General features: G+C 71.9%; 45 protein-coding genes, 1 pseudogene and 1 riboswitch. Of the genes and pseudogenes, 15 read left to right on the top strand and 31 right to left on the bottom strand.

Annotated elements, in window-relative coordinates; translation table 11 throughout:
• Positions 1 to 39 precede the first annotated feature (39 nt).
• From L3K22_RS12250 to L3K22_RS12230, 5 genes are all read right to left on the bottom strand, one after another.
• Positions 40 to 2,097, bottom strand: coding sequence for an ATP-binding cassette domain-containing protein (locus L3K22_RS12250; RefSeq protein ID WP_263311617.1), 2,058 nt, complete (start codon positions 2,095 to 2,097; stop codon positions 40 to 42).
• 26 nt (positions 2,098 to 2,123) lie between these two features.
• Positions 2,124 to 2,705: an ECF transporter S component gene (locus L3K22_RS12245; protein ID WP_263311616.1), complete on the bottom strand. Its 582-nt coding sequence runs from the start codon at positions 2,703 to 2,705 to the stop codon at positions 2,124 to 2,126.
• Between the two features lie 47 nt (positions 2,706 to 2,752).
• A riboswitch (TPP riboswitch) is annotated at positions 2,753 to 2,858 on the bottom strand.
• Between the two features lie 31 nt (positions 2,859 to 2,889).
• Positions 2,890 to 3,456: a hypothetical protein gene (locus L3K22_RS12240; RefSeq protein WP_263311615.1), complete on the bottom strand. Its 567-nt coding sequence runs from the start codon at positions 3,454 to 3,456 to the stop codon at positions 2,890 to 2,892.
• Positions 3,453 to 5,477 (bottom strand): M13 family metallopeptidase, encoded by a 2,025-nt coding sequence (locus tag L3K22_RS12235; protein WP_308445934.1) that lies wholly within the window; start codon positions 5,475 to 5,477, stop codon positions 3,453 to 3,455. Before L3K22_RS12235 ends, L3K22_RS12240 begins: the two co-directional genes overlap by 4 nt.
• Positions 5,478 to 5,508: 31 nt before the next feature.
• Positions 5,509 to 6,312, bottom strand: coding sequence for a hypothetical protein (locus tag L3K22_RS12230; RefSeq protein WP_070500822.1), 804 nt, complete (start codon positions 6,310 to 6,312; stop codon positions 5,509 to 5,511).
• A 70-nt stretch (positions 6,313 to 6,382) separates the two neighbouring features.
• Between L3K22_RS12230 and L3K22_RS12225 the strand changes: the two genes are divergently transcribed.
• Together L3K22_RS12225 and L3K22_RS12220 are read left to right on the top strand one after the other, a co-directional pair.
• Positions 6,383 to 7,438: an ADP-ribosylglycohydrolase family protein gene (locus L3K22_RS12225; protein WP_263311613.1), complete on the top strand. Its 1,056-nt coding sequence runs from the start codon at positions 6,383 to 6,385 to the stop codon at positions 7,436 to 7,438.
• Complete coding sequence (locus L3K22_RS12220; RefSeq protein ID WP_263311612.1) at positions 7,435 to 8,172, top strand: endonuclease/exonuclease/phosphatase family protein; 738 nt, start codon at positions 7,435 to 7,437, stop codon at positions 8,170 to 8,172. Before L3K22_RS12225 ends, L3K22_RS12220 begins: the two co-directional genes overlap by 4 nt.
• Before the next feature lie 18 nt (positions 8,173 to 8,190).
• On the opposite strand, the gene L3K22_RS12215 is transcribed toward L3K22_RS12220, so the two are convergent.
• Positions 8,191 to 8,949, bottom strand: a complete 759-nt coding sequence (locus tag L3K22_RS12215; protein ID WP_263311611.1) for a PIG-L family deacetylase — start codon at positions 8,947 to 8,949, stop codon at positions 8,191 to 8,193.
• Positions 8,946 to 10,154, bottom strand: coding sequence for a glycosyltransferase (locus L3K22_RS12210; protein ID WP_263311610.1), 1,209 nt, complete (start codon positions 10,152 to 10,154; stop codon positions 8,946 to 8,948). Before L3K22_RS12210 ends, L3K22_RS12215 begins: the two co-directional genes overlap by 4 nt.
• Before the next feature lie 125 nt (positions 10,155 to 10,279).
• Between L3K22_RS12210 and L3K22_RS12205 the strand changes: the two genes are divergently transcribed.
• Positions 10,280 to 10,879 (top strand): class I SAM-dependent methyltransferase, encoded by a 600-nt coding sequence (locus tag L3K22_RS12205; RefSeq protein ID WP_263311609.1) that lies wholly within the window; start codon positions 10,280 to 10,282, stop codon positions 10,877 to 10,879.
• A 61-nt stretch (positions 10,880 to 10,940) separates the two neighbouring features.
• On the opposite strand, the gene L3K22_RS12200 is transcribed toward L3K22_RS12205, so the two are convergent.
• The 5 genes from L3K22_RS12200 to L3K22_RS12180 form a co-directional block, all read right to left on the bottom strand.
• On the bottom strand, positions 10,941 to 12,740 hold the full coding sequence (locus L3K22_RS12200; RefSeq protein WP_263311608.1) for an HNH endonuclease: 1,800 nt from the start codon (positions 12,738 to 12,740) through the stop codon (positions 10,941 to 10,943).
• Between the two features lie 353 nt (positions 12,741 to 13,093).
• Positions 13,094 to 13,735: a response regulator transcription factor gene (locus tag L3K22_RS12195; protein ID WP_263311607.1), complete on the bottom strand. Its 642-nt coding sequence runs from the start codon at positions 13,733 to 13,735 to the stop codon at positions 13,094 to 13,096.
• Positions 13,723 to 15,042 carry a sensor histidine kinase gene (locus L3K22_RS12190; RefSeq protein WP_263311606.1) on the bottom strand — a complete coding sequence of 440 codons (1,320 nt, stop codon included), beginning with the start codon at positions 15,040 to 15,042 and terminating at the stop codon, positions 13,723 to 13,725. Before L3K22_RS12190 ends, L3K22_RS12195 begins: the two co-directional genes overlap by 13 nt.
• Positions 15,043 to 15,141: 99 nt before the next feature.
• Positions 15,142 to 15,561: an SRPBCC family protein gene (locus L3K22_RS12185; RefSeq protein WP_263311605.1), complete on the bottom strand. Its 420-nt coding sequence runs from the start codon at positions 15,559 to 15,561 to the stop codon at positions 15,142 to 15,144.
• Positions 15,558 to 16,526, bottom strand: a complete 969-nt coding sequence (locus tag L3K22_RS12180; RefSeq protein ID WP_263311604.1) for an NAD(P)H-binding protein — start codon at positions 16,524 to 16,526, stop codon at positions 15,558 to 15,560. Before L3K22_RS12180 ends, L3K22_RS12185 begins: the two co-directional genes overlap by 4 nt.
• Before the next feature lie 109 nt (positions 16,527 to 16,635).
• On the opposite strand from L3K22_RS12180, the gene L3K22_RS12175 reads away from it, so the two are divergent.
• Positions 16,636 to 17,331 carry a TetR/AcrR family transcriptional regulator gene (locus L3K22_RS12175; RefSeq protein WP_263311603.1) on the top strand — a complete coding sequence of 232 codons (696 nt, stop codon included), beginning with the start codon at positions 16,636 to 16,638 and terminating at the stop codon, positions 17,329 to 17,331.
• Here the strand turns inward: L3K22_RS12175 and L3K22_RS12170 are convergent.
• A complete protein-coding gene (locus L3K22_RS12170) occupies positions 17,315 to 17,653 on the bottom strand; it encodes a hypothetical protein (protein ID WP_263311602.1) in 339 nt (112 codons plus the stop codon). The two genes, L3K22_RS12175 and L3K22_RS12170, sit on opposite strands and share 17 nt — an antisense overlap.
• 100 nt (positions 17,654 to 17,753) lie before the next feature.
• Here L3K22_RS12170 and L3K22_RS12165 point away from each other — a divergent pair, with 100 nt between their 5' ends.
• Positions 17,754 to 18,530, top strand: coding sequence for a class I SAM-dependent methyltransferase (locus L3K22_RS12165; protein WP_263311601.1), 777 nt, complete (start codon positions 17,754 to 17,756; stop codon positions 18,528 to 18,530).
• A gap of 16 nt (positions 18,531 to 18,546) precedes the next feature.
• Here the strand turns inward: L3K22_RS12165 and ilvD are convergent, their stop codons facing one another.
• The 3 genes from ilvD to L3K22_RS12150 form a co-directional block, all read right to left on the bottom strand.
• Entirely contained in the window at positions 18,547 to 20,289 is a 1,743-nt protein-coding gene (gene ilvD, locus L3K22_RS12160; RefSeq protein ID WP_263311600.1) for a dihydroxy-acid dehydratase, read from the bottom strand.
• 84 nt (positions 20,290 to 20,373) lie between these two features.
• Positions 20,374 to 21,633 (bottom strand): alpha-hydroxy acid oxidase, encoded by a 1,260-nt coding sequence (locus L3K22_RS12155; RefSeq protein ID WP_263311599.1) that lies wholly within the window; start codon positions 21,631 to 21,633, stop codon positions 20,374 to 20,376.
• A 48-nt stretch (positions 21,634 to 21,681) separates the two neighbouring features.
• On the bottom strand, positions 21,682 to 23,367 hold the full coding sequence (locus L3K22_RS12150) for an L-lactate permease (RefSeq protein ID WP_263311598.1): 1,686 nt from the start codon (positions 23,365 to 23,367) through the stop codon (positions 21,682 to 21,684).
• 260 nt (positions 23,368 to 23,627) lie between these two features.
• Between L3K22_RS12150 and L3K22_RS12145 the strand changes: the two genes are divergently transcribed.
• Positions 23,628 to 24,413 (top strand): FadR/GntR family transcriptional regulator, encoded by a 786-nt coding sequence (locus L3K22_RS12145; protein WP_263311597.1) that lies wholly within the window; start codon positions 23,628 to 23,630, stop codon positions 24,411 to 24,413.
• 27 nt (positions 24,414 to 24,440) lie between these two features.
• Here the strand turns inward: L3K22_RS12145 and L3K22_RS12140 are convergent, their stop codons facing one another.
• Genes L3K22_RS12140 through L3K22_RS12125 form a run of 4 tightly spaced genes read right to left on the bottom strand, consistent with a single transcriptional unit; the run spans position 24,441 to position 28,784 of the window.
• Entirely contained in the window at positions 24,441 to 25,607 is a 1,167-nt protein-coding gene (locus L3K22_RS12140; RefSeq protein WP_263311596.1) for a bifunctional 2-methylcitrate synthase/citrate synthase, read from the bottom strand.
• Positions 25,608 to 25,612: 5 nt separating this feature from the next.
• Positions 25,613 to 26,566 carry a methylisocitrate lyase gene (gene prpB, locus L3K22_RS12135; RefSeq protein WP_263311595.1) on the bottom strand — a complete coding sequence of 318 codons (954 nt, stop codon included), beginning with the start codon at positions 26,564 to 26,566 and terminating at the stop codon, positions 25,613 to 25,615.
• Entirely contained in the window at positions 26,566 to 28,083 is a 1,518-nt protein-coding gene (locus L3K22_RS12130; protein ID WP_263311594.1) for an MmgE/PrpD family protein, read from the bottom strand. Before L3K22_RS12130 ends, prpB begins: the two co-directional genes overlap by 1 nt.
• Positions 28,080 to 28,784, bottom strand: a complete 705-nt coding sequence (locus tag L3K22_RS12125; protein ID WP_263311593.1) for a GntR family transcriptional regulator — start codon at positions 28,782 to 28,784, stop codon at positions 28,080 to 28,082. The genes L3K22_RS12130 and L3K22_RS12125 overlap by 4 nt, the downstream gene beginning before the upstream one ends.
• A 389-nt stretch (positions 28,785 to 29,173) precedes the next feature.
• On the opposite strand from L3K22_RS12125, the gene nagE reads away from it, so the two are divergent.
• Positions 29,174 to 31,114, top strand: a complete 1,941-nt coding sequence (gene nagE / locus L3K22_RS12120) for an N-acetylglucosamine-specific PTS transporter subunit IIBC (protein WP_263311592.1) — start codon at positions 29,174 to 29,176, stop codon at positions 31,112 to 31,114.
• A gap of 116 nt (positions 31,115 to 31,230) precedes the next feature.
• Here nagE and L3K22_RS12115 read toward each other — a convergent pair whose 3' ends face one another.
• The gene (locus L3K22_RS12115; protein WP_263311591.1) at positions 31,231 to 32,076 is read right to left on the bottom strand and encodes a spermidine synthase; all 846 of its coding nucleotides are present in this window, start codon (positions 32,074 to 32,076) and stop codon (positions 31,231 to 31,233) included.
• 73 nt (positions 32,077 to 32,149) lie between these two features.
• Between L3K22_RS12115 and L3K22_RS12110 the strand changes: the two genes are divergently transcribed.
• From L3K22_RS12110 to L3K22_RS12095, 4 genes and pseudogenes are all read left to right on the top strand, one after another.
• A complete protein-coding gene (locus tag L3K22_RS12110; protein ID WP_263311590.1) occupies positions 32,150 to 32,632 on the top strand; it encodes a GNAT family N-acetyltransferase in 483 nt (160 codons plus the stop codon).
• 115 nt (positions 32,633 to 32,747) lie between these two features.
• Positions 32,748 to 33,074 carry an FmdB family zinc ribbon protein gene (locus tag L3K22_RS12105; RefSeq protein WP_308445932.1) on the top strand — a complete coding sequence of 109 codons (327 nt, stop codon included), beginning with the start codon at positions 32,748 to 32,750 and terminating at the stop codon, positions 33,072 to 33,074.
• 57 nt (positions 33,075 to 33,131) lie between these two features.
• Positions 33,132 to 34,387: pseudogene (gene fmdA, locus L3K22_RS12100) on the top strand (formamidase).
• A 213-nt stretch (positions 34,388 to 34,600) separates the two neighbouring features.
• On the top strand, positions 34,601 to 35,173 hold the full coding sequence (locus L3K22_RS12095; protein WP_263311589.1) for a YetF domain-containing protein: 573 nt from the start codon (positions 34,601 to 34,603) through the stop codon (positions 35,171 to 35,173).
• Between the two features lie 87 nt (positions 35,174 to 35,260).
• On the opposite strand, the gene L3K22_RS12090 is transcribed toward L3K22_RS12095, so the two are convergent.
• From L3K22_RS12090 to L3K22_RS12065, 7 genes are all read right to left on the bottom strand, one after another.
• Complete coding sequence (locus L3K22_RS12090) at positions 35,261 to 36,193, bottom strand: endonuclease/exonuclease/phosphatase family protein (RefSeq protein ID WP_263311588.1); 933 nt, start codon at positions 36,191 to 36,193, stop codon at positions 35,261 to 35,263.
• On the bottom strand, positions 36,190 to 36,609 hold the full coding sequence (locus L3K22_RS12085) for an MmcQ/YjbR family DNA-binding protein (RefSeq protein WP_263311587.1): 420 nt from the start codon (positions 36,607 to 36,609) through the stop codon (positions 36,190 to 36,192). The genes L3K22_RS12090 and L3K22_RS12085 overlap by 4 nt, the downstream gene beginning before the upstream one ends.
• An 11-nt stretch (positions 36,610 to 36,620) precedes the next feature.
• Positions 36,621 to 36,893 carry a hypothetical protein gene (locus tag L3K22_RS16755; protein ID WP_373318051.1) on the bottom strand — a complete coding sequence of 91 codons (273 nt, stop codon included), beginning with the start codon at positions 36,891 to 36,893 and terminating at the stop codon, positions 36,621 to 36,623.
• Positions 36,890 to 37,387: a hypothetical protein gene (locus tag L3K22_RS16750; protein WP_373318050.1), complete on the bottom strand. Its 498-nt coding sequence runs from the start codon at positions 37,385 to 37,387 to the stop codon at positions 36,890 to 36,892. The genes L3K22_RS16755 and L3K22_RS16750 overlap by 4 nt, the downstream gene beginning before the upstream one ends.
• Before the next feature lie 353 nt (positions 37,388 to 37,740).
• The gene (locus tag L3K22_RS12075; RefSeq protein WP_263311586.1) at positions 37,741 to 38,742 is read right to left on the bottom strand and encodes an IS481 family transposase; all 1,002 of its coding nucleotides are present in this window, start codon (positions 38,740 to 38,742) and stop codon (positions 37,741 to 37,743) included.
• A 95-nt stretch (positions 38,743 to 38,837) separates the two neighbouring features.
• Positions 38,838 to 39,173 (bottom strand): DJ-1/PfpI family protein, encoded by a 336-nt coding sequence (locus tag L3K22_RS12070; protein ID WP_308445931.1) that lies wholly within the window; start codon positions 39,171 to 39,173, stop codon positions 38,838 to 38,840.
• A gap of 789 nt (positions 39,174 to 39,962) precedes the next feature.
• On the bottom strand, positions 39,963 to 42,641 hold the full coding sequence (locus L3K22_RS12065; RefSeq protein WP_263311585.1) for an excinuclease ABC subunit UvrA: 2,679 nt from the start codon (positions 42,639 to 42,641) through the stop codon (positions 39,963 to 39,965).
• A gap of 225 nt (positions 42,642 to 42,866) precedes the next feature.
• On the opposite strand from L3K22_RS12065, the gene L3K22_RS12060 reads away from it, so the two are divergent.
• Positions 42,867 to 44,060, top strand: a complete 1,194-nt coding sequence (locus tag L3K22_RS12060; RefSeq protein ID WP_263311584.1) for an alcohol dehydrogenase catalytic domain-containing protein — start codon at positions 42,867 to 42,869, stop codon at positions 44,058 to 44,060.
• 265 nt (positions 44,061 to 44,325) lie between these two features.
• On the opposite strand, the gene hxlA is transcribed toward L3K22_RS12060, so the two are convergent.
• Both hxlA and hxlB read right to left on the bottom strand, forming a co-directional pair.
• A complete protein-coding gene (gene hxlA, locus L3K22_RS12055; protein ID WP_263311583.1) occupies positions 44,326 to 44,949 on the bottom strand; it encodes a 3-hexulose-6-phosphate synthase in 624 nt (207 codons plus the stop codon).
• A gap of 53 nt (positions 44,950 to 45,002) precedes the next feature.
• Complete coding sequence (gene hxlB, locus L3K22_RS12050) at positions 45,003 to 45,575, bottom strand: 6-phospho-3-hexuloisomerase (RefSeq protein WP_263311582.1); 573 nt, start codon at positions 45,573 to 45,575, stop codon at positions 45,003 to 45,005.
• Positions 45,576 to 45,667: 92 nt separating this feature from the next.
• Here hxlB and L3K22_RS12045 point away from each other — a divergent pair, with 92 nt between their 5' ends.
• Entirely contained in the window at positions 45,668 to 46,519 is an 852-nt protein-coding gene (locus L3K22_RS12045; RefSeq protein ID WP_263311581.1) for a helix-turn-helix transcriptional regulator, read from the top strand.
• Between the two features lie 210 nt (positions 46,520 to 46,729).
• On the opposite strand, the gene nhaA is transcribed toward L3K22_RS12045, so the two are convergent.
• The gene (gene nhaA, locus L3K22_RS12040; RefSeq protein WP_263311580.1) at positions 46,730 to 48,574 is read right to left on the bottom strand and encodes a Na+/H+ antiporter NhaA; all 1,845 of its coding nucleotides are present in this window, start codon (positions 48,572 to 48,574) and stop codon (positions 46,730 to 46,732) included.
• 788 nt (positions 48,575 to 49,362) lie between these two features.
• Here nhaA and dnaK point away from each other — a divergent pair.
• Together dnaK and L3K22_RS12030 are read left to right on the top strand one after the other, a co-directional pair.
• Positions 49,363 to 51,222, top strand: a complete 1,860-nt coding sequence (gene dnaK, locus L3K22_RS12035) for a molecular chaperone DnaK (protein WP_263311579.1) — start codon at positions 49,363 to 49,365, stop codon at positions 51,220 to 51,222.
• Positions 51,222 to 51,873: nucleotide exchange factor GrpE (locus L3K22_RS12030; RefSeq protein WP_263311578.1), on the top strand; the 652-nt coding region annotated here is incomplete at its 3' end. The genes dnaK and L3K22_RS12030, both read left to right, overlap by 1 nt.

Below are 51,873 nucleotides of genomic sequence, written 5' to 3'. Positions count from 1 at the left end.
CTCGGGATCCAGGGAGTCGTCGGTCATCGCCCCAGCGTATTACGCAGCACCGACGAGCAGCTCTGCCAGCAGCGGCCACACCAGCAGCCCCGCCGCGATCACGACCCCCAGCAGGTCCGCGGGGCCGACGGGGCTCGGCGCCGCCCAGGTGCGGTGCGTCGCGGTCGCGAAGCCGCGGGAGTCCATCGCCAGGGCCTGCTGCTCGGCGCCGCGCAGCGTGTCCACGAGCAGGGCGAGGGTGGCGCCCGCGAGCACCCGGGGGGAGCGGGGACCGCCGAGGCCGCGGCGGGTGCGGGCCTCGAGGATCGCAGCCCACTGCCGGCCCAGATGCCCCACCCGCACCAGCGCGATCACGGAGGCGGTGACAGGCCGTCCGGGCAGGTGCAGGCGCTGGCCGAGCGCGTCCCCGAGCGGGGTGGGGCGCACGGAGGCGAGAGCCAGCACCCCGGGGGCGACGAAGGCGGTGATCCGCGCGGCCTCCTTCAGGCCGATGAGCCATGCCTCCCCGGACAGCGCCGGCGCCTCGCCCAGCAGCGCCGTGGTCCAGGCGAGCCCCGCCGCGGAGAGCAGGATCGGGAGCAGGCGCAGGGCCGCGCCGCGCAGGCTCCGCACCGCCAGCGGGGCGAGCAGCACGGTCGGGGCGAGGGCGAGCAGCCCGCCCTGCCAGCTCTGCACGGCGAAGGAGCCGATCGCGGCGAGGATCCCGATCAGGCTCAGCGTCAGCGGGTTCAGCGCGTCGGCCGGGACCCGGCGGGGCGAGGGCGTGGGGACCGCGCCCGGCGCCGGGGCGGGCAGGTCGTGGTGCGCGTCGGCCGCGGCGACGAGGAGCTCGTCGTGGCTCGCGGCGAGCACCGCCGTGCCGCGGGCCCTCGCCTCGAGCAGCAGCTCCAGCACCTCGCGGCGCCGCCGGGCGTCCAGGCCCACGGTCGGCTCGTCGAGCACGAGCAGGTCGGGGCGCTGGGCGAGGGCCGCGACGATCGCGAGACGGCGCTGTTCGCCGCCGGAGAGGCGGTGGGGGTGGGCGCCGGCGAGCGGGGCGAGGCCCGCCCGCTGAAGGAACTCGTCCGCGAGGTCCTCGTCCGTGGCCCAGGGAGAGGCGAGGACCTCCTCCCGCACGGTCGTCGCGACGAAGGAGTGCTCGGGGTCCTGGGGGACGAGGGCGATCCGGGAGGGCTCGGGGCGGGACACGGCGCCCGCGCCCGGCTCCGTCGCGCCGACGAGGACGCGCAGGAGGGAGGTCTTGCCCGCACCGGACGGGCCGGTCAGCGCGGTCAGCCGCCCAGCGCGCAGCTCGAGCTCCTGCGGCACGGTGAGCCCCCGGGCGGGCACGGTGACGCCGCGCAGCGCGGCGACGGCCTCGCCGGGTTCGGCCGGGCCCGGTGCCTCCTCGGCGGCGGCCTCGTCCTCGAGCACTCCCGCCTCGATCAGCACCTCGCGACGGTGGGAGAGGAGCTGGTCCGGATGCCCGTCGGCGAGCACCCGGGCGCGAGGGCCGAGCACGATCAGCCGGTCCACGTGCGGCAGCCAGGGCCCGATCCGGTGCTCGGCGACGACGAGGGTGCGGCGGCCCGTGACCGCGAGGATCGCCCGGCGCACCTCCTCGGCTGTCGGGGCATCGAGCATGGAGGTCGGCTCGTCCAGGAGCAGCAGGTCGGGGCGCAGGGCCAGTGCGCCGGCCAGCGCGATCCGCTGCTGCTGGCCGCCCGAGGCGTCCAGCGGCGCCCGTTCGGGGTCGAGGTCGACTCGCGCTGCCTCGAGCGCCCGGGTCGCGCGCTCGGTGAGCTCCGGCCGGGGCAGGCCCGCGTTCTCCGGTCCGAAGGCGGCGTCGCGGGCGACGGTCGCGCCGACGAGGGCGTGCACCGGGTTCTGCAGCAGCAGGCCCCGCTCCCCGGGCCGGCTGGGCGCGGGGACGAGCCCCTCGCCGTCCCCGTCCTCGGGGTCCAGCAGCCCGGCCAGCGCCCGCAGCACGGTCGACTTCCCGCTGCCGCTCGCCCCGGCCAGCAGCACTCGCTGCCCGGGCGGGATCGCGAGGTCGAGCCCCTCGATGGTCGGCTCGCGCCGGCTGAGCGGCCGCCAGCGCAGCCCGTCGACGTGCACGGACGCGGCCGGGACGGTCCCGGTGCTCAGGCCTCCACCGCGCGGGCCGCCTCCCGGCCCGAGGCCAGGGAGTCCACTGCGCCGGTCGCGACCAGCGCCCGGCTCGCCGCCCAGCCGAGACCGCCGGCCAGCACCGCGCCGGAGAGCAGGAAGAAGGCGAGCATCGTGCCGGAGAACAGCCAGCTCATCTCCTGGTAGTAGACGATCTTCTCCCAGCCCCATTCGAGCAGCCCGGCGAGCACTCCGCCGAGCACGGCGAGGGGCAGCGTGAAGCGGCGGTAGCGGGTGAGCAGGAAGGCGAGCTCGACCCCGCCGCCCTGCATGAGGCCAGAGACCGCAGTGCTCCAGCCCCACGGGCTGCCCAGCAGCATCGACATGACGGCCGCGAGCAGTCCGGCCAGCAGCGCCGCCCCGGGCCGGCGCACGAGCAGGATGGCGAGCACGGCGGGCAGGAACCAGATCCCCGCCAGCAGCCCCTCGGCAGGCTTGAACGCCGCGGTCAGCGGGCCGATCAGGGTGTAGAGCTGGCCGTAGCCGAGGAAGGCGACCCCGAAGGCCGCCCCGATCAGCACGGTCACCAGCAGATCGACGGTGCGATAACGAGTCATCACGTCTCCTCCCAGGTCCTGGAAGGGGCGCGGAGCACCGGCGGTGCTCCACGGAAATCCCGACTCCCTACGCCGGTGCGAGCCGGATCAGGTTCGAGGGTCTGCGCCGTCGGCGCACTCTCAGCACCGGACGGTGCTCCCCTGTCAGTGGATGACGAGCAGACAGTCTAGCCCAGGACCACGCTCAGCGGCGGGCACGGATGGCCTGGTCGATCGCATCGGCGGCCGCCTGGGGGTCGACGGGGGAGAGGATGTAGCAGGTGTCCTTCGTCCCGATGATCTCCACGCTCGTCCCCGGCCGGGTGACCAGCATCCGGTAGGGCCGCTGCTGCTCGGCGAGGGTGAAGATCTTCCGCCGGCCGACGGGGGTGAGCTCCTCGGGCTTCGGGGTCATCGCCCTCCCGCGCCGCCAGCCGTAGCCGCCGAGGGCGACGCCCACGGTGCCGGTGGGGATCTCGCGCAGCTGCACGGTGCGGAAGTCCTCGATCGGCCAGACCCGGCGGGGCAGGAAGCCGCCGAGGCTGACGGTGACCCCGTTCCCGTCGACCACGAAGCGGGTGGCCTGGCCCATCCACGTCCACAGCGCCAGCAGCGCGAAGGCGGCGAGCACCGCGATCGCGCCCGGCGCCGAGCCGCGCTGCAGCAGCAGGCCCGACACGATCAGGCCCGCCACCACGGTGACGACGACGCGGGTCCAGCCCACGGAGGAGGGCACCGTCCGCCCGACGTGGAAGGGCGGATCGGGCCTCACCAGATGCTCACCCGCTCCTCGGGGGCGCGGTACATGCCGTCGCCCTCGCGCACGTCGAAGGCCTCGTGGAACTCGTCGAGGTGCCCGGCGACCGTGTTGCAGCGGAACTCCATCGGCGCATGCGGGTCCACGGCCAGGCGGCGGATCGCCTCCTGCGGCCGGTTCCGGCCCCGCCACACGGTCGCCCAGGACCAGAACACGCGCTGCAGGCCGGTGAGCCCGTCGAGCTCGGCCGCGGCCTCCTCCTCGGAGCGGCTGGCGAGATAGGCCTTGACCGCGATGGAGAGCCCGCCGAGGTCGCCGATGTTCTCGCCGATGGTGAGGGCGCCGTTGACGCGGTGGGAGTCGTCGAGCTCGCGCGGGGAGAGCTCCGAGTACTGCGCGATGAGACGGGCGGCGCGGGCGTCGAAGGCCTCGCGGTCCTCCGCCGTCCACCAGGAGACGAGGTTGCCGTCCCCGTCGTACTTCGAGCCCTGGTCGTCGAAGCCGTGGCCGACCTCGTGGCCGATCACCGCGCCGATCCCGCCGAAGTTCACGGCGTCGTCGGCCTCCGCGTCGAAGAACGGGGGCTCGAGGATCGCGGCGGGGAAGACGATCTCGTTCCGGCCGGGGTTGTAGTAGGCGTTGACCGTCTGCGGGGTCATGTGCCACTCGGTCTCGTCCATCGGCCCGCCGACCTTCGAGAACTCGAAGTCCGCCTCGAAGCGGCGGGAGGCGCGGACGGACGCGACGAGGTCGCCGGGGACGAGCTCGAGGCCGTCGTAGTCGCGCCACTTCTCCGGGTACCCGATCTTCGGGGTGAACCTCTCGAGCTTCGCGAGCGCCTTCTCGCGGGTGGCCGGGGTCATCCAGTCCAACGAGCTGATCGAGTCGCGGTAGGCGTCCATCAGGGCGTCGACCAGCGCGGTCATCCGCTCCTTGTGGGCGACGGGGAAGTGCCGGGCGACGTACTCGCGGCCGACGGCGAAGCCGACCGCGCCCTCGACCAGGGCCACGCCCCGCTTCCACCGCTCCTTCAGCTCCTCCGCACCGGAGAGGACGCGACCGGAGAAGTCGAAGTCCTCCTCGACCAGCGCGGCGGGGAGATAGGGGGCGTAGGAGGAGACGGTGTGCAGGGCGAGCCAGGTGCGGAGCACGGCGAGGTCCTCCCCGGCCAGCAGCTCCGCGGCGGCGGAGACGAACTCGGGCTGGCCGACGGAGACCACGTCGAAGGCCGCGGCCGGCGCGCCGGTGCCCTCGATGTACGCGTCCCAGGGGAAGGCGGGGGCGAGCTCGCGGCGCTGCGCGGCGTCCATGGGGTTGTCGGACTTCTCCCGGTCGCGCAGGCGGACCACGTCGACGTGGCAGGCGGCGAGGCGGGTCTCGAAGTCGAGCACGGCGCGGGCGAGCTCCTCGGGGCCGCCGGCGGCGAGCCCGGCACGGCCGGGCAGCTCGGCGAGGCGGGCGAGGTTCGCCAGGTGCGCGGCATAGGCCTCGCGGGTCTCGGCGTGGTGCTCCTCGCGGTAGTAGGACTCGTCGGGCAGGCCGAGGCCCCCCTGATGGATCTTGACCTGGTACTGGGAGGAGTCGTGGTCGTCGGTCCACACGTAGGCGAGCACCGCCGAGGCCCCCGAGTCGGGCGCCGCCATCCGGCGCACGAGGCCCTCGAGGTCCCCGGTCGCCCCGATCTCGTCGAGCAGGTCGGCGAGGCCGGACAGGCCCGCGGCCTCGATCGCCTCGGTGTCCATGAACATGCGGTACAGCGTGCCGATCCGGGCATGGTCGGTGGTCGGGACCGGCAGGCTCCCCGTCTCGTCCGCGCTGCGCGCGACGTCGTCGGCCGCCTCCTCGACGATCTCCCGCACCCGCTCCTCGGACAGGTCGCGCAGCGCGTGGAAGGCGCCGTCGCTGGACCGGTCGGCGGGCATCACGTGCTCGGCGAGCCAGCGGCCGTTGACGTGGCCGAAGAGGTCGTCCTGGGGGCGGGCGGCGGCGTCGACCTGCTCGAGGTCGAGTCCGGAGGGGAGGGCTGCGGTCATCATCGGCTCCTGCAGGGGTGGTGGGGTCGGTCGGTCAGAGGCTCAGCAGTCCGAGCACGGCCAGGGCGAGGGTCAGCGCACCGAGGGCGACGGGCATGTACGCCCAGGGGGTGCGGGAGCGCTCCGCCGGAGGCCTGCGCTGGAGGACGAGGGTCGACAACCCGGTGCCGATCGAGAGCACGGCGGTGCCGACGGCGAGCACGGGCGAGAGGATCACGAGCACGGTCGCGCCGAGCTGGAACATCACGGTGCCGAGCACGTCCAGCAGGCGCATCACGACGGTCTCGCGGGCGCCGACGCGCTGGGAGAGCAGGGTCGAGATCGCCTCCTCGGACCAGTCGCCGGGCGTGGCGATGCGGCGCCGGGTCGCGACGGTCTGCGCGGTCGCCAGCACGATCCACACGAGCGCGCAGCCGGCGCCCACCCACACCCCGAGCTCGGAGCGGATGTCGGCCGGCCACAGCACGAGAGCGAGCAGCACCGCGGCGATGCGCAGCACCTCCTCGAGCACGCTGCGCACCGCGACCAGCCCCGGGTTCACGGCGAGCTGGCGGCGGGTGCGGGCGACGAAGAGGCTCGTCGCGACGAGGGAGACGAGCTGCAGGGCGCCCAGCCCGATGCCCAGCAGCAGCGGCACAGGCGTGGTGGGGGCGAAGGGCAGGATCGCCACCAGCATCACGATCGCGAGGGCGGGGATCAGCAGGGCCTGGATCGACAGGCCCTTGACGAGGTCCCGGACGAGATCCGCCCCGGTGGGGGGATGGTCATGACCGGTGTGGTCATGGGGATCGTGGGGGTCGTCGCAGTGCGGGCGGGGCTCCGCGGGGGTGTCGGTCATGGGGCTCCTTCTCGGTCCCCACCAGGGTAACGGGGCTCGGCCCGGGCCTGACCTGTGGAACCATGGGCTCGTGAGGACCGACGAGAAGCATTCCCAGCCCCCCGGGCTGACCGCGGCGCAGCGGCAGCGGGCGGTCGGCGCCGTCGTGGCCGCGGCGACCGGGGACGCGCTCGGAGCGCCCTACGAGTTCCAGGCCCCCGTCGTCGACTCCGAGGAGATCGCCATGATCGGCGGCGGCGTGCTCGGCTGGCAGCCGGGGGAGTGGACCGACGACACCTCGATGGCGATCGTCGTGCTCGAAGCCGCTCTAGCCGCCTCCGACCACCATGACCTGCGGCTCGAGTCCGCGCAGGACCACATCGCGCGCGAGTGGTACTCGTGGTCGCTGGGCACCCCGGACATCGGGAACCTCACCTCCCACGTGCTGCGCTCCGCGGCGGACATCGGCCGCGAGGCGGGCCACTACGCGCCCCGCGCGGTCGACTTCCGGGCCGCGGCCGCGAAGGCGCACGAGGACCACCCGACCTCCGCGGGCAACGGCTCGCTGATGCGCGCCCACGCCTCGGTGCTGCCCTATCTGCTCTCCCCGGACGCGGACGCGGCCGAGGCGATCGCCTCGGTGTGCCGCTTGACACACGTGCATCCGGACACGATCGAGGCCTGCATCCTGTGGGGCTTCGCCGTGCGCCACGCGATCCTCACCGGCGAGCTCGACGTGCGCGTCGGCCTCGACCAGCTCGAGCCCGAGCGCCGCACGGTCTGGCTCGATCGGATCGAGGAGGCGGAGGAGTCGACCCCGGTCATGTTCCGCCGCAACGGCTGGGTCGTCGGCGCCTTCCAGGCGGCGTGGGCGGCGATCGCCGGCGTCGGCCCGATCCCCGAGGGGAAGTTCGCCCAGCGCGACGCACTGGTCGCCGCGCTCGAGGCCGCGGCCCGGGCCGGCTACGACACCGACACCGTCGCCTGCATCACCGGCTCCCTGATGGGGGCGGCGCTCGGCCACAAGGCCGTCCCGCCCGAATGGAGGCGAGTCCTGTTCGGCTGGCCCGGCTACGAGGTCGAGGAGCTCGCGAACCTCGTCGAGCGGGTGATCGCCCCGCAGGTGGCCGAGGAGCCGATCCCGTGAGCGCCGCCCGAGGCAGTTCGGGTCGCGGGGGCTGGGACCTGCGGATCCTGTCCTGGAACCTGTGGGAGCTGCGCGGCGACCTGCATGCGCTGATCGAGGCGGTCGAGGATCTCGACCCCGACGTGCTCCTGGTCCAGGAGGCGCCCCGCTTCGTGCTGCCCACGACGCGGCTGGCCTGGTTCGCCCGGCGCATCGGCCGACGGGTCCTGGTCGGCGGGCTCGGCGGGCGGGGCCTCGCGATCCTCGCGACCGAGGACGTCGCCGCGCAGGTGATCCGCCGCGGCATGCACCCGGTCGCGCAGAGCGTCACGGACCTGAACTCGACCTACCCGCGCGGGGTCGCCGCGGTACGGCTGTCGGTCCCCGGCGGCGGCGAGGTCGTCGTCTCCTCGCTCCACTTCGCGCTGCAGGAGGACAACCGTCTGCGCCATGCCGAGCACGTCGCGGCGCTGGTGCGCGGGGCGGGGGCGCCGGTGATCGGCGGCGGCGACCTGAACGAGACCGCCGACGGCGCGGCGCGCGGTCTGCTCGACCCGCTGCTGCGGGACCCGGCCGGGCAGACCGAGCACACGTTCCCGGCCGCCGGTCCGGTGCGCCGGATCGACGCGATCCTCGTCGGCGAGGGCGTGCGGGTGCGCGACGCGCGGGCCGTCCGCTCCACCGCGCGGGTCGGCGAGGAGCGGCTCTCGGGCGCCAGCGATCACCTGCCGACGCTGCTGGACGTCAGCCTCTGAGACCCCGGAGCGAGGTGCTCAGCCCCGGAGCCCGGTGCGCAGGGCGACCGTGTCGTCCTGCCCGCCGACGTGCCGGATCGCGAACCCGCCCTCGACCGGTCCGCGCAGCGTGAGCTGGGTCCGGTAGGAGCCCACCGCCCGCTTCACCGCGTCCGCGGTCTGCGGGAGCTCGCGCACCACGGTGCCGGGTGCCGCGGCGTCGCTCGCGATCTGCACCAGCGGCACGCCGGTCCGCTCGGCCGCGGCGACGGCGACGTGATGGGCGCGCACATGGTCGGGATGCCCGTAGGTGCCCTCGTCGTCATAGCCGATCAGCACGTCCGGACGGGACTGCTCGACGAGGGCGACGAGGTCGTCCGCGGCCTGCTCGAGCGGCGCGAGGGAGAAGCTGTCGGGGCCGGCGTCGGGGGAGGGGCCGGCGAGCCCCTCGCGCACCCAGGCCATGCCCGAGTCGCGGTAGCGGCGCGGGGCCGCGCCGGGCGCGAGCGCGGGAGCGGTGCCCAGCCAGTGCCGCTCGGCGATCCCGAGCGCGGCGGTCGCGGCATCGATCTCCTGCTCCCGGATCTCCTCGAGGGGGCGCTCGTCCCCGTCGGCGACCGCGCCGGGGACGATCTCGCCCTCCTCGCCGCGGGTCGCGGTGACGAGCACGACGCGGGTGCCGTCGGCGGCGAGCGCGGCGAGCAGCGCGCCGGTGGAGAGCGACTCGTCGTCGGGATGGGCGTGGACGGCGAGCACGGTGCGTGCGGTCCCGAGCAGCTGCCAGGGGTCGGTGCTCATGCGCGCTCCTCCACGAGACGGGTGTACTGGGAGGCGAGCGCCTCGGCGGTCGCCTCCCAGGTGCGGGAGGCGGCGAACTCGCGGGCGGCGCGGACCGCCGCCGCGTAGCGGTCCTCGTCGTCGAGGAGCGCTTCGAGGGCCTCGGCCCAGACGTCGGGGTCGCGGCTGCCCTGCACCGGGCCGTCGGGCGCGACGGCCTCCCGCACGCCGCCGGCCGCGCGCCAGGCGAGGACGGGAGTGCCGCTGGCCTGCGCCTCGAGGGCGACGAGGCCGAAGGTCTCCGACCAGCTGGTCAGCAGCAGCGCGCCGGCGCAGCGCATCGCCTCGGCGAGCTGATCGCGGTCCAGGGTGCCGACCATCTCGACCCGGTCCTCGACGCCGAGGTCCTTCGCGAGGGCCCGCAGCGACTCGAGGTACTCGGCGAAGGCGGGGGCGGCGGAGCCGGCCAGCACGAGCCGCGCGCCCCGTGCGGGGTCGATCCGAGCGAGGACCTCGAGCGCCAGGTCGGGGCCCTTCAGCGGCTCGATCCGCGCGGTGAACAGGAGGGTGGGGCGGTGGCGCCGGGCCTGCACGTCCTCGCAGGGGTGGAAGCGGTCCACGTCCACGCCGGGGCGGACCACGGCGAGGCGCTCTCCGGGAACGCCGTAGCGCTCCACGACGGTGCGCGCCTCCGCGTCGGAGACGGCGATGACCAGGTCGGAGCCGGTCGCGGCGAACTGCTCGCCGGGGATGCGGCCCTCGGACTCGGCCGGCTCCCCGGCCTCGAGCGTCGAGGAGCCCTCGGGCGCCGCGACCGAGTGGAAGGACTGCAGGTGGGGGAGGTCCAGTTCCCGGGCGAGGGGCAGGGCGGAGACGCCGCTGAACCAGTGGTGGGAGTGGACCAAATCGTACTCGCCGTCGGCGAGCTGCGGCCGCAGCTGCTCGCGGAAGGGCCGGATCGTCGCGTCCATCTCGCTCTTGGCGACGGGGCCGGCGGGACCCGCGTCGAGGTGCAGCAGGCGCACCCCGTCGGCGACCTCGACCACGGCCGGGGCGTCGGGGTCGGAGCGTCGGGTGAAGAGGTCGACGCGGTGGCCCAGCCGGGCGAGGGCGAGGGACTGCTCGAGCACCACGACGTTCATGCCGCCCGCATCCGCGCCTCCGGGCTCGGTCAGCGGGGAGGTGTGCAGGCAGACCGCGGCGATCCGCAGGGAGGTGGCCGTCATCCCGCCATCCTAGAGGCGTCGCGCGGTGACCCTTCGAGAGGCTCCTGTTCGCCCGTGACGAAATAGGACGCGGCCTGGGTCACGGGAAGTTGAACTGGGAATCGGCATGGTGGAGCCTGACAGACATGGACACGGCGGAGAAGGTTGACTGGGCGGCGCTGAACGCCCACGCCGCGGGCCGTCCCGCCCGTCGGCTCGTGGGGAAGGCGATCTCTGCGGCCGGAGGTGACCGCCGTCCCGGGGTCGTGCTCGATCTGGGGGCCGGCGCTGGTGCCGACTCCCTTCAGTTCGCCCGGCGCGGCTGGCAGGTCCATGCCTACGACAGCGACGACACCCTCGCTGCCCGCCTGGTGGAGAACGAGCGCATGAGCGGCTCGGTGACCTTCCACCACACCGACATCCAGGACGTGGCGGGGTTCCCGTCCGCGCAGATCGTCTACTCGACCTACACCCTGGGCCTGCTCGGCCCGGAGGCGCTGCCGGAGGTGTGGGCGAAGCTCGTCGGCGCCCTCCCCCGCGGCGGCGTGATGGCGGTGGACTTCTTCGGCCCCAACGACTCCTGGGCGGAGCTGCCCGATGTCGCCACGCTCCCGCTCCACGAGATCGACGCGATGTTCCGCGACTTCCACGTGATCGACCGCTCGGTGCGCGACGAGGACGGCCGCTTCCTCGCGGAGAAGAAGCACTGGCACGTCATCACGACGCTGGCCCGGAAGGTCCGCTGACCCGGGATCCAGTCGCTTCGTCGGCTGTCAGCGCGAGCGTAGGCGGCGGGGGCGGGGGGAGTCACGGAGTTCCTGCATCGCCGCCGAGCGGGGAGCCCCCGTCCTCCGTCGGGGCGGAGTCGTTCCCAGAGGTATGAGCGGACCCTTCGGCGCGGAGGGGCGGAGGGATCACGCTCGGCGGGGACGAGTAGCCGACGGCTCTGTGCGGGCTGATCCAGCGATGTCGGGTCGAGCCGTCGGCCCCGGCCCCGGCCCCGGCTTCGGCCCCGGCCCCGGCCTCCGCGTCGGCTGCCGTGACCTCCCACTGCCCGTGCTCCTTGGCCAGGTTGCAGCGCACGCACAGGCCCTGGCCGTTCTCGTAGCTGGTCGGCCCGCCGCGGTGATGGGGCACGACGTGGTCGATGTGGCGGATCACCGCATTGCACCAGGGCGTGCGGCAGGTGACGTCCCGCAGACGGATCAGCCGGGAGAGCCCGACGGGGAAGGCGCGCGCCCGGGACTCCATCGCCACCAGCTCGCCCGGGCGCGGACTCGCGTACAGCCGACGGAAGACCGCGGCGGCTTCCTGGTCGGGGTGCTCGATCGAGGCGGATGGGTCCGGTGGATCGCTGGTACCGGCACCGTGTGGATCGTTGGTCCCTACGGGATCGTCCGGGTCGAACGGACCTTCCGCAGCAGGAGTCCCGCTGATGACCGGCGGATCCTCGGACCCCACCTCGCGGATCCGTCCGGGAGGCCGGCCCTGCAGGGTGTCGGTGATGACGTGGGCGGGGATCGTTCCGTAGCCCTCGAGCAGGGCGCACTCCTCCTCGTCACCGCGACCGAGCAGCGCCCTGTCGGTGATGACGATGCCGAGGTCGAGCCGTGGCCGGGCGGCGGTGGGGGTGAGGGCGGTGCCCGTGGGGGCTGCTCGCAGCACGGCATCCACCAGCAGGTCCGCCTCGAGGGCGCGTGCGGGTGTGCGGGAGCCGGCGGCGCGGAGCGACTCGGAGCGGGCGTGGAGGGTCTGCATCACGGAGGCCGCCTCGAGGCCGGGCAGCACCGCGCTGAGCCGCGCCATCCCGTCGGCCAGCGGCGTCATCGTCACGTGGCGTGCGCGTGCGGCGCGCTCGGCCCGGTCCCGTGAGCCCTCGGGCTCGAGCTGCTGGACCATGCCGCGCAGCTCGGAGGCCAGGCGCTTCCTCCCACGCCCCTGCAGCGCGTCGGGTTCCTCGGCGATCAGTCGGTCGATCCGTGCACAGGTCTCCGGGGAGGCGCCGTCGAGCGTGGTCGCGACGGTCGAGGCCTGCTCTGCGGTGAGCCGTCCGCTGCGCAGCACAGAGGTGGTGCCGGGCAGCTGCTGGACGAGCCGGCGCGCCGCGGCGAGGGAGTAGGAGCCGGAAGAGGGGGAGACGCGACGGGCGAGCGAGATCTCGTGGGATGCACCCTTGCCACGGCGGGAGGCGGGGACGTCGTGGGCCTCGTCGTCGCGAGCGATCCTCTGCTCGGCCTGCACCTGCCAGGTCGAGTCGATCGCGGCGAGTGCGGAGCGCAGGTGATCGAGCCCGGCGAGCACGGCGAGGGCCTCCTCGGCGCTGCCGGGGGCGGTGTCCGGCAGCGGATCGCGCGTCGACCGGGTGCGGGTGAAGGCGTGGAGGGTGGAGGTCAGCAGCTCGGCGAGGACTTCGCGGGCCGACGGATCGGCGCCGAGGCCTGCGAGCTGCGCGGCGGCCCGATCCAGGACGTCGACCGCTGCAGAACCGCCGGCCGGCTCAGAACCGCCGTGAGGCCCGGACGCGCGGGCCGACGGGGGCTCTGCGCCGGGGCGGGGTGAGTCCCCACCGGGGCGGTCCCCGTCGTCCTGCCGTCTCGTGTGAGCCATGCCTCCATCGTACTTGTGTGCGATTTGTGACACCAGGCCTGAGGGGAATCTGTGGATGAATCCGACGGCCTCCTCGTAAATGTGGACAGAACTGTGGAGAACGTGGGTGTGTTGAGGAAAGGTTGAGGTGGCCGTAGCGGCGTCTGCGCGGTGAGAGTGCTGGTCATGCTCTATGTGACGAGTGGTTGCCCGTCGCGCGCGCCCTGTCGGATCCGTCGGAGGAACGGTTCGATGTTGACGCCTTGGGTTGACCGCGGAAAATGCGAGGAAGTGGGCCTGTCAATACCTCGACAAGAATTGTGCACAGCCCCCGACTGTGGAGGAATGATGCGCCGTGCGACGCGACGGATCGACTATTTCTCCAGCAGCGTCAGCACCGCCGTCACCCGCCGGTGCACGCTCGCGTCGTCGCTCAGCCCGAGCTTCGCGAAGAGCCGCTGGGTGTGCTTCTCGATCGCTCCAGTGCTGAGGAACAGCCGCTCGGAGATCGCGGCGTTCGTCAGTCCCTCGCCCATCAGCTCGAGCACCTCCCGCTCGCGCGGGGTGAGGTCGTCCAGCGGCGAGCGACGCCGGGAGGCGATCACCTGAGCGACCACATCGGGATCGATCGCGACCCCGCCCGCGGCGACCCGCTCGATCGACTCGAGGAAGGAGCGGATGTCGAACACCCGGTCCTTGAGCAGATAGCCCGTCGCCTCCGCCCCGGACTCGATGAGCTCGGTCGCGTAGCCCACCACCACGTACTGGCTCAGCAGGACGATCGGCGCCTGCGGCCACGCGGCCCGGATCTCCTTCGCGGCCCGCAGTCCCTCGTCGCTGTGGGAGGGAGGCATGCGGATGTCGGAGATCACCAGGTCGGGCCGCAGCTCGAGCGCCCGGGCCACGAGCTCCGTGCCCGTCGCGGCGGTGCCCGCCACCTCGTGCTCCGCATCCTCCAGCAGCAGGCGCAGTCCCTCGCGCAGCAGCGCCGAGTCGTCGGCGATCAGGACGCGCACGGGATCACCGCCTCCACCCGGGTGCCGTCGCCCTCGGGGGAGTGCACGCTCAGCCCGCCCTCGAGCGAGGCGACCCGTCCTGCGAGCCCGGCGAGCCCGCCGCCGGTGCGCATCTCCGCACCGCCGCGCCCGTCGTCCTCGATCCTCACCCGCACATCCTCGCCGATCCGAGCCACCTCCACCACGACGGACCCGGCCCCGGAGTGCTTCGCGGCATTGGTCAGCGCCTCCGAGACGACGTAGTAGACGCCGATCTCGACATGCTCGGGCAGGTCCAGCTCCGGGGCCTCGACCTGCACCGGCAGCGGGGAGATCGCCGCGAGCTCGGCGAGCGCCGCCGGCAGGCCGCGGTCCACCAGGATCGGCGGGGCGATCCCGCGCGAGAGCCGACGCAGCTCGTCGAGGGTGAGACCCAGCTGTTCTCGCGCCTCGCGCAGCACGGCCTGTGCCCGCTCGGGATCCTTCTCGGTGAGGGACTCGATCCGGGCGAGGTCCATGGAGGCGCGCACGAGCCGCTGCTGCGGACCGTCGTGCAGGTCCCGCTCGAGGCGGCGCAGCGCCGCGGACTCCGCCGAGCGGCCCGCGGCACGGGACTCCTCGGCGCGCTGGAGCCGCTGCTGCTCCTCGTGCCGCGAGCTCAGCAGCCCGCGGCCGACCCCCTGATGAAGCGCGGTCAGCCCCCGTACCACGGGGCCGACGGTGAACAGGAAGAACAGGCCCGCGAGAAACTGGAGCAGGGCATCGGCCGGGAGCACGTAGGGTTCGGGCACGCCGAGCAGGGTGCCCAGCCCGTCGGTCTCCTCCGGCGGCAGTACGTTCTCGAGGATCAGCGTCGCCACCGGCCCGCCGACCGTGGCGATCGCCCCGAGGGTCCAGCCGATCACGAGTGGGAAGGTGATCAGGGCGAGCAGGAAGTTCACCAGCACCCACAGCGAGTCCAGCCAGCGCTGCGGATCGGTGAGCGGGGTGAGCATCCGTCGCACCCACCCGGCGCCGGCGCGCGGCTGCTTCGGCAGCGGCGTGGGCAGGTGCGTGCCGAGGATCGCGGACTGCAGGGCCCGCTCGGCCGCCGCGAAGCCGCGGGCGACGAGCACCCCGCCCACCAGGATCGGCAGCCCGACCCACACCACCACGGTCGCCGCGCCCGCCGAGAGCAGGGCGATGACGAGGGAGAAGCCGATCGCGCCGAGCACCAGGGCGAGGAACGAGTAGCCGAGGAAGCGGCCGATCCGGGACGCCCAGGCGCCGACGCCCCGGGCCGGGGCGGGGGTCTCGTCGGCCGTGCGGGGCAGGGTCATCGTGGTCATGCCTCCACTCTCGGGCCGGATCGCCGGGAGGCCCATCCTGTCACCGGGACGGTCGGTGTCGGGCTGGCCCGACACCCCTGGGCATCCCTGCCCGGAGGATCAGCCCTGCTCGCAGATCCCCTTCAGCGTCTCGAGGTCGGCCCGGACAGCCGCGGCGTCCTCGTCGAACTCGGCCTCGCTCATCGAACCGCGGCGCAGGGTGAACACCACCTCGCAGCTCTCCTCCGTCAGCGTCAGCACCCGCAGCGGGTTCAGCACGGACTCGCCGGTGGGGAGGGTGACGGTGTGGTCCACCACGCCCAGCTCGTTCTCGGGGACGAAGCTGACCAGCACCCGCCCCATCGGCGAGCTCATCGACCACTGGGAGACCTCGCGCTGCACCTCGCTGCCGGCGAGGCCCGCCGCCCAGCGGGGCAGGTTCCGCGGATCGCTCACGTACTCGTACACACGACGCCAGGGGCGGTCGATCACGACGGAGAGATGGAGGGAGGGGCCGACGGGGGCAGCGGAGTCGCTCATGGGGCGACGCTAACAGCCCCTGTGTCGCGGGCGCCCTGCGCTGCCCTGACCGTTGCGCCGACCGCGTCCTCCCAGCTCGTCGCGACGAGCCCCTCCTCCCGTTCGAGACGCCCCGGCACCTGCACGCACGGCCCGTACCAGAGCCCGGAGATCCCGTGGAGCTCACGGGCGAAGGTGTTGAACGGCGCGAGCAGGGTCAGTGCTGCGCGGGGGATCGGGATCGGCCGACGGGCGGGCGCGCCCACGAGCCGGGACGCCTCCGCGATCAGCTCCCGCTGGGTGCGGGCGGGGGCGGCAGGGGCGTTCAGCACCGCATCGCCCGCGGCTCCGGTCAGGTGCTCGGCGCGGCGGGCGGCGTGGAGCATCGCCGCCGCGAGATCCGGCACGTGGGTGAGGGTGTGCGGCGCGTCGGCCCGGCCGAACAGGATCGCGCGGCGCCCGGTGAGCAGCGGCTCGATCACCATCGCGGTCGCGACCGCCGCCCCGGTGCCGACGGTGCTCGGCCCGATCAGGTCCGAGGCGATGACGCTGAGGGTGCGGGCCCGGTGCGCGCGGCGCGCGGCCAGCAGCTCCACCCGCACCCGTCCCTTCTCGTCCTGCGGACTGGGCGAGGCGTCCTCGGCGAGGGATGCGGCTCCGCCCTGGAAGCCGTAGAAGGACTCGGGGAGGACGACGGGGATCCCGCGCTCGGCGGCCGCGTCGAGCACGGCGAGCTCGCGGGGCGGGAGCTGCTCGCGCCAGAGCCGGGCGTCGTAGGGGGCGTGGAAGGTGGCGTGGACGGCGTCCGCGCCGTCGATCGCGGCCCCGAGCGCCGCCGGGTCGAGCACGTCCCCGGCGACGCGCCGGATCCCGGGGGAGGGGTCCTTCGCGGTGCGGCGCAGCACGGTGACGGTGTCGCCGTCCGCGAGCGCCCGCTCGATGATCGCGCGGCCGATCTGTCCTTCTCCGATGACGAGGTGATGCATGACTGCCTCCCGGAAGTGAGCACTGCTCTCTGTTCTGTCGAGAACAGTGAACACCGCTCTCGGTTCGACGTCAAGAGCAGTGCTCTCGGAGTGTGGGAGGATGCGGAGCATGAACGCTGCACCGACATCCCGCGCCCTCGCCCGGGAGCGCACCATGGCCCGCGTCGTCGAGCTCGGGAACGCCCAGCTCGCCGAGAGCGGCGTCGCCGGCCTCAGCGTCCGCGAGATCGCCCGCGGCCTCGGCATGGTCTCCTCGGCGGTCTACCGCTACGTGGCCAGCCGCGACGAGCTGCTGACCCTGCTGATCGTCGACGCCTACGAGGACCTCGCCGCCGTGGTCGAGGAGCGCCTCGCGGGCGCCGGCGACGGACCGCGCGAGCGCTTCCTCGCCCTCGGCGGGGCGATGTCGAGCTGGGCGCTCGCCGCCCCGGAGCGCTGGTCGCTGCTGTACGGCACCCCGGTCCCGGGCTATGCGGCGCCGTCGGAGACCACGAACGCCCCCGGCACGCAGGTGACCCGAGAGGTGCTCGCGATCGCGGCCGACGCGGCCCGGGGGGATCGACCGCTCGGCGAGTCGCCGGCGCTCGCCCCCTCCGTCGCCGACCTGCTCGCGCAGCACCTCGGCGAGTTCGACATCGACGCCGACGCCGCGACCGCCGCCCGCGCCGTCACGGCCTGGTCGGGACTCGTCGGCGTGATCAGCGCCCACCTGTTCGGCCAGCTCGGCCCCGATGCGGTCGCCCTCGGCGAGGGCATCCTCCGCCCCCAGATCGAGATCCTCGCGGACCTCATCGCACCGCGCTGAGCGACCTGCCCGTCGCGTCCTCGTCGAGCGCGGCGAGGACGACCCGGACGATCGCGCCCGGCGTCGCGGGCTCCCGCACCCGCGCGCCCGCCGCCGACGGGGCGACCACGACCCAACGGGGCGTGCCGCGTCGGCGCATCCTGCCGATCTCGACGCTCCCGCCCCTGCGCAGCGGGATCACGAGCGCACCGCTCGGGCCGACGGCGAGGCGAACGCCCAGCTCGGGACGCTGCGCGAGCAGGAGCGCACGGATCCGCTCGCGCTCGGCCCGCACCGCATCGGCGGGGACAGAGCGCGCAGCGGAGCGGCGCGACGGCGACATGCTCACGAGCCTAGGAGCGGGGTGTGACAGACGAGCGGAGCGACGCGGGCGGCGGGACCCCTTCGACCACTCCGTCGCACCGCTCACTAGGCTGACACCCATGGCACAGCGCAGGCAGGACGGCAGCGCGGGGGATGCGGACTACGGCGCCCTCGGGTCCACCTACTCCCGCTACCGACGCCCCGACCCTCGCCTCGCCTCCGTGATCGCGCAGGCGCTCGGCGAGGCGCGCACCGTGCTCAACGTCGGCGCCGGGGCGGGCTCCTACGAGCCGACGGACCGGGAGGTCACCGCCGTCGAGCCCTCCGCCGTGATGCGGGCCCAGCGCCCCGCCCACCTGGCCCCGGCCGTGGACGCGACCGCCGAGCAGCTGCCCTTCGCCGACGACTCCTTCGACGCCGCCATGACCACCTTCAGCGTCCACCAATGGCAGGACCTTCCTGCGGGCCTGGCGGAGCTCCGACGCGTGACGCGCGGCCCGGTCGTGATCCTCACCTGCGACCCGAGCCGCGTCGAGGAGTTCTGGGTGCGGGAGTACGCGCCGGAGGTGCTCGAGGTCGAGGCGCGCCGCTACCCGTCGCCTGACGCGCTCGCCGACGGGCTCGGCGGCAGCGTCTCGATCAGCACCGTGCTCATCCCGCAGGGCTGCACCGACGGGTTCACCGAGGCCTACTACGGACGGCCCGAGCACCTGCTCGATCTCGAGGCGCAGCGCGCCTGCTCGGCCTGGAGCCTCGTCGAGCCCGCGGTGATCGACCGCTTCACCCGGGAGCTCGCCGGTGACCTGCTCGACGGCACCTGGGACGCCCGACACGGCGCACTGCGCACCCTGCCGCGCTACGAGGGGTCCCTCGTGCTGCTCGTCGCCGGGCCCTGAGCCGTCCCCGCTCCGCTCAGTCCCCGAGGATCGCGCCGCGGGAGGCGGACTTCACGAGCTTCACGTACTTGCCCAGCACGCCCTTGGTGAACTTCGGGGGAAGCGGCTCCCAGCCCTCCTGCCGTGCGGCGAGCTCCGCCTCGTCGACCAGCAGGTCGAGGGTGCCCGCATCGACGTCCAGGCGGATCCGGTCCCCGTCGCGCACGAACGCGATCGGCCCGCCGTCCACCGCCTCCGGGGCGATGTGGCCGACGCACAGGCCCGTCGTCCCGCCGGAGAAGCGGCCGTCCGTCATCAGCAGCACGTCCTTGCCGAGCCCGGCGCCCTTGATCGCGCCGGTGATCGCGAGCATCTCGCGCATGCCCGGCCCGCCCTTGGGGCCCTCGTAGCGGATCACCACCACGTCGCCGTGGTCGATCGTGCCGTCGTTCAGCGCGTCCAGCGCATGCTGCTCCCGCTCGAACACGCGCGCGGTGCCCTCGAAGACGTCCTCCTCGAAGCCCGCGGACTTCACCACCGCGCCTTCGGGGGCAAGCGAGCCGTGCAGGATCGTGATCCCGCCGGTCGGGGCGATCGGCGCGGTCGCCGGGCGCAGCACGGTCCCGTCGGCCGGGCGGGGCTTCAGCACCTCGAGGTTCTCGCCGATCGTGCGGCCGGTGACGGTCAGGCAGTCCCCGTCCAGCAGGCCCTCGTCCAGCAGCGTCTTCATCACGACCTGGATGCCGCCCACGTGGTCGACGTCGTTCATGACGTAGCGGCCGTAGGGCTTGAGGTCCGCGAGGTGCGGCACCTTCGCGCCGATCCGGGCGAAGTCCTCGAGGGTGAGGTCCACGCCCGCCTCGTGCGCGATCGCGAGCAGGTGCAGCACTGCGTTGGTCGAGCCGCCGAAGGCCTGGACCACGCTGATCGCGTTCTCGAAGGCGGCCTTGGTCATGATGTCGGAGGTCGTGATGCCCTGCCTCAGCATCCCCACCACGGCCTCGCCCGCCCGGCGCGCGTCGGCGTCGCGGCGCCGGTCGGCCGACGGGGGAGTGGCCGAGCCGGGGATCGACATGCCGATCGACTCGGCGACCGTCGCCATGGTGTTCGCGGTGTAGAAGCCGCCGCAGGCGCCCTCGCCCGGGCAGATGGAGCGCTCGATCCGGCCGACGTCCTCCCGGCTCATCAGCCCGCGGGCGCAGGCGCCGACGGCCTCGAAGCCGTCGATGATCGTCACGTCCTTCTCGGTGCCGTCCGAGAGTGCGGCGCGGCCGGGCATGATCGTGCCCGCGTAGACGAAGACGCTCGCGAGATCGAGGCGCGCCGCGGCCATCAGCATCCCCGGCAGGGACTTGTCGCAGCCGGCCAGCAGCACGGAGCCGTCGAGCCGCTCGGCGAGCATCACCGTCTCGACGCTGTCGGCGATGATGTCGCGGGAGACGAGCGAGTAGTGCATGCCCTCGTGCCCCATCGAGATCCCGTCGGAGACCGAGATGGTGCCGAACTGCAGCGGGTACCCGCCGCCGGAGTGCACGCCCTCCTTCGCGGCCTGGGCGAGCCGGTCCAGCGACAGGTTGCAGGGGGTGATCTCGTTCCAGGAGCTCGCGATGCCGATCTGGGGCTTGTCCCAGTCCGCATCGCCCATCCCCACCGCGCGCAGCATGCCGCGCGAGGTGGTGGCGGCCAGACCGTCGGTGACCGTGCGGCTGCGCGGCTTGATGTCCGGGGCGCGGCGGTCGTCGAGGGAGGGAGCGGCAGGGGCGGCGTCGTCGGGGGTCATGGCTCGACCCTAGGACTCCGCGCCGCTGATGTACACGTGCGGCGGGGCGCGTCGGACCGGCCGACGTGCCCCGCGACGGGCCGGTCAGAGAACCCGGGAGCGGTGCTCCTCCTCGCCGAGGCGGGTGAGGCGGCCGAGCTGCGTGACGTGCTGCGGACCGAGATCGGCGAGGGTGGGGACCTGCAGCAGCTTCATGGTCTGCTCGACCTGGCTCGCGAGGATCTCGATGGTGCGGTCCACGCCCTCCTTGCCGCCGGCCATGAGCCCGTAGAGGTAGGCGCGGCCGATCATCGTGAAGTCGGCGCCCAGCGCGATCGCGGCGACGATGTCGGCACCGCTGCGGATGCCGGTGTCCAGGATGATCTCGACGTCCTTGCCGATCTCGCGGGACACCTCGGGCAGAAGATGGAAGGGCACGGGGGCGCGGTCCAGCTGGCGGCCGCCGTGGTTGGAGAGCACGACCGCGTCGACGCCGAGGTCGGCGAGCTTCTTCGCGTCCTCGAGGGTCTGGACCCCCTTGACCGCGAACTTCCCGGGCCACATCTTCCGGATCTCGGCGAGGTCCTCGAAGTCGATCGAGGGATCCATCGCGGAGTTCAGCAGCCCCCCGACGGTGCCGCCGGTCTCCGAGAGGGAGGCGAACTCGAGCTTCGCCGTGGTCAGGAAGTCCCACCACCACCAGGGGCGCGGGATCGCGTTGACGACGGTGCCGAGGCTGAGCTGCGGCGGGATCGAGAAGCCGTTGCGGGAGTCGCGCAGCCGTGCACCGGCCACGGGGGTGTCCACCGTGAAGAAGAGGGTGTCGAAGCCGGCCTCGGCGGCGCGCTCCACCAGGCCGTAGGAGATCTCCCGCTGGCGCATCACGTAGAGCTGGAACCAGTTGCGACCCAGCGGGTTGGCCTCCTTGACGTGCTCGATCGAGGTCGTGCCCAGGGTCGAGAGGGTGAAGGGGATACCGGCCTCGCCGGCCGCCGAGGCACCTGCGATCTCGCCCTCGGTCTGCATCAGGCGGGTGAAGCCGGTGGGGGCGATGCCGAAGGGCTGCGCGGAGCTGCCGCCGAGGATCTGGGTGGTGGTGTCCACCGAGGAGACGTCGTTCAGGATCGAGGGGTGGAACTCGATGTCCTCGAAGGCCTCGACGGAGCGGCGCATCGAGATCTCCCGCTCGGCGGCGCCGTCGGTGTAGTCGAAGGCCGCGGCGGGAGTGCGTCGCTTCGCGATCGTGCGCAGGTCCTCGATCGTGAGCGCCGAGGAGAGCCGTCGCCGCTTGGGGTCGAGGTCGATCTTCTTGAACTTCATGAGCTCGAGGAGCTCGGAGGGGCGGGGGATCTGACGCTGGACCATGGGTCCTCCTTCGTGTCGGGCGGTCGTATCGGGGCGAGCGGGAGCGGGTCAGAGGGTGGGGATCATCCAGGACAGCACGTTCGACTGCAGCCCGACCAGCAGGCACAGTGCGATGAGCATGCCGAGGCTCCACCAGATGACGCGGCGGAAGATCGCGGACTCCTGGCCGACCAGGCCTACGGCGGTCGCCGCGATGGTGAGGTTCTGGGGGCTGATCATCTTGCCGACCACACCGCCGGAGGTGTTCGCGGCCACCAGCAGCGCCGGGTCGAGCCCGGCCTTCTCGGCGGCGGTCTGCTGGAGCGTCGCGAACAGGGCGTTGGCGCTCGTGTCCGAGCCGGTGACCGCGGTGCCGAGCCAGCCCAGGATCGGGGAGAGGAAGGCGAAGGCGGCGCCGGTGCCGGCGATCCAGGTGCCGATGGTGATCGTCTGCCCCGACTGGTTCATGACGTAGGCGAGCGCGAGCACCGCGGCGACGGTGAGGATCGACCAGCGCATCTTCACGAGGTTGGTGACGTACACGTCGACGGCGTCCCGCGCGCCGAGTCGGTAGACGAGCGCCACCACGATCCCGGTCAGCAGCAGCAGGGTGCCCGGCGAGGAGAGCCACTGGAGGGTGTACACCGTGCTGGTGGAGACCTCCCCGGCGGCGGTGAGCACCCGGCCGTCCAGACCCGGCCAGTGGATCTTCAGATCCGTCGAGGCGAGGAAGGAGTTCAGCGCCGGCACCAGCTTCGAGGCGGAGAAGACCAGGATCACCAGCAGGTAGGGGAACAGGGCCATGAGCACGCGGCCCGAGGTCAGGGCGGTGTCGGGTCGGGTGCGGGTGGCGGCCGCGACGGCGCCGGCCCCGTCCCGCGGGGTGTCGGCCTGCTCGGTCTCGCGCTCGCGGTGCATGTTCGCCAGGGCGTCCTTCCCACCGACGGGCTTCCACACGCGCAGCATGAGCACCGCGGCGCCGAGCCCGGCGAGGGAGGCGATGATGTCGGTGAGCTCGACGGAGATGAAGTTCGAGGAGACGTACTGGCTGATCGCGAAGACGAGGCCGACCACCAGCGCGAGCGGCCAGAGCTGGCGCACCCCGCGCCGACCGTCGACCAGCAGCACGAGGAAAAGCGGCACCACGGCGGCGAGGAACGGCGCCTGGTGTCCGATGATCGCGCCGATGTGCTGGTACGGGATGCCGGTGAGGTTGCCGGCGGTGATGATCGGGATCGCGATCGCGCCGAAGGCGACCGGGGCGGTGTTGGCGATGAGCACCACGGTCGCGGCGCGCATCGCGGTGAAGCCCACCGCCATCAGCATCACGCCGGTGATCGCGACGGGGGCGCCGAAGCCGGCGAGGGCCTCGAGCAGGCCGCCGAAGCAGAAGGCGATGATGATCGCCTGGACCCGGGGATCGTCGGAGATCCTGTCGATGACCAGGCGGAGGTCCTCGAAGCGTCCGCTGCGGACGGTGAGCTCGTACAGCCAGATCGCGTTCAGCACGATCCACATGATCGGGAAGAGCCCGAAGGCGAACCCCTGCGAGGCGGAGAGGGCGACGAGGTCCAGGGGCATGCCGTAGACGAGCGCGGCGACCAGGCCTGCGACGGCCAGTGCCGAGAGGCCTGCCCAGTGCGCCTTCCAGCGCAGCACTCCGAGGGTCACGAAGATCGTCAGCAGGGGGAGGATCGCGACGAGCGAGGACAGCATCAGGCTGCCGGCCAGCGGTGCGAGGTCTGGGGTGTACATGGGAACCTCCGAGACACGTCAGCGGCGGTGCTGCACTGCATCGCCGTCGATGTCGTGCCTGGTGAGTCGTGAGGGAGAGGGAGCGGAAGACCACGGTGTGGTCCGACCACATGGCGATCGTAGGGCCAGGGCGGCGGCGAGGCAACCCCCTGGACGGGACGGGACGGGACCGGAGCGGACCGGGACGGGATGCGTCCTGCGCAGTCCGGTGGGGAGAGCGGGCCGTGCGATCGCAGAGCCAGCCGTGCTAGAACGGGCCCATGGTCGAGAACGCGCACCACTCGGAGGTCGGACCGCATCGGAGCACGGCCGGAGCCGGCGGTGCGGCCTGGGGTCCTGTGTCCCGTCGCAGCACCCACGAGCTGGTGATCGACGCGATCGAGGACCAGATCATGAGCGGTGCGCTGGCCGTCGGGGACCTGCTCCCGCCCGAGCGGGAGCTCGCCTCCCGGCTGCAGGTGAGCCGCACCGGGGTGCGCGAGGCGATCCGGGTGCTCGAGGCCCACGGGGTGCTCCGCTCCGAGGTCGGCTCCGGACGTGGGGCCGGCACCTTCGTCGCCGCGCTGCCCCGCGCAGCCCTCGAGCGCTTCCTGCGGCTGCACGTCGCCCTCGCGAACTTCCCCGTCCACGACGTGGTCGAGACGAGGATCCTGCTCGAACGGGCCAGCGCCGCGCTCGCCGCGGAGCGCGCGGACGCGGGGGCGCTCGCGGAGCTCGAGGAGCTCCTGACGAGGATGGACCGTCCCGGCGTCAGTCGCGAGGACTTGAACGACGCGGACACCGAGTTCCACGTCGCGATCGCCCGCGCAGGCGGCAATGCGCTGTTCGCGGAGATGACCGGGGCGATCCGCGCCTCCCTGCGCGCGCCGATCCTCGAGGCCTTCACCAAGGTCGAGGACTGGGACGCGATGGCCGACATGCTCCGCGCCCAGCACCGGGAGATCCTCGACGCGCTCCGGGCGGGGGAGGCCGAGGAGGCCGCGAGGCTGACCGCGGAGCACATCCGCGCCGCCGCCGCGGCCCTGCCCGACCTCCCCGGCTCCTGAGCGCCAGGACTCGCGGCACCGGCCGGATCAGGCGCCGGGGACCGGCCGCTCGTCCACCCCGTCGTACTGCGACAGCGGACGGATCAGCGCGTTCGACGCCCGCTGCTCCATCACATGGGCCGTCCACCCGGTCACCCGCGCCGCGATGAACAGCGGCGTGAACAGCTCGGTGTCGAAGCCCATCAGGTGGTAGACGGGACCGGCGGGGTAGTCGAGGTTCGGCTTGATGCCCTTCGCCTCGTCCATCGCCTGCTCGAGCCCGTCGTACAGGCCCAGGATCTCGTCGCGGCCGGTGTGGGCGATCATCGCGTCCAGAGCCTGCTTCATGGTGGGCACGCGCGAGTCGCCGTGCTTGTAGACGCGATGGCCGAAGCCCATCACCTTCTTCCTCTGCGCGAGGGCGTCCTCCATCCAGGCCCTCGCCCGCTCCTTCGCCTCGGCGCCGGACTCCTCCGGACGGATGCCGATCTCGTCGAAGGTGTGCATGACCGCCTCGTTCGCCCCGCCGTGCAGCGGGCCCTTGAGCGCGCCGATCGCCCCGGTCACGGCCGAGTGGAGGTCGGCGAGGGTCGAGGTGATCACGCGCGCGGTGAAGGTCGAGGCGTTGAAGGAGTGCTCGGCGTAGAGGATCAGCGAGACGCGGAAGGCGTCGACCACCTCGGGCGCCGCCTCCTCGCCGAACGTCATCCACAGGAAGTTCTGGGAGTGGTCGAGGTCCTGGCGGGCGGGGACCGGCTCGGTCGGTCCCCCGGCCCGACGCCGACGCTGCTCGTAGGCGATCACGGCCGGCAGCTGCGCCGTGAGCCGTTCGGCCTTGGCGAGCTCGCTCTCGGGGGAGGAGTCCTCCGCGTCGGGGTCCAGCGCTCCGAGGACCGAGACGGCGGTGCGCACCGAGTCCATCGGGTGGCAGGTCGTCGGCAGCGCATCGAGGGCCTGCTTGACCGTCGGGTCGAGGCCGCGGTGGGCGCGGAAGCGCTCCTGCAGCGCGGTGAGCTCGTCGGCCTCGGGCAGCTCCCCGGTCCACAGCAGATGGGCGACCGCCTCGAAGGACTGTGTCGCCGCGAGCTGCGGGACGGGATAGCCGCGGTAGAGCAGCGAGTTGGTCTCGGGGTTCACCTTCGAGATCGCGGAGACGTCGGCGACGACGCCGTTCAGTCCCTTCCTGATCTCGGAGGTGTCGGTGGCATGGTTCATGGGGCTCACTCCTTCGTCGACGGCGGTGTCCGGTCGGGGGCGTGCGGGTCGGTGCCGTGCGCGGCGGGGACCTCGAAGTCGAAGACCGAGGCGTCGAAGCGGCTGTAGGACTCATAGTCCACCAGTTCGTACAGCCGCGCACGCGTGAGCATCTCCGGAACACGGGATTCCTGCGTGCCGGTCTCCAGGATCGTCTCCAGCACCCGCTCGGCCGCGCCCATCGCGGCGCGCAGCAGGGTGACCGGGTAGATCACCATCGCGACGCCCGCCTCGGCGAGCTGCTCACGGGTGAACAGCTGCGACTTCCCGAACTCGGTCATGTTCGCGAGCACCGGGACGTCAAGCGCCGCGCAGACCTGCTCGAACTCGCCGAGGTCCGCCAGCGCCTCGGGGAAGATCGCATCGGCTCCCGCGTCCACCAGCGCCTTCATCCGGTCGATCGCGGCGGGCAGGCCGTCGGTCGCACGCAGGTCGGTGCGGGCCATGACCAGGAAGCCGGGGTCGCGCCTGCCGTCGGCGGCGGCGCGGATCCGCTTGGTCGCCGTGTCGAGGTCGACCATGGTCTTGCCGTCCAGGTGCCCGCAGCGCTTGGGGTTGACCTGGTCCTCGATGTGGCAGCCCGCGAGCCCCGCGTCCTCGAGCTCCTGGATCGTGCGGGACACGTTCATCGGCTCGCCGAAGCCGGTGTCGGCGTCGATCAGGCAGGGAAGGTCGGTGGAGCGGGCGATCTGGGCGCCGCGCGTCGCGACCTCGCTGAGGGTGGTCAGGCCGATGTCCGGCAGGCCCAGCTCGTTCGCGATCACGGCTCCGGAGATGTACGCGCCGGGGAAGCCCTTCTCCTCGATCAGCTTCGCGGACAGCGGTGTGAACGCGCCAGGGAACGGGGCGGCGGCGCCGGGGGTGAGCAGGGAGCGCAGGTCCTGCCGCTTCTGGGCGGGGGTGCGGGTGCTCGACAGCATCAGAACAGTCCCTTCGGGGCGGCCGACGGGTCGAGCACGCCCGGAGCGGCCAGGACGTTCAGGCGATGCAGCTGCCCGGAGGGCAGCTCCGCGAGGTTCTCCGCGGCGTCGAGGAAGCGGGCGATCTCGCGCTCCTCGAGCACGCCGTCGGCGAGGGAGCGGAATTTGTCGATGTACTGCGCGCGGGCGAAGGGCCGGGCGCCCTGGGGGTGCGCATCGGCCACCGCGATCTCGTCGCGCAGCGTTCTCCCGTCGGCCAGGGTGATCACGACCTCGCCGCCGAAGGCCTTCTCGGCGAGGTCCAGGGAGTGGTAGCGGCGGGTCCACTCCGCGTCCTCCTCGGTGGTGACCTTCCGCCACAGCGCGACGGTGTCCTCGCGGGCGGCGCGCTCGGAGGCGTAGGAGTCGACGTGGTGCCAGGTCCCGTCCTGCAGGGCGACCGTGAAGATGTACGGGATCGAGTGGTCGAGCGTCTCCCGGGACGCGGTCGGGTCGTACTTCTGGGGGTCGTTCGCGCCCGAGCCGATCACGTAGTGGGTGTGGTGCGAGGTGCGCAGCAGGATCGAGTCGACGCTGCCGGGGTCGGCGAGCTCGGGGTGCTCGGCGTGCAGGCGACGGGCCAGGTCGATCCAGGCCTGCGCCTGGTACTCGGCCGAGTGCTCCTTGGTGTAGGTGTCCAGGATCGAGCGCTTGGCCTCGCCCGGCCCGGGCAGCGGCACCGTGTAGCGGGCGTCCGGGCCGCCCAGCAGCCAGGCGATCACCCCGTCCTCGCCCTCGTAGATCGGGACCGGGGAGGTCTGGCCCCGCATCGCCCGGTCCACCGCCTCCACGGCCATCTTCCCGGCGAAGGCGGGGGCGTGCGCCTTCCAGGTGGAGATCTCCCCCTTGCGGGACTGTCGGGTGGCGGTGGTGGTGTGCAGCGCCTGCCCGATCGCCTGGAAGATCGTCTCCGCAGGAAGGCCCAGCAGCGTGCCGATCCCGGCGGCGGCCGACGGGCCGAGGTGGGCGACGTGGTCGATCTTGTGCTCGTGCAGGCAGATCGCGCGCACCAGGTCCACCTGCAGCTCGTAGCCGGTGGCGATGCCGCGCAGCAGCTCGGCGCCGGTGCGGCCCGTGTGCTCGGCGACGGCCAGCAGCGGCGGGATGTTGTCGCCGGGGTGGGAGTAGTCCGCCGCCAGGAAGGTGTCGTGGTAGTCGAGCTCGCGCACGGCGACGCCGTTGGCCCAGGCGGCCCATTCGGGGGAGGTGCGCGCCTCGAGGCCGAACACGCTCGAGCCGGTGCCGCCCGCGGGGGCGGGATGGCTGAGCGCCTGGGCGCGGGCGGAGACGATCGGGGCGCGGGTGAGGGAGGCGACGGCGACGGCGGCGTTGTCGATGACGCGGTTGATCACCATCTCGGCGACCTCGGGCTCGACCTCGACCGGGTCGACGGCGACCTGCGCCATCCTCCAGGCCAGCTGGTCCTCGTGGGCGAGGTTCTCCTCGGAGCGGTGGACGCGGACGTCGTGGTCGATCATGCGGTGGTCTCCTGGTGGGCGGGTGCGGCGGGGTCGGTGGGGTCTGCGCCCTGCAGGTGGGCGAGGGCGCGGCGGAGGTGGACGAGGGTGCTCGCCGCGGCGAGCTCGGGATCCCCCGAGGCGATCGCGCGGGCGATGTCGGCGTGCTCGCGGGCGGAGTCGGCGAGGCGGTCCGGGGAGTTGCGCGCCAGGCGTCGCAGCCGGCCCAGGTGCAGGCGCAGGCCGCGCAGGGACTCGGCGAGATAAGCGTTCTGGCAGGCGGCGTCCAGCGCGGCGTCGAGCTCACGGGTCAGGGCGTAGTAGGCGGTGGGGTCGGTGCCGGCGGCGAGGAGGCCGCGCGCCTGCTCGAAGCGGTCGGCGAGAGCCGCGAAGGCGTCGGCCCCGCCCCGCGCGCCGGACGTCCCGTCGGACCGTGCGATGCGCTCCGCCGCGCGGCGGGCCGCGAGCGTCTCCAGCGCGATGCGGAGGTCGAACAGCGGGGCGGCCTCGTCGAGGGAGACGGCGCTGACGACGATCCCGCGGCCCGCGGCGGGCTCGGCGAGCCCGTCGGAGACCAGCCGGGCCAGCGCCTCGCGCAGCGGGGTGCGGGAGAGGCCCAGGCGCTGGGACTGCTCGACCTCGCCCAGCACGGTGCCGGGCGCGAGGGAGCCGTCGATGATCTCCTCGCGCAGCGCTGTGTAGGCGCGGTCACTGGCCCGCATGGCATGAGTGTATGCAGAGAGGGGGTGTTTCAGCGAGGTCCGCGAGGATCTCTGTGCTGGCGGACTGCGGCTGTATGCACAGCAGGAGAGGGAGCCGGCGGGTGCGTGCCGGCCCCGGAGCCGGCCATCGGGGCCGGGGACGCCGGCGTGATAACGTCCACGCGGCCCGAGAATGCCGTCGGCCCCCGCACCGGGACCCACCTCGGCGACGCCGCCGGTCCGACGGGCGCCTGGCAGGTCCTGCCGCGCCGCCACCGCACGTCGGCGCGATCCCGGACCGGGGAGCGGGAACCACCGCGCCCCGCACCGACCCTGACCACCACCGGGTGCACCCCGCCCCTCGGCCTCGCCGCGGGATCCGCCGTGCCCCTCCCTCCTGAGAGGCCCTGATGAAGTTCTTCCAGCGCCTGGGCAGATCGCTGATGCTGCCCGTGGCCGTCCTCCCCGTCGCCGCGATCCTCAGCGGCATCGGCTACTGGATCCTGACCGCCACCGGGAACGACGCGAACCTCGTCGGCGTCTTCTTCAAGACCGCCGGCGGCGCGCTCCTGGACAACCTCCCCCTGCTGTTCGCGATCGGCGTCTCGCTCGGCATGGCCACGAAGCCCGACGGCACCTCCGCGCTCGCCGGCCTCGTCTCCTGGCTGGTCGTGACCACGCTGCTGTCCCCGGAGAACGTCGCCCTGTTCCAGGGCATCGAGCCCGATGCCGTGAACCTGGCCTTCTCGAACCTCGAGAACGTGTTCGTGGGCATCCTGTGCGGCCTGATCGGCGCCTGGTCCTACGACAGGTTCAAGGAGACCGAGCTGCCCGACGCGCTCGCCTTCTTCTCCGGCCGCCGCTCCGTCGCGATCGTCTCCGCCGGGCTCTCCCTCGTGCTGGCCCTGGCGCTGTTCTTCATCTGGCCCCTGGTGTTCTCCGGCCTCGTCGCCTTCGGCGAGTTCATCCTGACGCTCGGGCCGGTGGGCGTGGGCCTCTACGGCTTCCTCAACCGCCTGCTGATCCCGCTGGGCCTGCACCACGCGCTGAACTCCGTGTTCTGGTTCGACGTGGCCGGCATCAACGACCTGGGCAACTTCCTGGACGGCTCCGGCACCTACGGCGTCACCGGCCAGTACATGACCGGCTTCTTCCCGATCATGATGTTCGGCCTGCCCGGCGCGGCGCTGGCCATGTACGTGACCGCGAAGACCTCGCGGCGCAAGGTCGCCGCGGGCGTGCTCTTCTCCAGCGCCGTCGCCGCGTTCTTCGTGGGCGTGACCGAGCCGCTCGAGTTCGCGTTCATGTTCCTCGCCCCCGGCCTGTACCTGCTCCACGCGCTGTTCACCGGCATCTCCATGGCGATCAGCGCCCTGCTGCCGGTGCGGATGGGCTTCGGCTTCTCCGGCGGGTTCATCGACCTGGTCCTCGGCTGGGTGAACCCCATGGCGCAGAACCCGTGGGCGATCCCGCTGATGGGCATCTTCTGGTTCGCCGTCTACTTCCTCGCCTTCCGCTGGATCATCCTCAGGTTCGACCTGAAGACCCCCGGCCGCGACGACTCCTTCGACGGCCGGGTCGAGGGGGAGGACGCCGCGAGCGACGGCAGGTACGCCGCGACCGCGACCGCCTTCCTCACCGCCCTCGGCGGCGCCTCGAACATCACCGACCTCGAGAACTGCGCGACGCGCCTGCGGATGGAGCTCGCGGACGTCTCCAAGGTCGACGAGGCGGCGCTGAAGCGCGCGGGCGCCGCCGGGACCATGAAACCCGGCGGGCACTCCGTCCAGGTGATCTACGGGACCTCCGTCCAGTTCGTGAAGGACGCGATGGAGCGGATCATGAGCGGCACGGACCGGCCCGTCGCCGAGGAGGACGTCCGCGCCCTCGAGGAGCAGGACGCCGACGAGGCGGGAGGCGGGAGCGCCACCGCGTCGCGGGCGTCCTCCCTCGTGCGCCTGCGCCGGCCCGTCGAGGGCACCTCGGTGCCGCTCGACCAGGTGCCGGACCCGACCTTCGCCCAGGGGATCATGGGCCCCGGCATCGCGATCGAGCCCAGCGACGGGCTCGTGCTCGCCCCGGCCCAGGGCACCGTCGCCCACGTGTTCCCCACCGGTCACGCCGTCGCGCTGACCCTCGAGGACGGCGTCGAGGTGCTGATCCATGTGGGCCTGGACACCGTGGAGATGAAGGGGCACGGCTTCGAGACCCTCGTGCAGACGGGAGACCGCGTCGTCGCCGGCACGCCGCTGCTGCGCGCCGACCTCGCCGCGATCCGTGCAGCCGGGCACCCGACCGTGACCCCGGTGATCGTGATGAACGACCCCGGCGCCCGCATCGAGCTGGTCTGAGCCGACCTCGCCACGACGGCCGTCGCCCCGTCACCGGGGCGGCGGCCGTCATCGTCCCGGGCGGGGCCGGCCCGTCTGCACCGGCCGGGCAGCGGCGGGCAGACGGGGGCGACCTGTCAGGAGCGGCCGACGCGGCCGACGGCCTCCTCGGTCTCGTGAGGATCCAGCACGGCGGCCGGATGCGGCCCGGCCGCGAGCCAGGCTGCGCGCCAGTCCTCGACCGCCGGGGAGGCGAGCGCGCCGCCGGCCAGCAGCACCATGTTCCCGTCGGCCGGGCGGGTCAGCAGCTGCGCATCGGTGAGCGTCCACACCCCCGGCACGCCCACCTCCGCCGCGGCGGCCTCGAGCTCCCGCACCTGCGCGGCGAGGAAGAGCTGCCCCGCGTCGTCGCCGACGTTCACCATCAGCAGCCCGTCGGCGCCCAGACGGGCGAGCGCCTCGCGGTAGAACCCGGCCCCGGCGAGATGGGCGGGGGAGTCCTGGCCGGAGAAGACGTCGAGCACGATCACGTCGAACTCCCGCTCCCCGAGCGCGGCGAGCTCCTCGCGCGCGTCCCCGATGACCACCTCGAGCTCCGTGCCCTCCGGCAGCGGCAGCGCGGTGGTGACGAGGGTGGGCAGCTCCCGCTCGATCTCGATCACCAGCTGCGCGGAGCCGGGCCTGGTCGCCTGCACGTAGCGGACCAGGGTCAGCGCCCCGCCGCCGAGGTGCGCGATGCGCAGCGGGTCCCCGGTCGGCCGCACCCGGTCCAGCACGTTGCCCATCCGGCGCAGGTACTCGTGGACGAGCCGCGCGGGGTCCTCGAGGTCGACGTGGGACTGCTCCACGCCGCCGATCAGGAGCGTCCAGCCGCCCACCACCTCGTCGGCGACGATCCAGGCCGGCTGGTCCGAGAAGGACAGCTGCGCGCTGCGGGGCATGCCGGGGGAGAAGGGCGTGGCGGAGGACGGGGACACGTTCATGAGGCCATTGTGCCGAGGACGGGAACCCGGAGCGCGTGCCCACCCCCTGGCGGGCACGCGCACAATGGCATCCATGACCGCTCTGGACATCCTGGACCTCCCCACCGGCCCCGTCGCCCTGCACCGCGCGAGCGAGGCGGACCTGCCCGAGCTCGTCGCCCTGCTCGCCGACGACGTGCTGGGCCGGGAGCGGGAGGCCCCGGAGCTCGGCCCCTATCGCCGGGCCTTCGCGGCGATCGACCAGGATCCCGCGCATCTCCTGCTCGCGGCGCGCGACGAGGCGGGCGCGCTGCTCGCCACGCTCCAGTTGACCCTGCTGCCGTCCCTCTCCCGCGGAGGGACGCTGCGCCTGCAGACCGAGTCGGTGCGCGTGACCGCCGACGCGCGGGGGAGCGGCCTCGGGACCGCGCTGATGCAGTGGGCCCATCGCTGGGGGCGCGAGCACGGCGCCGCCCTCGCCCAGCTCACCACCGATGCCGCCCGCACGGACGCCCACCGCTTCTACACCCGGCTCGGCTACGCCCCGAGCCATCTCGGGTTCAAGCTCCCGCTCTGAGCCCGGCTCCCGCACAGCCCCTGCTCCGCGCCCGGCACCCGCCCGCTCCCGCCCGATTCCCGCCGGGCGACCGCCCGGCCGCCGGAGGCGGCGCAACCGCCGCGAGGTGCCTATGATGAGCATCACGGCGAAGCAGCGCAGGCGACAGGAGGGTCCGGTGCCGATCTACGAGTTCCGCTGCGAGGGCGCGCACGAGTACGAACGCTCGGTGCCCATCAGCGCCCGCGACGAGGACCTCCTCTGCCCCGACTGCGGTGCGCCGGCCCGTCGGCGGATGAGCGCCCCGCGCCTCGGCCGGCTCGGCTCGGCCGCCGGACAGCTGCTGGACCGCGCCGCGAAGAGCGCCCACGAACCCGCCGTCGTCGATCGCGTCCCCGGCGCGCGGCCCGCCGCGACCCGCACCTCGACGGACCCGCGCCACGCGCGGCTGCCGCGTCCCTGAACGCGGCCCAGGACCCGGCGGGCCGATCCGCGGACCCGTCGCTGTGGAAGGAGAAGCATGCCCCAGAACGTGTTCCCCCTCGACTCCGCGAAGCCCTTCACCGAGCAGACGATCCTCGGTCACAACCGCTGGCACCCGGACATCCCGCCGGCCGTCAGCGTCAGGCCCGGCGACACCTTCCGCGTGGACTGCCGCGAGTGGTTCGACGGGTACATCAAGAACGACGACTCCGCCGAGGACATCGCCACCGCGCCCCTGCACACCGTCCACACCCTCTCCGGGCCCTTCCGCATCGAGGGGGCGAAGCCCGGCGACCTGCTGATCGTGGACATCCTCGACGTCGGCCCGATCCCGCAGGAGGACGACGGCCCGCTCGCGGGGCAGGGCTGGGGCTACACCGGCATCTTCGCCAAGCGCAACGGCGGCAGCTTCCTCACCGACCAGTTCCCCGACGCTACAAGGCCGTGTGGGACTTCCGCGGCGAGAGGGCGACCTCCCGCCACGTCCCCGGCGTCGAGTTCACCGGCATGATCCATCCCGGCCTCATGGGCACCGCCCCCTCGCCGGAGCTGCTGGGGAAGTGGAACTCCCGCGAGGCGGCGCTCATCGCGACCGACCCGGACCGCGTGCCGGCACTCGCCCTGCCGCCCGAGCCGGACGGTGCGATCCTCGGCGGGGTCCCCGAGGGCGAGTTCGACCGGGTCGCGGGGGAGGGCGCCCGCACCGCCCCGCCGCGCGAGAACGGCGGCAACCAGGACATCAAGAACCTCACCCGCGGCACGAGGATCTTCTACCCCGTGTTCGTGGACGGGGCGAACTTCTCCGTCGGCGACCTGCACTTCAGCCAGGGCGACGGCGAGATCACCTTCTGCGGCGGCATCGAGATGGGCGGGTTCATCGACCTGCACGTCGACGTGATCCCCGGCGGGATGGAGAAGTACAACGTCGCCGAGAACGCGATCTTCATGCCCGGGAACACCGCCCCGCAGCACTCGCGGTGGCTGAGCTTCTCCGGCACCTCGGTCACGCTCGACGGCGAGCAGCGCTATCTCGACTCGCACCTCGCCTACCAGCGGGCGTGCCTGCACGCGATCGAGTACCTGACCACCTTCGGCTGGTCAGCCGAGCAGGCCTACCTGCTGCTCGGCGCCGCGCCGATCGAGGGCCGGTTCTCCGGCGTGGTCGACATCCCCAACGCCTGTGCGACCGTCTACCTGCCGCTGGACATCTTCGACATCGACATCCGCCCCGGGGCGGGCGAGGTGCCGAGGATCGATCCGGGCATCGGCGCGCCGCGCGCGAGCGTGGGCTGACCCCGAGGGCCTGGCCGACAGGGGCGAGCAGGATGCCGGCCGACGGTCGGCGGCGGCGGGTCCGGGAGGCGTCCCGGAGCCGCCGCCGCGGCGTCCGCGAGAGACTGCCGGGATGACCGCCCCCGTCCTCCTGCTGCTCAACGGCGCGCCGCGCCGTGCTGCGCTGAGAGCCTCCGCCGGGCAGGTCCCCGTCGCCTGGTGATAATGGCGCACATGATCGACCTGGACCTGCTCTGGCACGACTATCTCGGGATCAGCTGGACCGGTGCACTGGGCGTGGTGCTCTCCACGATCGTGCTCTACCTGTTCTTCACGCTGCTGGTGCATCTCTCCGGCACCCGGCTGATGGCGACGATGAGCACGGCGAGCTTCGTGGTGCTCGCCGTGGTGGGCGGGGTCAGTGCGCGCTCGATGCTCGGGGAGTCGCCGACGATGCTCGCAGCCCTGCTCGCGCTCAACACGCTGATGGTGATGGATGCGCTGATGGGGACGTTCCGCCGCATCGCGCCGGTCCTGCCCGCGGCCGTGCGTCGCCGCCCGAGCGTCGTGATGCTCGAGGGGAGCAGCCGTGCAGAGGCCCTGCGCCGACGTGGGCTGACTGAGGCCGGGCTGCACGACCGGCTGCGCATCGGGGGAGTGCTCGACCCCGCCGAGGTGGAGCTCGTGATCCTCGAGGAGCGCGGCGGCCTGACGATCGTCCGCCGTGGTGAGCGGATCGCGCCCGGCCTCCTCGCCGGCGTCGAGGGCGCCGAGCTGGTCCCCGAGCGCCTGACGACCTCCGCCTGACCCGTCCGGACGGGGAAGGTCAGACCCCGCCCTGCGCGACCGGGGAGACCTGCACCCGCAGCGCCTTGTGGTCGGCGCCCCGGATCGTCAGGCAGCTCGGCACGGGGCCCTCGCCACCGGGGCCGACGAGCGCATGGCAGGTCCGGGCGAAGGGCGGCACGCTGCGACCGACGGGCCAGGTCGGCTCCCACAGCCCCTCCCCGCGGCCCCTCCGGGGGCGGCGAGGGAGCGCAGGGAGCCGTCGGCCATGAGCTCGCGCATCGTGTGATGCTGCGCGATCGCGTTGAAGTCCCCGACCAGCAGCAGGTTCTCCTCGGTGTCCAGCGAGACCATCTCGCCGACCGCAGCGGCATCGGCGGTCCATGACTCCGCGCCCATCTGCGGCGGCGCAGTGTGGATCACGCCGAGGTGCCAGCGCGTGCCGTCGATGGTGGTGGTGGCGAGGAGGTTGTCGAAGACGGTGCCCGCCGTGGAGTCGACCAGCTCGACCGGGGTGCGGGAGAGCAGCATCGTCCCGGCCGCGCCGTCGCGGGCGGTGCCGACACGATGCGGGAAGGCCTCCAGCAGGCCCGACGTCTCGAGAGCCTCCTCGAACTCCGGCGTCACCTCCTGCAGCGCGATCGCGTCCACCCCCTGCTCGGCGAGACGGCTGATCTCGTCGATGTCGGCGCCGCCGTACTCGATGTTCGACGAGAGCACGGTGAGCGTCCCCTCGGGGGCGACCTGCGGGGTGTCCGACCGCTCCGGTCCGGGCAGCATCGGCCAGGCCGTCACCGCTGCGAGCACGAGGGTGAGCGTCGCGGCGAGCAGACGCCACCGGGCGCGCAGGAGCAGCACGAGTCCGAGCGCGGCGACCAGCAGCGGGACCCCGAGCATCGGGATGAACGACGCGGCGGCGATGAGGTACCCGTGCCAGGTGTGGATCACGGTGACCTGCCGCAGCACGAGCAGCGACGCGGCGCAGAGCACCCCCAGCACCAGCAGCACCCAGCCCGGGCCGCGGACCGCACGACCCGTCATGCCGCCGGTCCGTCGGTCGAGGAGGAGCCGGTGCCGCCCTCCGCGGCGAGGAAGGTCTGCGGATCCACCGGCCGCCGCACCTGCGGCAGCGTCTCGACGACCAGCAGGTAGGAGTCCGTGACGAGCTCGCGCACGAACTCCGCCTCGAGCCCGCCGGGGCTCAGCGTGATCCAGTGCCGCTTGTTCATGTGATAGCCGGGCGTGATCTCCGGATGCGTCGACCGGAGCGCCTCCGCGTCGCGCGGCTCGGCCTTCAGCACCACGATCGGCTCGCCCTTCACCTCGGTGAGCAGCAGGAACATCTTCCCGAGCACCTTCGCGACCTCGGAGCCCGGACCGAAGGGCATCTCGAACGCCGCAGCGGGCAGCTCGAGCGCCCGGGCCCGCACAGTCTCCTGCAGGACGGTCCCGTCCATCGTCTCTTCTCTCATCCCTGCTGCTGGATGATGCCGATCTTCTGCCACACCTTGCGGGCCATGTCCGAGGTGAGCGCCTCGATGCCCTCGACCGCATCCAGCACGTCCCCGTCCGTGGTGTGTTCCGCGAAGAGCGCCGCGCTCTTGCCCACGAGCGAGAGCATCTCCGTGCAGAAGTCGAGATAGCGGGTCAGCTCCGTGCGGTCCAGGTCCAGCCCGCCGTCCGCGCGCGAGCCGCGCTCGAGGCGTTCGGGCACCTTGGTCAGCTGGTGCATGTCGATCACGTGGGCCAGGGAGCGAAGGCGGTGCAGGATCCGCAGCACGCCCGCTCCATCCGCTCGGGGATCCGCATCAGGAAGAACACCGCGATCCCGCCGAAGACGAGGTCGTTGATGATCGTCTCGAGCAGCGGGAGCACGTCCAGCGGGCCCAGCACGTCGCGCTCCGCGAACAGGTCCACCGCCGCGAGCGCGACAGCCCCGCCGAGGAACAGCGCGACCGCGAGCATCGCGAGCCGTGAGAGAAGTCGGGCGAGCCGCACCCGTCGGCGGCTGATGCCGGTGCCGGCGTTGATCTCGTCCACGAGCCCCACCACCTCCCGGCACACCTCCCACAGAGTGCGATCGGGGAAGCGGGTCATGATCCGGTGTTCGAGCGCCGCGGCCGAGCGGCGCACCGCCTGCCCGTCCAGGCGCTGGAAGCGGCTCGAGGAGGGCGGCTCGTCGGAGTGGTCTTCAGGGCGGGGCGCGGGGGCCGACGGGTCGGTGGTCGGAGACATGCAGCGAGGCTAAGGGATCCGACGGGAACGGGAGTGCGTCGACCCCGAGCTCCCCCGGGGACCCCTCGAGCGCGCGCAGGTCCGCGCCGGTACCGTGGGCCTGGGCGACGGCCCGTCGAGGGCGCGCGGCGCCACGGAGGCAGCACTGTCCTGACGACCATCGAGGAGGGGCTGATGCGACAGCGGGGCGGCATGACGGTCTGGGTGCCCCGCTGAGGGGACCATCGGCCGCCAGCGGGCGGCGCAACTCGCACGGTCCTGGATCGGGACGGCCCGGGGATCGGCTCCACAGCCGTGGCCACGGATGTGGAGCCGATCGGGGCCGCACCCCGATGTCAATCGATGCTGATGCTCTAGGTGTAGTTGGCCATGACGTTATCGACGCCGGTATGGAGTCGTGAGGCTGGGGGCTGATCGCTGCAGGCGGTGTGGGGGCGATGGTAGTCGTAGTGGTGGACCCAGATCCTGATCGCGTCTCTCCGCTCGTTCTCGGAGTTGTAGGCGCGGGCGTAGAGGCACTCGTCGGTCATGAGCCGCTGGTAGCGCTCGACCTTCCCGTTGTGCCGGGGCGTGTAGATCCGGGTGCGCTGGTGCCGGCCGATGAACGCCCTGGTTGACCGTCGGAATGCCTTGGCGGTGTAGTTGCTGCCGTTGTCGGTGATCAGACGGGAGATCCGCGTGATGCCGTGCGCGGTGAAGAACGTCCTGGCGCGGTGGAAGAACGCGATGGTCGTTGCGGCGGTCTCGTCCTCGAGTGCTTCGGTGTAGGCCAGGCGGGAGAACCCGTCGATGATCGAGTGGAGGTAGGTGTAACCGATCCGCTGAGAGTGCTTCTTCTTGTCCTGCACGGACCCTCGCCCATGCGCCCACCACCCGCCGCCGTCGCGGAGCTTGCCGATCTTCTTCACGTCCATGTGGACCATGTGCCCGGGATAGCGGGCGATGATCTTCCCTGGTGAGCGGAGGTTCTCTCCGTCCGGGGTGATGTCTCGGATCCGGTTCAATCCGAGCCGGTCCAGCCAGCGAGTCACGGTCCGCACGCAGCAGCGGTACTGGTGAGCGTCGGCGAGTTCGCGGGCGATCCGGCGCGCGGACCACTTCTTCTTCCGGCGCCAGAACTCGATCAGCTCGAGCACCCAGACCGGGAGCCGTGTAGGTCGGTTCGCTGGCGCGCTGGAGTGGTCCTGCAAGCCGAGCTCGCCATGCTCCCGGTAGCGGCCGACCCACTTCGACAGGGTCGAGCGGGCGATGTGGAACTCCGCAGCGACGTGCGCGATTGGCCGACCACGCTCGATCACCTGGGCGACGGCTCGCTGTCTTCCGAGCACGGTCAGCGGGGCATTACGGTGGGTCACGGAACGGGTCTCTTCCTGCGAGATGGACGGCTTCAGCACCACCCATCGTGCCGGTCAGGGGCCCGTTCCTTCATCCCCGGCCAGCGTCCACAACGTCATGACCCGCAACATCTGTCGGCGGCCATGACGTCGCGCACGAATCCGACTGCGTCGGTGTCCACGCGCAGCTGATCGGGGTTGACCGTGCCGCCGGGAAGCAGCAGGGCGTCGTACTCGTCGGCCGAGGCGGACTTCACCAGGGCATCGACCGGGAATGTCCCGGCTTCATCCAGGTCGTTCTCGCGGGCCTTGATCTCGCCCTCGTGCAGCGAGAGCAGCACGGTCGTGGCCCCGGCGTCCTGCAGAGCCTGTCGCGGCTGTTCGAGCTCCACGCGCTCGACGCCGTCCGCGGCCAGGATCGCGATCCGTTTCCCTCGTAATTCGTCTGCCATGTTCTGCTCCGTTCTGTGGGAGGTGACGGCCTGCCCGTGCGGGCGAGCCGCACGCTGTCCGTACCGGGCAACGTGGTTCGGGTGCAGGACGACTCTCGTGCAGTCGCCGTTGCGCTCATCGGAGTGCTGGCAGGTGTTGGCTGCCGATTCTCGGGCCGGATCCTGGGAGACGGTGAAGAAGCTTCGGCCCTGTGGTCGACGATGACCTGCCGCCATCGACGGTTGTCGTTCTTCACCGGGGCCTGGCCGGATGCGAGCGCCGGGCCCGCATTCCAGTTTAGACCTCGTTGGTCAGGGACGGGCCGCACGTGGCCATCTCGTTCTGGACGCCTGGGCGCCGGGACGCCGGGACGCGAAGACGTCGACGACTCCGATGCCGCCGGGGGACCGCGCCGACCGCATCCGGCGATTCGGGCCCGTCCCCGGATCTCCGGTCGGGCACGACGCACGGGATCGGCCGTGGAGTCGTCGACGGCTATGGCGACCTCTTGTCGGCGAGCTCGACGTCATCGTTCACCATCTCGTCCCAGGCCTGGCGGGCCCGCAGGCAGTCCCGGTCGTCGGCGGGAGCTCACAACGTCTCGGCCCCCCGCCGCCGAGTCCGATCTCGAGTCTCGCCGCCGCGAGCCCGCAGGCCATTGCCCGGTCCGTCTGCGGTCGGGCAGTCGCGGAGTGCCTGCTGACCGCGCTGGGAAGGCATGCGCCCGGGCTCCCGATCTGGCGAGGCAGCCTGCTCGTCAGGTGCGCTCTCTGCGCGAGGTCTTCGCCCTCGTCGCAGCCTTCCGACTCTCACATCCGGGAGGTGGCCTCCTGGAGCGCGGCCTCGAGGTACGGTGCCGACGCACCGGCTCCGGACGAGGCGACCTGCGCGGGCGTGCCCGAAGCGACCACCGTGCCGCCATCGTCTCCCGCGCCGGGCCCGAGGTCGATGACGTGGTCGGCCACGGCGACGATGCGCATGTCGAGCTCGACCGCGACGACGGTGTTGCCTGCGTCCACGAGGGTCTGGAGATGCGTCACGAGCCGGTCGGAATCGGCGCTGTGCAGCCCGGACGTCGGCTCGTCCAGGACGTAGAGGGTGTCCCCGCCCTGGGATCGTTGGAGCTCGGAGGCGAGCTTCACCCGCTGCGCCTCACCTCCGGACAACTCGGTGGCCGGCTGTCCGAGACGGAGATATCCGAGGCCGACGTCGACCAGTGCCGCGAGCGACCGCATGATGTCGAACTCGCCGTGGAAGAAGTCGTGGGCCTCCTCGACGCTCATGGCGAGGATCTCCGCGATGTTGCGGCCGCGCCAGGCGATCTCCAACGTGCTGGACTGGTAGCGGGTGCCGTGGCAGTCAGGGCACTCGGTGTAGACCGAGGGGAGGAAGAGCAGCTCCACCATGACGGATCCTTCGCCCTTGCAGGTAGGGCAGCGACCGCCGGTGACGTTGAAGGAGAATCTGCCCGCCTTGTACCCGCGAGCGCGAGCCTCGGGCGTCTCCGCGAACCTTCTCCTCACGTGGTCGAACAGGCCCGTATAGGTGGCGACGTTCGAGCGTGGGGTGCGACCGATGGGCTTCTGGTCGATGCTCACGACGCGGCGCACCCCGGCGACGTCGCCGCGGATCGCTCCCTCGAGCTCGTCGGGCTCGTCCGACAGCAGGAGCTCGTCCCCTTCGGCGGGGGCGGCGTCCTCCGCCTGGTCTGCTCGTCCCTGCCGTTCGCCGAGCAGCGCAGGCAGTGCCTGGCTGACCAGGCTGGACTTGCCTGATCCCGACACTCCGGTGACGGCGGTGAACACCCCGAGCGGGAAGGAGATCGTCACGTCGCGCAGGTTGTTGCGCGTGACGTGCTCGAGCCTCAGCCATCCCTGCGGCTCGCGAGGCGTCCGGCGGGGCAGTCCGCTGCCCCCGAAGACGTAGCCGCGGGTCACGGACTCCTCGACCTCGGCCAGCCCTTCGAAGGGCCCGCTGTAGACGACACGCCCGCCGCGCTCACCCGCGCCGGGCCCGATGTCGACCAGCCAGTCGGCGTGCCGCATCACGTCCACCGAATGCTCCACCACGAACAGGCTGTTGCCCCGGTGCTTGAGCCCGTCGAGGATGCCGAGCAGAGCGCTGACGTCCTGCGGATGGAGACCCGCGGACGGCTCATCGAGCACATAGACCACACCGAACAGCTCAGAGGTCAGCTGGGGCGCGAGTCGCAGTCGCTGCAGCTCGCCGCCGGAGAGGGTGGGGGTGGTGCGGCCCAGGGAGAGGTACCCCAGACCCAGATCGATGATCGGCCGCAGTCTGTTGACGAGCTCCGCGCCCAATCGCGCAGTCGCGGCCAGCTTCTCGACCGAGCGATCAGGCGACATGCGCGCGTCCTCGACCGCCGCGGGTGCGGATCCTCCGGCGTCGATCCGCTGCCCGGCGTCGCGTCGGACAGCCTGGCCACCTGTGCGGCCCGCCGACTCGGCCCCGTCGAGAGCGCCGGTGGCCCGTTCGACCGCCTGGTCGATCAGCGTGGAGAGCTCCGCGAGCGGCAGAGCGGAGAGATCTGCGACGTCGAGACCCTCGAACGTCACGGACAGGGCCTCCGGCTTCAGTCGCTTCCCGTGGCAGGCAGGGCAGGGAGCGACCGAGAGGAACTCCGCCACGCGTCGCTTCATCGACTCGCTCTTGGTGTTCGCGAACGTGTCGAGCACGTACCGACGCGCGCCGACGAAGGTGCCCGAGTAGCTCGGTTCGACGTCCGACGCGGTCGCGGCCCGGGCCTCGGAGAGTGTGAGCCGCGAGTGGACCGGGACGTACGGCGTCTCGTCCGTAAAGAGGATCCAGTCCCGATCCTCCTTCGGCAGATCCTTCCAGGGCACATCGACGTCGTAGCCGAGCGCGACGAGGACATCGCGCAGCTGATGACCGTGCCAGGCCGTCGGCCAGGAGGCGATGGCCCGCTCGCGGATCGTCAGCGACGGGTCCGGCACCATCGTGTCCTCGGTGACCTCGTACACCCGGCCGATGCCGTGGCACTCCGGGCATGCGCCCTGCACCGTGTTGGCGGAGAAGTCCTCGGCATAGAGCATCGGCTGATCTTCGGGGTAGTGGCCGGCCCGGGAGTAGAGCATGCGCACCAGCGAGGAGAGCGTGGTGATGCTGCCCACCGAGGACCGCGCGCTGCGGCCCCCGCGCTGCTGCTGAAGAGCGACGGCCGGCGGCATGCCCGTGATGGAGTCGACGTCCGGGACGCCCGCCTGGTCGATGAGGCGACGGGCGTAGGGAGCGACGGACTCGAGGTAGCGGCGCTGGGACTCCGCGAACAGGGTTCCGAAGGCCAGCGAGGACTTCCCCGAGCCGGAGACGCCGGTGAACACCACCAGCGCGTCGCGGGGCACCGTCAGGTCGATGTCCTGGAGGTTGTGCTCGCGCGCGCCGAGAACCTGCACGTCGGGCTGAACGGGTGAGGAGTCCGACGATGCGGACCTGCGTGCTTCGACCATGCCGGCGAGACTAGCAACGCGTTCCACCGATCGGTCGGTGCATGCCCCAGTCCTCCACGGTCCACCCGCCCGTGGCGCCTATCGCCGCGGCCGCGACGGGCACCTCGGTGAAGGGCGAGGTTCGTTCTGCCCTATGCTCGAAGAGAGCCGAGGTCGCGGGCGACGGGCATCCATAGAACCGTGGCACATCCGCGACCGGGCCATCCCCAACTGGAGGAGAACGTCATGGCAAGCAGCAACCGCGCCGTCGTGTTCCAGAACGTCAAGGACATGCGCGTCGAGTCCCTCGACTTCCCGAAGCTCGAGATGCCGAACGGTAAGAGCGCCCCGCACGGAGTCATCCTCAAGATCGTCGCCACCAACATCTGCGGTTCCGACCTGCACATCTACCGCGGGTCCTTCCCCGTCCCCCAGGGCATGGTCGTGGGCCACGAGATGACCGGAGAAGTCCTCGAGGTCGGCCCCGACGTCGAGTTCCTCTCCGAAGGCGACCTGGTCTCGGTCCCCTTCAACGTCGCCTGCGGCCGATGCCGCAACTGCCGCGCCCGCCACACCGAGGCGTGCGAGACCGTGAACCCCGACGCGGCCTGCGGCGCCTACGGGTTCAACCTGGGCGACTTCCAGGGTGGGCAGGCGGAGTACCTGTTCGTCCCCTACGCCGACTTCCAGCTGCTCCGCTTCCCGGACAAGGACCAGGCCATGGAGAAGATCCGTGACCTCGCCCTGCTCTCGGACATCCTGCCCACCGCGTTCCACGGCCTCATGGAGGCCGGGGCCAAGCCCGGCTCGACCGTCTACATCGCCGGCGCCGGACCCGTCGGTCGCTGCGGCGCCGCAGCAGCCCGGCTCCTGGGCGCTTCCTGCATCATCGTCGGTGACTACCACCAGGACCGGCTGGACCTGGTGAAGAACAACGGCTGCGAGACCATCGACCTCAACCAGGACGTGCCGCTGACCGATCAGATCGAGGCCATCCTCGGCGAACCCATGGTGGACTGCGCCGTCGACTACGTCGGCAACGAAGCCCACGGGATCGGCCGCGAGGCCGAGGACATGAACCCGGCCCACGCCATCAACCAGGTCATGGACGCCACCCGCGCAGGCGGCGCCACCGGCATCGTCGGCATCTACGGCCCCGACCCGCTGGCCTCGTCCAAGGCCGAGCAGGAGGGCACCTTCTCGCTCGACTTCGGCAAGGCGTGGATCAAGTCGCCTCGGATCTCCGGCGGCCAGGCCCCGATCATGCACTACAACCGTGAACTGATGATGTCGATCCTGTGGGACCGCATGCCCTACCTCAGCGACATGCTCAACACCAAGGTCATCAGCCTCGACGAGGCCCCCGACGCCTACGCGAAGTTCGATGCCGGTGTCTCGGAGAAGTTCATCATCGATCCCCACGGCATGATCCCCGCCTGATCCCGGGCCGTCATGCACCCGGCCCGCGATCGTCGCTCCAGCGGCGGTCGCGGGCCGGCTCTGTGCACGGATCCGTCGCCGATCCCGTCCTGGACGATGCCCGGGCGCGGGCACGCCTCGGCACGCCCTGCGGGAGGAGGATCACGTGACGCTCTGCGCCACGCGGGGATCGACTGCGGCATCAGTCCACCGCACCCGGTGGGAGGGGACAGGGTCCGGGCGTGCCGTCTCCTGCCCCCTCACCACGGCATGCGGTGGGCGGTGGTCACCGGATGGCGGAGCGGATGGCGGCGGCCGCGGCGGCGACGTCCGATGCGCTGTAGATGGCGCTGCCCGCGACGGCTACGTCTGCTCCCGCCCGCTGGACGGCCTCGACAGAGTCCGCACTGACGCCGCCGGCGACGGAGAACGGGACCTCGGCGGCCTCGCCGGCGGCGAGCAGGGCGTCGAGGCTGTAGCCGTCCTCCGCCTGCTCGTCGAGGCCGGCGTGCATCTCCACGAACACGGCGCCGAGGGCGACGACCTCTCGGGCCCGTGCGGCCTTGTCGGCCACACCGATCAGATCGACGACGACGCCCTTGCCGTGCTTGGTCGCCGCGGCGACCGCGCCGGCGATCGTGCTGTCACCGGCGACGCCGAGCACGGTGACCAGATCCGCTCCGGCGGAGAAGGCGATGTCAGCTTCCAGCTCGCCGGCATCCATGGTCTTGAGATCGGCGAAGACGGTCTTGTCGGGGTGGGCGGCCTTGACCGCCGTGATCGCCGCGAGGCCCTCGCTCTTGATCAGAGGGGTGCCGAGCTCGAGGATGTCGACGTGGGGTGCGGCCTTCGCGGCGAGGTCGAGGGCGGACTCGGTGGTCAGGGTGTCCATGGCGAACTGCAGTCGCATGTCAGGGTGTCTCTTTCTCGTGGTGGTGTCGATGAGGGAACGGGGAAGAAAGGTCATTCGAGGTTGGCATGACGGGGCCAGAGCGCATCCGCACTCTGTCCGCTCTTCTGCCACAGGACGTCGAAGAGAGCGTCGCCGACGAGGACGAGGAGCTGCTCGAACAGGCTGCCGGCGTACTGGGCCGACTGCTGCTCCGACCGGTCCGTCTTCGTCGCCGCACGGATGACCAGGACAGCGTGGGACAGCTGAGCAAGCGGTGACTCGGGGTCGGTCGTGATCCCGATGACGCGGGCACCGACGGATCGCGCCGTCTCGGCCGCGCTCACCACTCCCGAGGTCGTGCCGGAACCGCTGGCGGTCAGGAGCAGATCGCCCTCTCCGATCGCCGGGGTCGTCGTCTCACCGACGACGTGGACCTGCAGCCCGAGGTGCATGAGGCGCATGGCTGTCATCCGCAGCGCGAGCCCGGAGCGTCCGGCGCCGTGGACGAAGACCCGCCGGGCGTCCGCTGTCAGCTCGACGGCGGCCGCGAGCGCGGGCGCGTCGGGCAGGGCAGCTGTCCCCTCGATCTCGTCGACGATCCGCGTCAGCGAATCCTGGATGCTTCGTTCTTCCATGCCGACCATCCTGGGCCGGTCTGCGGTGGTCCACTGCTGCCCGATGAGCGGGGTGCCCCGTTCGATCGGGTGGGCCTCCCAGGTCGGGCTAGAGTAGCGGAGTGAGCGACCTCCCGACCCCGCTGGAACGTGCCCGCTCCGTGTCGAGGGACCGTGCCCTGACCGAGCAGGCTGATCAACATGCGATCACCCTCGAATCGATCCTTGCCGTGCTCCGCTCCGGCCGACTCGCGGATGCGGCCGCGCGCAGGGAGGCCACGGAGATCGCCTCCTCCGCACTCATCCGTGCTCGTTCGATCCATGAGCAGCAGGAGAGCGTGCTCGAGCCGGTAGCCGAGGCATTCTCGCGCCTGCGCACCGAACTGCGTCCTCTGATCCGCTCCGGGCCGCTGCAGGTCCAGTTCGCAGAGCCTCCTGCGCGAGGACGGGCGCTGCCGGGCCCGGTCGCTCGGGAAGCCCGCGCCATCTCCCGCACAGCAGTGCTCTCGCTCATGGACCGCGCGGACGCTGCACGCGCCCGGATCGGCTGGGACTGCGATGGCCGCAACCTGCTGATGGAGGTCCGTGACGACGGGGGAATCGCGGTGACAGCGCACGACGACACACTGCGTCCGATCGTGGAGCGAGTGGCGGCGCTCGACGGAACCATGGACGTGGAGACGACCCCGGGCTGGGGGACGACGCTGCGGATCGAGATCCCGCTGGACCCACCCAGCGCAGCTCTCACCGTGGAGGGCGCCGAGGAACTCACCGACCGCGAGAAGCAGGTGCTGCGCCTGGTCGCAACCGGGATCTCGAACCAGCGCATCGGCGACCAGCTCGGGATCACGGCCAACACCGTGAAGTACCACGTGGCCAACTTGCTGCGGAAATACGGCGCCCGCACGCGCGCCGAGCTCGCAAGCATCGCTCACTCCCATGATGCGCACTCTCCGAGCGCCCGGACTCGATAGCAGGGCTCGGTCCGGACGTCGGCAGCGGTGTAGGACTCGCTGCGCTGCGAGCCTCATGGCCGTGACCTCGAAGAGCTGATGGCCGGCGGTGAAGGCGATGCCGCACGCCGTCCAGGACCCGCCCGACGCGAAACCGCTGAACGCTCAGCTGTGACTGTTACGCGCCGGCACGGCCCGCGTCCCACCGTGTTCCGGGTTCGCGGATCGGCTTCAGGCCCTCGCCGCCTGGGTGCGGCCCCCGCGACGGCTGGATTCCAGCATCTCGGTCAGTGAGCGCGCGTCATAGCTGCCCACCATCCGACAACCATCGATGAAGAACGTCGGGGTCATCTTGGCGCCGCTCGCCTCCGCGCTCGCGATGTCCCGCTGCACCCTCGCGGCAACCTCGTCGCTGTCGAGATCCTCGATGAACGCCTCGACATCGAGGCCCAGCTCAGCCGCGTAGCCGATGAGATCTTCCCTCTCCAGCGCGTCCTGCCGAGTGAACACGAAGTCGAGCCACGGCCAGAACATCTGCTGCTTCGCGGCCGCCTCGGCGGCCCGTGCGGCGAGGGGGCCGTGAGGATGGTGAGGCAGATGCCGCACGACGTAGCGCAGATCGTCACCGAAGCGTCCGTGCAGGTCTTCCCATGAGCCAGTGGCGTGCGCGCAGTACTCGCACTCGAAGTCCACGAACTCCACGAGGGTGAGCCGGGCGTCCTCCGGTCCGCGGATGTGATCCACCTCGGGGTCCACCGGAGAGTCGAGCGTCATCGGGAGATCCGCCGTCTCCTCTCCCCACCGACGGGCCGCGACCTTGAAGATCAACCAGCCCAGAACAGTGGCGAGCACCATCGCCACGAGCACGCCCAGCGTCGCCTGGCGCCCCAGATCCGAGGAGGAGTCGAAAGCGAGGCTGATGACCAGCAGCGACACGGTGAAACCGATGCCCGAAAGTGCTGCCCCGCCGAACACGCTGCCCATTCCGACCCCCTCCGGCAGTCGGCCTGCGCCCATCCGAACGGCGAGGAGCGTCGCGATCCCGATTCCGAGGAGCTTGCCGAGCACGAGCCCCGCGATGACGCCCCACGTCACAGGCGAGCCCAGCGAGTCGGCCACCACCCCACCGCCCAGGTCGACCCCGGCATTGGCCAGAGCGAAGATCGGCACGACAAGCAACGCCGTGGGGAGACGGAGGTACTCGTGCAACCGCTCGTTGACCGACACGCCCTTGGACAGTCCCCGTCCGACGGCACGCGCCGAGGAAGCGCTCGGGGATTGCCAGAAGTCGCGGAACAGCTGTCGGGCGGCGACCACCTTGTGCCGTTGCGTCGGGTAGGCGGGGATCAGAAGGCCGGCGATCATGCCCGTCAGCGAGGCGTGGATGCCGGAGGACAGAGTCGCCAGCCACAGCACGATGACGATCCCCACGTACGGAGCGGCACTCCACTGCCGGGAACGGCCCAGCAACCACAGGGCGACGAGGCAGCCGAGAGCGACCAGCAGCGGGACGGGTCGGATCTCGTCGCTGTAGAACACCCCGATGATCGTCACCGCAAGGAAGTCGTCGACCACCGTGAGGGTCAGGAGGAAGACGCGCAGCTGCCCGGAAAGCCGGGGGCCGACGATCGCGAGAGCACCGAGCATGAACGCCGTGTCCGTTCCGACGACCGCCCCCCATCCGCGAAGCCCCTCGCCACCGGACGCGCCGACGACCAGGACGTACATCAGCGCGGGCAACGCCACACCCGCGACGCCCGCGATGGCCGCCAGACGGGCGCGACTGCTGTCCCGCAGAGCCCCGTGTGCGAACTCCTGGCGCACCTCGAGACCCACGACGAAGAAGAACACGACCATCAGTCCGTCGTTGATCCAGTGGTGCAGATCCAGATGCAGGCCGAACGGGCCGACGTCGATCCCGACGCTCTGTTGCCACAGCTCGACATAGGAAGAGGACAGCGGCGAGTTCGCCCAGAGGAGAGCGAAGGCTGTGACGACGATGAGCAGGACGGCCGAGCCCGACTCCGTGCGGAGCCTTCCGGCTATTCCGCGCGAGGGCGAGGTTGAGTGGGGCACGGCGGGATTCTGCCTGAGCGTGCTGGCCGACGCCACTGGGTCGGACCGGGTCCGATGCCGCTGCTGTTCGGGTCCGAGGGGGTGGACGGGCGGCCGTGGGAGATCGATCCCCAGATGCGCGCGAGGTGCGTGCGGCTCGTGCGAGAGCTCCCGCGGGAGTTCCCCTCCCACCTCGCCGCAGCGGTCGCGACCGCTCGGCAGGACGGCGTCCCGTGGGGGCCGTGCGGCGCTGTCCGGCGCAGGACGATGTCGACCACGGGACTCGTCCGGGTGTCACCAGCGCAGGGACTGCCGAGGTCAAGCGATCGAAGGCTGAGAACGAGCAGCTGTGCGAGGACCAGGAGACGCTCCGCCCGGTCTCAGTTCTCTGCGCGGCGAGCTCGACCCGCGCAACCAGCGATCCTGGTGTTCGGCGACGTGATGAGAGGCGAGGGCTGGGCGGAGCTGCCGGGCCTGGAGGCGTCGGGCCCGTATCGCAGCCCGCACCGCCATCGATGCCCCGGTCCAGGACAGGCTCCGCGATCCGGTCACGCCAGAGACAGATCGGTGAGATCACTGCCACCTTGTCGAGGACGTATGGATGTGGCCTGCATCACACCCTGTTACACCGGGAATGAACCTGATCGGATCAGAGTTGAGTCGGGTGCACTCAAGAATGGAGCTGCTGAGATTGACATCGTCGATCTCGGGTTCTCTACTTGAGTCCGTACAGCTCAAGTCTTGCCGTCGGCCGCTGGTCGGCAGCGAAGATCCCGTGCGGCGCATCCGTCGCAGAAAGGCAGGCACCCATGTCCCGTGTCGTCGGAATCGATCTCGGCACCACCAACTCCGCCGTCGCCGTCCTCGAGGGCGGCCAGCCCACCGTCATCGCGAACGCCGAGGGCTCCCGCACCACCCCGTCGGTCGTCGCCTTCTCCAAGCAGGGCGAGGTGCTCGTCGGCGAGGTCGCCAAGCGCCAGGCCGTCACCAACGTCGACCGCACCATCTCCTCCGTCAAGCGCCACATGGGCACCGACTGGAGCGCGGAGATCGACGACAAGAAGTACACCCCGCAGGAGATCTCGGCCCGCATCCTCGGCAAGCTCAAGAAGGACGCCGAGTCCTACCTGGGTGAGTCCGTGACCGACGCGGTCATCACCGTCCCGGCCTACTTCTCGGACTCCGAGCGTCAGGCCACCAAGGACGCCGGCACGATCGCGGGTCTGAACGTCCTGCGCATCATCAACGAGCCCACCGCCGCGGCCCTGGCCTACGGCCTCGAGAAGGGCAACGACGACGAGCAGATCCTGGTCTTCGACCTCGGCGGCGGCACCTTCGACGTCTCCCTGCTCGAGGTGAGCAAGGACGAGGAGGGCTCGACCATCCAGGTCCAGGCCACCGCCGGCGACAACCGCCTCGGCGGCGACGACTGGGACCAGAAGATCGTCGACTGGCTGATCTCGCAGGTGAAGAACAAGGAGGGCGTGGACCTGGGCAAGGACCGCATCGCCCTGCAGCGCCTCAAGGAGGCCGCCGAGCAGGCGAAGAAGGAGCTGAGCTCCTCCACCTCCACCACCATCTCCCTGCAGTACCTCTCCATGACCGAGAACGGCCCGCTGCACCTGGACGAGAAGCTGAGCCGCGCGCAGTTCGAGGACATGACCTCCGATCTGCTCGAGCGCACGAAGGCCCCCTTCCACCAGGTCATCAAGGACGCCGGGATCAAGGTCTCCGACATCGACCACGTGGTCCTCGTGGGCGGCTCGACCCGCATGCCCGCGGTGACCGAGGTCGTCAAGGAGCTCACCGGTGGCAAGGAGCCCAACAAGTCGGTGAACCCGGACGAGGTCGTCGCCGTCGGCGCCGCTCTCCAGGCCGCGGTCATCAAGGGCGAGCGCAAGGACGTCCTGCTCATGGACGTCACCCCGCTCTCCCTGGGCATCGAGACCAAGGGCGGCGTGATGACCAAGCTCATCGAGCGCAACGCGGCCATCCCGACCAAGACCTCCGAGGTCTTCTCCACCGCCGAGGACAACCAGCCCTCCGTCGCGATCCAGGTCTTCCAGGGCGAGCGCCAGTTCACCCGGGACAACAAGATGCTCGGCACCTTCGAGCTGACCGGCATCGCCCCGGCCCCGCGCGGCATGCCGCAGATCGAGGTCACCTTCGACATCGACTCCAACGGCATCGTGCACGTGACCGCGAAGGACCGCGGCACCGGCAACGAGCAGTCCATCCAGATCACCGGCGGCTCCGCCCTGTCCGACGAGGACATCGACCGCATGGTGAAGGACGCCGAGGCCCACGCCGCCGAGGACGAGGAGCGCCGCAAGAACGCCGACGCCCGCAACACCCTCGAGCAGCTCGTCTACCAGGGCGAGAAGCTGCTGAAGGACAACGAGGAGAAGATCTCCGACGGCGACAGGACGAAGGCCGAGGACGCCATCAAGGAGGCGAAGGACGAGCTGGCCAAGGAGGACCCCTCCACCGAGGACCTCGAGGCCAAGCGCGACGCGCTGAACGAGGCGCTCCAGGCCGTGGGCACCGCGATCTACTCCCAGGCCCAGGAGGGCGCCGAGGGCGCTGCCGGGGGCACCGAGGCGCCGTCGTCCGATGACGACGACGTGGTCGACGCCGAGATCGTGGACGAGGACGAGGAGAACAAGTGATGACCGAGAACCAGAGCCACCCCGACGACGCTCAGCGCCCTGAGGGCGAGCCGCGGTTCTCCTTCACCGACAAGCGGAAGGTGAACCCGGAGGACGGCTCGATCCGTCCCTCCGGGGACGCCCCCGCCTCCGAGGGACAGGACGCCCAGGAGCCGGTCGACCCGATCGACGCCGAGGCGGCGACGCTCTTCGAGCAGGCCGCCTCGGGCCAGGGCGGGGACTCCGCCCCGGCAGACGCCGGACGGGTCGCCGAGCTCGAGGGCCAGGTCACCGCGCTCACCGAGCAGCTCAAGCGCGAGCAGGCCGAGTACGTCAACTCGCGCCGCCGGATCGAGGCCTCCGCCGAGGTGAGCAAGGAGGCGGCCGTGGGCCGCGTCCTGGCCGCCCTGATCCCCGTGCTCGACGACGTGGAGCTGGGGCGCCAGCACGGCGACATCGCCGAGGGAACGCCCTTCCACTCGATCGCGCAGAAGCTGGATGAGATCCTCGGCTCCCACGGCCTGAAGCGCTTCGGCGCGGTGGGCGAGGAGTTCGACCCGAACCTCCACGAGGCCCTCATGCACGAGGACGCCGACGACGTCGAGACCGCCACGATCTCGCTCGTCATGCAGCCGGGCTATGCGATGAACGATCGCGTGCTGCGCCCCGCCC

This window comes from Brachybacterium atlanticum, assembly GCF_025669985.1.
Taxonomy (GTDB): domain Bacteria; phylum Actinomycetota; class Actinomycetes; order Actinomycetales; family Dermabacteraceae; genus Brachybacterium; species Brachybacterium conglomeratum.
Note: the sequence above shows the minus strand (reverse complement) of the source record. Positions and strands in the feature narration are given on the sequence as shown.

Excerpts from the sequence above, each read along its gene's own strand:
- L3K22_RS12245 (WP_263311616.1), bottom strand. The coding sequence starts at position 2,705 with ATGACTCGTTATCGCACCGTCGATCTGCTGGTGACCGTGCTGATCGGG.
- L3K22_RS12235 (WP_308445934.1), bottom strand. The coding sequence starts at position 5,477 with ATGATGACCGCAGCCCTCCCCTCCGGACTCGACCTCGAGCAGGTCGAC.
- L3K22_RS12230 (WP_070500822.1), bottom strand. The coding sequence starts at position 6,312 with ATGACCGACACCCCCGCGGAGCCCCGCCCGCACTGCGACGACCCCCAC.
- L3K22_RS12215 (WP_263311611.1), bottom strand. The coding sequence starts at position 8,949 with ATGAGCACCGACCCCTGGCAGCTGCTCGGGACCGCACGCACCGTGCTC.
- L3K22_RS12210 (WP_263311610.1), bottom strand. The coding sequence starts at position 10,154 with ATGACGGCCACCTCCCTGCGGATCGCCGCGGTCTGCCTGCACACCTCC.
- L3K22_RS12205 (WP_263311609.1), top strand. The coding sequence starts at position 10,280 with ATGGACACGGCGGAGAAGGTTGACTGGGCGGCGCTGAACGCCCACGCC.
- L3K22_RS12200 (WP_263311608.1), bottom strand. The coding sequence starts at position 12,740 with ATGGCTCACACGAGACGGCAGGACGACGGGGACCGCCCCGGTGGGGAC.
- L3K22_RS12190 (WP_263311606.1), bottom strand. The coding sequence starts at position 15,042 with ATGACCACGATGACCCTGCCCCGCACGGCCGACGAGACCCCCGCCCCG.
- L3K22_RS12185 (WP_263311605.1), bottom strand. The coding sequence starts at position 15,561 with ATGAGCGACTCCGCTGCCCCCGTCGGCCCCTCCCTCCATCTCTCCGTC.
- L3K22_RS12180 (WP_263311604.1), bottom strand. The coding sequence starts at position 16,526 with ATGCATCACCTCGTCATCGGAGAAGGACAGATCGGCCGCGCGATCATC.
- L3K22_RS12175 (WP_263311603.1), top strand. The coding sequence starts at position 16,636 with ATGAACGCTGCACCGACATCCCGCGCCCTCGCCCGGGAGCGCACCATG.
- L3K22_RS12170 (WP_263311602.1), bottom strand. The coding sequence starts at position 17,653 with ATGTCGCCGTCGCGCCGCTCCGCTGCGCGCTCTGTCCCCGCCGATGCG.
- L3K22_RS12165 (WP_263311601.1), top strand. The coding sequence starts at position 17,754 with ATGGCACAGCGCAGGCAGGACGGCAGCGCGGGGGATGCGGACTACGGC.
- ilvD (WP_263311600.1), bottom strand. The coding sequence starts at position 20,289 with ATGACCCCCGACGACGCCGCCCCTGCCGCTCCCTCCCTCGACGACCGC.
- L3K22_RS12155 (WP_263311599.1), bottom strand. The coding sequence starts at position 21,633 with ATGGTCCAGCGTCAGATCCCCCGCCCCTCCGAGCTCCTCGAGCTCATG.
- L3K22_RS12150 (WP_263311598.1), bottom strand. The coding sequence starts at position 23,367 with ATGTACACCCCAGACCTCGCACCGCTGGCCGGCAGCCTGATGCTGTCC.
- L3K22_RS12145 (WP_263311597.1), top strand. The coding sequence starts at position 23,628 with ATGGTCGAGAACGCGCACCACTCGGAGGTCGGACCGCATCGGAGCACG.
- L3K22_RS12140 (WP_263311596.1), bottom strand. The coding sequence starts at position 25,607 with ATGAACCATGCCACCGACACCTCCGAGATCAGGAAGGGACTGAACGGC.
- prpB (WP_263311595.1), bottom strand. The coding sequence starts at position 26,566 with ATGCTGTCGAGCACCCGCACCCCCGCCCAGAAGCGGCAGGACCTGCGC.
- L3K22_RS12130 (WP_263311594.1), bottom strand. The coding sequence starts at position 28,083 with ATGATCGACCACGACGTCCGCGTCCACCGCTCCGAGGAGAACCTCGCC.
- L3K22_RS12125 (WP_263311593.1), bottom strand. The coding sequence starts at position 28,784 with ATGCGGGCCAGTGACCGCGCCTACACAGCGCTGCGCGAGGAGATCATC.
- nagE (WP_263311592.1), top strand. The coding sequence starts at position 29,174 with ATGAAGTTCTTCCAGCGCCTGGGCAGATCGCTGATGCTGCCCGTGGCC.
- L3K22_RS12115 (WP_263311591.1), bottom strand. The coding sequence starts at position 32,076 with ATGAACGTGTCCCCGTCCTCCGCCACGCCCTTCTCCCCCGGCATGCCC.
- L3K22_RS12110 (WP_263311590.1), top strand. The coding sequence starts at position 32,150 with ATGACCGCTCTGGACATCCTGGACCTCCCCACCGGCCCCGTCGCCCTG.
- L3K22_RS12105 (WP_308445932.1), top strand. The coding sequence starts at position 32,748 with ATGAGCATCACGGCGAAGCAGCGCAGGCGACAGGAGGGTCCGGTGCCG.
- L3K22_RS12095 (WP_263311589.1), top strand. The coding sequence starts at position 34,601 with ATGATCGACCTGGACCTGCTCTGGCACGACTATCTCGGGATCAGCTGG.
- L3K22_RS12090 (WP_263311588.1), bottom strand. The coding sequence starts at position 36,193 with ATGACGGGTCGTGCGGTCCGCGGCCCGGGCTGGGTGCTGCTGGTGCTG.
- L3K22_RS12085 (WP_263311587.1), bottom strand. The coding sequence starts at position 36,609 with ATGGACGGGACCGTCCTGCAGGAGACTGTGCGGGCCCGGGCGCTCGAG.
- L3K22_RS16750 (WP_373318050.1), bottom strand. The coding sequence starts at position 37,387 with ATGTCTCCGACCACCGACCCGTCGGCCCCCGCGCCCCGCCCTGAAGAC.
- L3K22_RS12070 (WP_308445931.1), bottom strand. The coding sequence starts at position 39,173 with ATGGCAGACGAATTACGAGGGAAACGGATCGCGATCCTGGCCGCGGAC.
- L3K22_RS12065 (WP_263311585.1), bottom strand. The coding sequence starts at position 42,641 with ATGGTCGAAGCACGCAGGTCCGCATCGTCGGACTCCTCACCCGTTCAG.
- L3K22_RS12060 (WP_263311584.1), top strand. The coding sequence starts at position 42,867 with ATGGCAAGCAGCAACCGCGCCGTCGTGTTCCAGAACGTCAAGGACATG.
- hxlA (WP_263311583.1), bottom strand. The coding sequence starts at position 44,949 with ATGCGACTGCAGTTCGCCATGGACACCCTGACCACCGAGTCCGCCCTC.
- hxlB (WP_263311582.1), bottom strand. The coding sequence starts at position 45,575 with ATGGTCGGCATGGAAGAACGAAGCATCCAGGATTCGCTGACGCGGATC.
- dnaK (WP_263311579.1), top strand. The coding sequence starts at position 49,363 with ATGTCCCGTGTCGTCGGAATCGATCTCGGCACCACCAACTCCGCCGTC.